At 73.1% G+C, this 55,443-nt stretch carries 55 protein-coding genes; 40 read left to right on the top strand and 15 right to left on the bottom strand.

Annotated elements, in window-relative coordinates; all coding sequences use genetic code 11:
* Window positions 1-89 precede the first annotated feature (89 nt).
* The 3 genes from BM430_RS26215 to BM430_RS26205 all read right to left on the bottom strand — a co-directional run bounded on the left by BM430_RS26215 (window position 90) and on the right by BM430_RS26205 (window position 4,619).
* The gene (locus BM430_RS26215; RefSeq protein WP_177303182.1) at window positions 90-1,196 is read right to left on the bottom strand and encodes an ATP-dependent DNA helicase; all 1,107 of its coding nucleotides are present in this window, start codon (window positions 1,194-1,196) and stop codon (window positions 90-92) included.
* Window positions 1,197-1,206: 10 nt separating this feature from the next.
* A complete protein-coding gene (locus BM430_RS26210) occupies window positions 1,207-2,997 on the bottom strand; it encodes a cation:proton antiporter domain-containing protein (RefSeq protein ID WP_093570177.1) in 1,791 nt (596 codons plus the stop codon).
* A 317-nt stretch (window positions 2,998-3,314) separates the two neighbouring features.
* Complete coding sequence (locus tag BM430_RS26205) at window positions 3,315-4,619, bottom strand: cystathionine gamma-synthase family protein (protein ID WP_093570176.1); 1,305 nt, start codon at window positions 4,617-4,619, stop codon at window positions 3,315-3,317.
* Window positions 4,620-4,865: 246 nt separating this feature from the next.
* Here BM430_RS26205 and BM430_RS26200 point away from each other — a divergent pair, with 246 nt between their 5' ends.
* From BM430_RS26200 to BM430_RS26165, 8 genes are all read left to right on the top strand, one after another.
* On the top strand, window positions 4,866-6,095 hold the full coding sequence (locus tag BM430_RS26200) for an ATPase (protein ID WP_093570175.1): 1,230 nt from the start codon (window positions 4,866-4,868) through the stop codon (window positions 6,093-6,095).
* On the top strand, window positions 6,092-6,763 hold the full coding sequence (locus tag BM430_RS26195; RefSeq protein WP_093570174.1) for a hypothetical protein: 672 nt from the start codon (window positions 6,092-6,094) through the stop codon (window positions 6,761-6,763). The genes BM430_RS26200 and BM430_RS26195 overlap by 4 nt, the downstream gene beginning before the upstream one ends.
* Window positions 6,764-6,842: 79 nt before the next feature.
* The gene (locus tag BM430_RS26190; protein WP_093570173.1) at window positions 6,843-7,688 is read left to right on the top strand and encodes an AAA family ATPase; all 846 of its coding nucleotides are present in this window, start codon (window positions 6,843-6,845) and stop codon (window positions 7,686-7,688) included.
* Between the two features lie 4 nt (window positions 7,689-7,692).
* The gene (locus BM430_RS26185) at window positions 7,693-8,211 is read left to right on the top strand and encodes a SixA phosphatase family protein (protein ID WP_093570172.1); all 519 of its coding nucleotides are present in this window, start codon (window positions 7,693-7,695) and stop codon (window positions 8,209-8,211) included.
* A gap of 390 nt (window positions 8,212-8,601) precedes the next feature.
* A complete protein-coding gene (locus tag BM430_RS26180) occupies window positions 8,602-9,792 on the top strand; it encodes a hypothetical protein (protein ID WP_093570171.1) in 1,191 nt (396 codons plus the stop codon).
* 152 nt (window positions 9,793-9,944) lie between these two features.
* Window positions 9,945-11,411, top strand: a complete 1,467-nt coding sequence (locus BM430_RS26175; RefSeq protein WP_093570170.1) for a YcjX family GTP-binding protein — start codon at window positions 9,945-9,947, stop codon at window positions 11,409-11,411.
* Between the two features lie 10 nt (window positions 11,412-11,421).
* A complete protein-coding gene (locus BM430_RS26170) occupies window positions 11,422-12,465 on the top strand; it encodes a YcjF family protein (protein WP_093570169.1) in 1,044 nt (347 codons plus the stop codon).
* Window positions 12,466-12,659: 194 nt separating this feature from the next.
* Window positions 12,660-14,672, top strand: a complete 2,013-nt coding sequence (locus tag BM430_RS26165; protein ID WP_143132135.1) for a methyl-accepting chemotaxis protein — start codon at window positions 12,660-12,662, stop codon at window positions 14,670-14,672.
* A 182-nt stretch (window positions 14,673-14,854) separates the two neighbouring features.
* On the opposite strand, the gene BM430_RS26160 is transcribed toward BM430_RS26165, so the two are convergent.
* On the bottom strand, window positions 14,855-15,778 hold the full coding sequence (locus BM430_RS26160; protein ID WP_093570167.1) for a LysR family transcriptional regulator: 924 nt from the start codon (window positions 15,776-15,778) through the stop codon (window positions 14,855-14,857).
* A 92-nt stretch (window positions 15,779-15,870) separates the two neighbouring features.
* Here BM430_RS26160 and BM430_RS26155 point away from each other — a divergent pair, with 92 nt between their 5' ends.
* Entirely contained in the window at window positions 15,871-16,314 is a 444-nt protein-coding gene (locus tag BM430_RS26155) for a PACE efflux transporter (protein WP_093570166.1), read from the top strand.
* Between the two features lie 240 nt (window positions 16,315-16,554).
* On the opposite strand, the gene pobA is transcribed toward BM430_RS26155, so the two are convergent.
* On the bottom strand, window positions 16,555-17,754 hold the full coding sequence (gene pobA / locus BM430_RS26150; protein WP_093570165.1) for a 4-hydroxybenzoate 3-monooxygenase: 1,200 nt from the start codon (window positions 17,752-17,754) through the stop codon (window positions 16,555-16,557).
* A gap of 161 nt (window positions 17,755-17,915) precedes the next feature.
* Here pobA and BM430_RS26145 point away from each other — a divergent pair, with 161 nt between their 5' ends.
* The 3 genes from BM430_RS26145 to BM430_RS26135 all read left to right on the top strand — a co-directional run bounded on the left by BM430_RS26145 (window position 17,916) and on the right by BM430_RS26135 (window position 20,468).
* Entirely contained in the window at window positions 17,916-18,815 is a 900-nt protein-coding gene (locus tag BM430_RS26145; protein WP_093570164.1) for a helix-turn-helix domain-containing protein, read from the top strand.
* Entirely contained in the window at window positions 18,812-19,762 is a 951-nt protein-coding gene (locus BM430_RS26140; protein WP_093570163.1) for an aldo/keto reductase, read from the top strand. Before BM430_RS26145 ends, BM430_RS26140 begins: the two co-directional genes overlap by 4 nt.
* A 313-nt stretch (window positions 19,763-20,075) precedes the next feature.
* Window positions 20,076-20,468 carry a hypothetical protein gene (locus BM430_RS26135; RefSeq protein WP_093570162.1) on the top strand — a complete coding sequence of 131 codons (393 nt, stop codon included), beginning with the start codon at window positions 20,076-20,078 and terminating at the stop codon, window positions 20,466-20,468.
* A 44-nt stretch (window positions 20,469-20,512) separates the two neighbouring features.
* Here the strand turns inward: BM430_RS26135 and BM430_RS26130 are convergent, their stop codons facing one another.
* The gene (locus tag BM430_RS26130; protein WP_244539669.1) at window positions 20,513-21,274 is read right to left on the bottom strand and encodes a LexA family transcriptional regulator; all 762 of its coding nucleotides are present in this window, start codon (window positions 21,272-21,274) and stop codon (window positions 20,513-20,515) included.
* Window positions 21,275-21,676: 402 nt separating this feature from the next.
* Between BM430_RS26130 and BM430_RS34870 the strand changes: the two genes are divergently transcribed.
* The 24 genes from BM430_RS34870 to BM430_RS26015 all read left to right on the top strand — a co-directional run bounded on the left by BM430_RS34870 (window position 21,677) and on the right by BM430_RS26015 (window position 42,530).
* Window positions 21,677-21,841 carry a hypothetical protein gene (locus tag BM430_RS34870; RefSeq protein ID WP_177303175.1) on the top strand — a complete coding sequence of 55 codons (165 nt, stop codon included), beginning with the start codon at window positions 21,677-21,679 and terminating at the stop codon, window positions 21,839-21,841.
* Between the two features lie 28 nt (window positions 21,842-21,869).
* Window positions 21,870-22,529, top strand: a complete 660-nt coding sequence (locus BM430_RS26125; RefSeq protein WP_093570161.1) for a transcription termination/antitermination protein NusG — start codon at window positions 21,870-21,872, stop codon at window positions 22,527-22,529.
* Between the two features lie 360 nt (window positions 22,530-22,889).
* On the top strand, window positions 22,890-23,615 hold the full coding sequence (locus tag BM430_RS26120; protein WP_177303180.1) for a hypothetical protein: 726 nt from the start codon (window positions 22,890-22,892) through the stop codon (window positions 23,613-23,615).
* A complete protein-coding gene (terL, locus tag BM430_RS26115) occupies window positions 23,554-25,005 on the top strand; it encodes a phage terminase large subunit (RefSeq protein WP_244539668.1) in 1,452 nt (483 codons plus the stop codon). Before BM430_RS26120 ends, terL begins: the two co-directional genes overlap by 62 nt.
* The gene (locus BM430_RS26110) at window positions 25,005-26,270 is read left to right on the top strand and encodes a DUF1073 domain-containing protein (RefSeq protein ID WP_093570160.1); all 1,266 of its coding nucleotides are present in this window, start codon (window positions 25,005-25,007) and stop codon (window positions 26,268-26,270) included. Before terL ends, BM430_RS26110 begins: the two co-directional genes overlap by 1 nt.
* A 329-nt stretch (window positions 26,271-26,599) precedes the next feature.
* Window positions 26,600-27,604 carry a DUF2213 domain-containing protein gene (locus BM430_RS26105; protein ID WP_093570159.1) on the top strand — a complete coding sequence of 335 codons (1,005 nt, stop codon included), beginning with the start codon at window positions 26,600-26,602 and terminating at the stop codon, window positions 27,602-27,604.
* On the top strand, window positions 27,604-28,047 hold the full coding sequence (locus BM430_RS26100; RefSeq protein WP_093570158.1) for a structural cement protein Gp24: 444 nt from the start codon (window positions 27,604-27,606) through the stop codon (window positions 28,045-28,047). The genes BM430_RS26105 and BM430_RS26100 overlap by 1 nt, the downstream gene beginning before the upstream one ends.
* A 10-nt stretch (window positions 28,048-28,057) precedes the next feature.
* On the top strand, window positions 28,058-29,005 hold the full coding sequence (locus tag BM430_RS26095; protein ID WP_093570157.1) for a DUF2184 domain-containing protein: 948 nt from the start codon (window positions 28,058-28,060) through the stop codon (window positions 29,003-29,005).
* A 14-nt stretch (window positions 29,006-29,019) separates the two neighbouring features.
* Window positions 29,020-29,262: a hypothetical protein gene (locus BM430_RS26090; RefSeq protein WP_177303178.1), complete on the top strand. Its 243-nt coding sequence runs from the start codon at window positions 29,020-29,022 to the stop codon at window positions 29,260-29,262.
* A 1-nt stretch (window position 29,263) separates the two neighbouring features.
* A complete protein-coding gene (locus tag BM430_RS26085; protein ID WP_093570156.1) occupies window positions 29,264-29,638 on the top strand; it encodes a DUF4054 domain-containing protein in 375 nt (124 codons plus the stop codon).
* Window positions 29,638-29,940, top strand: coding sequence for a hypothetical protein (locus tag BM430_RS26080; protein WP_093570155.1), 303 nt, complete (start codon window positions 29,638-29,640; stop codon window positions 29,938-29,940). Before BM430_RS26085 ends, BM430_RS26080 begins: the two co-directional genes overlap by 1 nt.
* Window positions 29,937-30,221, top strand: a complete 285-nt coding sequence (locus tag BM430_RS26075; protein ID WP_093570154.1) for a hypothetical protein — start codon at window positions 29,937-29,939, stop codon at window positions 30,219-30,221. The genes BM430_RS26080 and BM430_RS26075 overlap by 4 nt, the downstream gene beginning before the upstream one ends.
* On the top strand, window positions 30,221-30,640 hold the full coding sequence (locus BM430_RS26070) for a DUF3168 domain-containing protein (RefSeq protein WP_093570153.1): 420 nt from the start codon (window positions 30,221-30,223) through the stop codon (window positions 30,638-30,640). The genes BM430_RS26075 and BM430_RS26070 overlap by 1 nt, the downstream gene beginning before the upstream one ends.
* Before the next feature lie 26 nt (window positions 30,641-30,666).
* Window positions 30,667-31,113: a phage tail tube protein gene (locus BM430_RS26065; protein ID WP_093570152.1), complete on the top strand. Its 447-nt coding sequence runs from the start codon at window positions 30,667-30,669 to the stop codon at window positions 31,111-31,113.
* Window positions 31,114-31,120: 7 nt separating this feature from the next.
* Complete coding sequence (locus BM430_RS26060) at window positions 31,121-31,702, top strand: gene transfer agent family protein (RefSeq protein ID WP_093570151.1); 582 nt, start codon at window positions 31,121-31,123, stop codon at window positions 31,700-31,702.
* On the top strand, window positions 31,699-33,063 hold the full coding sequence (locus BM430_RS26055) for a hypothetical protein (RefSeq protein WP_244539667.1): 1,365 nt from the start codon (window positions 31,699-31,701) through the stop codon (window positions 33,061-33,063). Before BM430_RS26060 ends, BM430_RS26055 begins: the two co-directional genes overlap by 4 nt.
* 23 nt (window positions 33,064-33,086) lie before the next feature.
* Window positions 33,087-33,722: a DUF2460 domain-containing protein gene (locus BM430_RS26050; protein WP_093570150.1), complete on the top strand. Its 636-nt coding sequence runs from the start codon at window positions 33,087-33,089 to the stop codon at window positions 33,720-33,722.
* The gene (locus BM430_RS26045) at window positions 33,719-34,606 is read left to right on the top strand and encodes a DUF2163 domain-containing protein (protein ID WP_093570149.1); all 888 of its coding nucleotides are present in this window, start codon (window positions 33,719-33,721) and stop codon (window positions 34,604-34,606) included. The genes BM430_RS26050 and BM430_RS26045 overlap by 4 nt, the downstream gene beginning before the upstream one ends.
* The gene (locus tag BM430_RS26040; RefSeq protein WP_093570148.1) at window positions 34,587-35,048 is read left to right on the top strand and encodes a DUF6950 family protein; all 462 of its coding nucleotides are present in this window, start codon (window positions 34,587-34,589) and stop codon (window positions 35,046-35,048) included. The genes BM430_RS26045 and BM430_RS26040 overlap by 20 nt, the downstream gene beginning before the upstream one ends.
* Window positions 35,045-38,959 (top strand): baseplate multidomain protein megatron, encoded by a 3,915-nt coding sequence (locus tag BM430_RS26035; protein ID WP_093570147.1) that lies wholly within the window; start codon window positions 35,045-35,047, stop codon window positions 38,957-38,959. Before BM430_RS26040 ends, BM430_RS26035 begins: the two co-directional genes overlap by 4 nt.
* The gene (locus tag BM430_RS35360; protein ID WP_244539666.1) at window positions 38,952-40,964 is read left to right on the top strand and encodes a DUF2793 domain-containing protein; all 2,013 of its coding nucleotides are present in this window, start codon (window positions 38,952-38,954) and stop codon (window positions 40,962-40,964) included. Before BM430_RS26035 ends, BM430_RS35360 begins: the two co-directional genes overlap by 8 nt.
* A 7-nt stretch (window positions 40,965-40,971) precedes the next feature.
* Window positions 40,972-41,583, top strand: coding sequence for a hypothetical protein (locus BM430_RS26025; protein ID WP_093570146.1), 612 nt, complete (start codon window positions 40,972-40,974; stop codon window positions 41,581-41,583).
* A gap of 71 nt (window positions 41,584-41,654) precedes the next feature.
* The gene (locus BM430_RS26020; protein ID WP_093570145.1) at window positions 41,655-42,230 is read left to right on the top strand and encodes a glycoside hydrolase family 108 protein; all 576 of its coding nucleotides are present in this window, start codon (window positions 41,655-41,657) and stop codon (window positions 42,228-42,230) included.
* 30 nt (window positions 42,231-42,260) lie between these two features.
* Window positions 42,261-42,530 (top strand): Pam3-gp28 family putative phage holin, encoded by a 270-nt coding sequence (locus tag BM430_RS26015; RefSeq protein ID WP_093570144.1) that lies wholly within the window; start codon window positions 42,261-42,263, stop codon window positions 42,528-42,530.
* A 39-nt stretch (window positions 42,531-42,569) separates the two neighbouring features.
* Here the strand turns inward: BM430_RS26015 and BM430_RS26010 are convergent, their stop codons facing one another.
* Entirely contained in the window at window positions 42,570-43,439 is an 870-nt protein-coding gene (locus tag BM430_RS26010; protein ID WP_177303177.1) for a protein-L-isoaspartate O-methyltransferase family protein, read from the bottom strand.
* 160 nt (window positions 43,440-43,599) lie between these two features.
* On the opposite strand from BM430_RS26010, the gene BM430_RS26005 reads away from it, so the two are divergent.
* The gene (locus tag BM430_RS26005; protein ID WP_244539665.1) at window positions 43,600-44,127 is read left to right on the top strand and encodes a sigma-70 family RNA polymerase sigma factor; all 528 of its coding nucleotides are present in this window, start codon (window positions 43,600-43,602) and stop codon (window positions 44,125-44,127) included.
* Entirely contained in the window at window positions 44,124-44,348 is a 225-nt protein-coding gene (locus BM430_RS26000) for a hypothetical protein (RefSeq protein WP_093570142.1), read from the top strand. The genes BM430_RS26005 and BM430_RS26000 overlap by 4 nt, the downstream gene beginning before the upstream one ends.
* Before the next feature lie 116 nt (window positions 44,349-44,464).
* On the opposite strand, the gene BM430_RS25995 is transcribed toward BM430_RS26000, so the two are convergent.
* Window positions 44,465-45,370: a L,D-transpeptidase gene (locus tag BM430_RS25995; RefSeq protein WP_093570141.1), complete on the bottom strand. Its 906-nt coding sequence runs from the start codon at window positions 45,368-45,370 to the stop codon at window positions 44,465-44,467.
* Between the two features lie 330 nt (window positions 45,371-45,700).
* On the opposite strand from BM430_RS25995, the gene BM430_RS25990 reads away from it, so the two are divergent.
* Together BM430_RS25990 and BM430_RS25985 are read left to right on the top strand one after the other, a co-directional pair.
* Window positions 45,701-46,201 (top strand): Ros/MucR family transcriptional regulator, encoded by a 501-nt coding sequence (locus tag BM430_RS25990; protein ID WP_093570140.1) that lies wholly within the window; start codon window positions 45,701-45,703, stop codon window positions 46,199-46,201.
* 125 nt (window positions 46,202-46,326) lie between these two features.
* Window positions 46,327-46,635, top strand: a complete 309-nt coding sequence (locus tag BM430_RS25985) for a GCG_CRPN prefix-to-repeats domain-containing protein (protein ID WP_093570139.1) — start codon at window positions 46,327-46,329, stop codon at window positions 46,633-46,635.
* A 73-nt stretch (window positions 46,636-46,708) separates the two neighbouring features.
* On the opposite strand, the gene BM430_RS25980 is transcribed toward BM430_RS25985, so the two are convergent.
* The 7 genes from BM430_RS25980 to dxs form a co-directional block, all read right to left on the bottom strand.
* Window positions 46,709-47,740: a TIGR03885 family FMN-dependent LLM class oxidoreductase gene (locus BM430_RS25980; protein ID WP_093570138.1), complete on the bottom strand. Its 1,032-nt coding sequence runs from the start codon at window positions 47,738-47,740 to the stop codon at window positions 46,709-46,711.
* A gap of 74 nt (window positions 47,741-47,814) precedes the next feature.
* Complete coding sequence (shc, locus tag BM430_RS25975; RefSeq protein ID WP_177303176.1) at window positions 47,815-49,854, bottom strand: squalene--hopene cyclase; 2,040 nt, start codon at window positions 49,852-49,854, stop codon at window positions 47,815-47,817.
* Window positions 49,855-49,931: 77 nt separating this feature from the next.
* Window positions 49,932-51,227 (bottom strand): hydroxysqualene dehydroxylase HpnE, encoded by a 1,296-nt coding sequence (hpnE, locus tag BM430_RS25970; protein ID WP_093570137.1) that lies wholly within the window; start codon window positions 51,225-51,227, stop codon window positions 49,932-49,934.
* A complete protein-coding gene (hpnD, locus tag BM430_RS25965) occupies window positions 51,224-52,084 on the bottom strand; it encodes a presqualene diphosphate synthase HpnD (RefSeq protein WP_093570136.1) in 861 nt (286 codons plus the stop codon). Before hpnD ends, hpnE begins: the two co-directional genes overlap by 4 nt.
* Window positions 52,081-52,965: a squalene synthase HpnC gene (hpnC, locus tag BM430_RS25960; protein ID WP_093570135.1), complete on the bottom strand. Its 885-nt coding sequence runs from the start codon at window positions 52,963-52,965 to the stop codon at window positions 52,081-52,083. The genes hpnD and hpnC overlap by 4 nt, the downstream gene beginning before the upstream one ends.
* Window positions 52,962-53,999 carry a hopanoid-associated sugar epimerase gene (hpnA, locus tag BM430_RS25955; RefSeq protein WP_093570134.1) on the bottom strand — a complete coding sequence of 346 codons (1,038 nt, stop codon included), beginning with the start codon at window positions 53,997-53,999 and terminating at the stop codon, window positions 52,962-52,964. Before hpnA ends, hpnC begins: the two co-directional genes overlap by 4 nt.
* Window positions 54,000-54,180: 181 nt before the next feature.
* Window positions 54,181-55,443, bottom strand: a 1,263-nt coding sequence (dxs, locus tag BM430_RS25950; protein WP_093570133.1) for a 1-deoxy-D-xylulose-5-phosphate synthase, incomplete at its 5' end; no start/stop codon positions are given.

Below are 55,443 nucleotides of genomic sequence, written 5' to 3'. Positions count from 1 at the left end.
TTCCCAAACGGAATCCGTACGAAACGTCCCACAACGTCCATCATACGCCCACCTCCCGACTTCAGCGAGATGCCGGAACGACGCTACCTCTACACCACCACCGTGATCACCTCCGCCGCCCGGGTCAGCGCAGTGTAGAGCCAGCGCGCCCGGTGCTCGCGGAACGCGTAGGATTCGTCGAACAGCACCACACGGTCCCATTGCGACCCCTGCGCCTTGTGGACGGTGAGCGCGTAGCCGTAGGTGAACTCTTCCGTCTCGCGCCGTAGGATCGCCGGCACCTCTTCCTCGCTGCCGGCGATGATCGAGCGCAGCACCTTGATGTCCTGGGGCTTGCGCCGCACGGCCGGATCGTCCTCCGGCACCACGTCGAGGCGCACGAGGTCGGGGCGGGGGGCGGCGCGCAGGGCCTGGACGGTCCAGGTCGAGCCGTTGAGCAGGCCCTTGGTGCGGTCGTTGCGCAGGCAGACCAGCTTCTCGCCCACCGCCGGCATCGGGTCGGCGTGGCCGATCAGCTCGCGGATGCGGCCGTTATAGAGCCGCCGCGTGCGGTTCATCCCGACCAGCACTTGGTCGGCGGCCAGCACGGTGGCGGGGTCGATCGCGCGGCGCGGGATCACCCGGCTCTCGCCGTAATCGCCGATATCCAGCCGCCCGCCCTCGCGGACCGTCATGGCGAGGCGCACGATCGGGTTGTCGGCGGCCTGGCGGTGGACCTCCGTCAGCATCACGTCGGGCTCGGCCTCGGTGAAGAAGCCGCCGCCCTTCACCGGCGGCAGCTGGGCCGGATCGCCCAGCACCAGCACCGGCGTACCGAAGGACAGGAGGTCGTTGCCGAGGTCGCCGTCGACCATCGAGCACTCGTCGATGACGACGAGGGCCGCCTTGCTCACCGGACCGGTGCGGTTGAGCGTGAAGGCGGGCCCGCCCTCGGTATCCTCGCGGGTGCGGTAGATCAGGCTGTGGATGGTCGACGCGTCCGGGCAGCCGCGGGCGCGCATGACGGAGGCCGCCTTGCCCGTATAGGCGCAGAACAGCACCCCGCCCTCGACGTCCTCGGCGAGGCGCCGGGCGAGGGTCGTCTTGCCGGTGCCGGCGAAGCCGAACAGGCGGAAGACCTGCGGGCTGCCGCGCTTCAGCCAGTCCGACACCGCCTTGAGCGCCGCCTCCTGCTGGGGGCCAAGCCCGCTCATCATCGTTGTCCGCTCACGGTGCCTTCCCCACGGTGCGGCGGGCCTGGAACGGCGCGGCCGGTGGGGCCTCCTTGCGGCGCAGGAGCGCCCGGAACTCGTCGCGGCGCTCGTGGATCGAGGCGATGACCAGCCCCATCGGCACGCCGACATCGACCAGCACCGCCTCCGAGAGCTGGAGCGAGGCCTCGATCGTCTCCGGCACGGCATCGTCCACGCCCATCTCGTAGAGGGCGGTGGCGTGGCGGGCGTCGCGTGCGCGCGCCACGATGGTGAGGTCCGGCCGCTCGGCGCGGGCGGCCGCCACCACCGCCTCGACGGCGCGGGGCTGGTCGAGGGTGACGACGAGAGCGCGGGCGGTGTCGATGCCGCAGCGGCGCAGCAAATCCGGGTTCGCCGAATCGCCGAAATAGACCGGGTTGCCGAGGCGGCGCTGGTCGGCGACGCGGGCGGCGTCCATGTCGAGGGCGATGTAGGGCACCTTGTGGCGGGCCAGCATCTCGGCGACGAGGCGGCCGACCCGGCCGTAGCCCGCGACGATCACCCGGCCGGGCTGGCGCTCCGCCGGCGGCGGCTCGGCCCGGGCACGGCCCAGCGCGGTCCGGTCGATCCGCCGGCCGAGGCGGCGGGCGAGCGCCGCGAGGCCGGGGATCATCACCATCGTGGCGGTGGTGACGACGAGCGCCGCCTGGCCGAGATCGTCGGGGACGAGGCCGGCGGCCAGCGCACTGCCGACGAGCACGAAGGCGAACTCGCCGCCGGGCCCGAGCAGCAGGGCCGATTCGAGCGCCACCGCACGCGGCAGCCGCAGCATCGTCCCGATGCCTAAGATCACCCCGCCCTTGAGGACGAGGAGGCCGAGGGCGAGGCCGAGGATGGTGAGCGGCGTCTTCATCAGCACCGCCGGGTCGATCCCCATGCCGACCGAGACGAAGAACACGCCGAGCAGCAGGCCCTTGAACGGGTCGATCGTCGCCTCGATCGCCCGGCGGTACTCGGTCTCGGCCAAGAGCAGCCCGGCGACGAAGGCGCCGAGCGTCATCGACAGGCCGCTCGCGGCCGCGACGAGGGACGTCGCCGCGATGACGAGGAGGCAGGCCGCCATGAAGAGTTCGGGGCTGCGGGTGCGGGCGACGAGTTGGAACAAAGGCCGCAGGCCCAGGCGCCCGGCGCCCACCAGCAGCGCCAGCGCCACGGCGGCCTGACCGAGCGCGAGGGCGAGGCCGGTCACCGCGTCGCTGTCCTTGCGGCCGAGCACCGCGATGGCGAACAGGACGGGAGCGACGGCGAGGTCCTGGAACAGCAGCACCGCGAAGCTCGCCCGCCCGGCCGGCGTGTTGAGCCGCTTCTGCTCGGCCAGGACCGGCAGCACGATGGCGGTGGAGGAGAGAGCGAGCGCCAGCCCGACCAGGATCGCCGCGAGGGGCGCCACCTCGAGCGCCATCAGTACCGCGCCGACGAGCAGGCTCGACACCACCACCTGGAGCGAACCGAGGCCGAAGACGAGGCGGCGCAGGATGCGCAGGCGCTCCCAGGACAGCTCGACCCCGATCATGAACATCAGGAACACCACGCCGAGCTCGGCGAGATGCGCGATCTCGGTGCGGTTCGAGATCGTCACCGCGCCGAGCCACGGCACGGTCTCGGTGAGCCGCCCCAGTCCCGACGGCCCGAGGAGGGCGCCGGCGCCGATGAAGCCGAGGACCGGGCTGACGCGCAGGCGATGGAACAACGGCACCACGATCCCGGCGGTGACCAGGAACAGGATGACTTCCTTGTAGGAGCCGGACGCGGCGTGCTCGGTCATCGGGAGCGGCGGAGCCTCTCGGGCTGTCGGACGGGCGAAGGTCCCGGCCCGCGCGGGAGGCGGCCGGGGAATCGCGGCCATCTTGCGGAGGGGGGCCGGCGGGGCAAGCCAAAAGGGCGGCCGGGCCGGCGTTTTCACGTCGGTCCGTTGCGGTCACGCCGCCCACGGGGTGGGTCATCGGCTGAGCTCCGTGCCCGGGGAACATCCGTCGTGACTCTCCGCCCGTTCCGGGCCCGGAAAGGGTGGGGAGTCACGACGGATCGACGGCCCGTCGAAACGTCCCGACCGAGACCGCCGGCCTGGAAAGCGGCCTCGCGTTATCCCAGCGTCGCCAGCGCCGCCTCCATGTCCGCCGCCAGATCCTCCGGATGCTCGATGCCGATCGAGACCCGGATCGTCGCGTCGGTGATGCCGAGCCGGTCGCGCACCGCCTTGGGCACCCCCGAATGGGTGGTCGAGGCCGGATGGCTGGCGAGCGATTCGGTCCCGCCTAAGCTCACCGCGAGCTTGAACAGCTGGAGCGCGTTGAGCACCCGGAACGCCTCCGGCTCCCCGCCCGCGACGTCGAACGAGAAGGTCGAGCCCGGGGCGGCGCACTGCGCGGCGTAGACCCGGGCCGCACCGGAGCCGGGTTCGAGATGGCCGAGATGGTGCAACCGCGTCACCTTCGGGTGGGAGCGCAGCAGGTCGGCGATGAGCTCGCCGTTGCGGTTGGCCTTCTCCATCCGGAGCGTCAGGGTCTCGAGCGAGCGCCCGAGCATCCAGCACGAATGCGGATCGAGCTGGGTGCCGATCGCCGAGCGCAAGAGCCGCACCGGCTTCATCCGCGCCGCCGCGCCGAGGGCCGCCCCGGCGATGAGGTCGGAATGGCCGCCGACATACTTCGTCAGCGAATAGACGGAAATGTCGGCACCGAAGCGCAACGGGTGCTGGAAGAGGGGGCCGAGCAGGGTGTTGTCGCAGACCAAAACCGGCGCCTGCCCGCCCTGGCGGGCGCCGATCCGGTCGGCCGCCCGGCGCACCAGCGCCAGGTCGACGAGGGTGTTCAGCGGGTTCGACGGCGTCTCGACCATCACGACGCTGACGCGCCCGCCGGACGTCTCCGCCAGGGCGAGCGCGGCATCCGCCGCCGCCGTCACGCTGTCCTCGTCGGTCCCGTCCTGGAAGCCGACCGCCCCGATGGTGAAGCCCGCCAGGGTCTTGGCGATCAGCGTCTCGGTGCCGCCGTAGAGCGGCTGGGAATGCAGCACCACGTCGCCGGGCCGGGCATGGGCCAGGATCACGGTGGCGATCGCCGACATGCCCGACGAGAACAGGAGGGCGGCCTCCGCCTCCTCGAACACCGCGAGCCGGTCCTCGACGATCTCGCTGTTGGGATGGTTGAAGCGGGAATAGACCAGCCCCGCCGCCTCGCCGGCCGGCGGCTCGCGCCGTCCCGAGACGTAGTCGAAGAACGCCTTGCCGTGCTCGGCGGAGGTGAACACGAAGGTCGAGGTCAGGAAGACCGGCGGCTTCACCGCCCCCTCCGAGAGGGCGGGATCGTAGCCGTAGCCGAGCATCAGGGTCTCAGGGCTCAGGCGGCGGTTGCCGAGCCGGTCCTTGTGGTAGCGGTCGTCCGACATGCGGGGCCTCGCTCCGGTCTGGCAGCGCCGCGCGAGCGGCGTCGGGTCTCGGCGCGACGAAGCGCGCCGCAAGCCGGTTCTAACGCCGTTCACAGCGTTTTGCGGTGCGTAAAGCGCGCCCCGGACGCTGCGCCGCGGCAAGCCCCGCTCGCAGAGGGCGCATTTTCGGCGCAAAACCCGCATAGCGTGAAGGATTGAAATACCGTGTACGCGGCCGCCCCCGGGGGGCCGCCTCGAGGAGCCGCGATGGGCAGACAGCCTCCCGATCGGGTGGTGGTGCGCGAGAAGCGCGCCTGGACCGACGAGACCGATGCCTGGAAGCAGGACCGGGCGATCCGCAAGGGTTACCGCATCCGCTGGGGCTACGTCGCCATCGCCTACCTGGTCGAGGCGCTGGTGATCTGCACCTCGCTGGCCGGGGCCTGGTTCTTCGCCGAGACCTACGCCGACAAGCACGACCAGAGCTTCTGGTTCATGCTGCTGGCGCCGGTCGTCTACGCGGCGATCGAGCTGTGCCGGGTGCCGCTCGGCATCCTGATCCGGGTGCAGCGCGACTGGCTGATCAAGTCTCTCGCGATCGTCGGCATCGTGATGGCGGCGGGCGTGACCACCAAGTCGGTGTCGCAGCTCGGCGAGATGATGTTCCATCCCCGCCTCGCCGAGGCCTCGAAGGCCCGCACCGTCCTGAAGGAGGCCGAGGCCGACCGCGGCACGATCGATAACCGCATCGCCCAGGCCGATGCCCGGGTGGCGCAGTACACGGCGGAGGCCGCGGCGCTCGAGAAGCGCACGACCGAGGCCTCGTCGCAGCTCGCCGGCCTGCCGGGCCAGCGCTGCGAGCGCCTGTCCGGCACCAACAGCCGCGGCAAGCGCTACAATTACCTGCGCTGCGTCACCGATCCGCGCACCGCCACCATCGCGGGCAGCCTGAAATCCGCCGGCGACGAGCGGGCGGTGGTGGCGAAGAACCTGACGGAAGCCCGCGCCGCCCGGGCGCAGCTCGACCGCGCCGCCGCCGACCGCCGGGTGACGGAAGCCGAAGGCGCCTACCGCGACGCTGTGCGGCGCTCGCAGCTGCACTCCTTCACCGCGATGGTCTACGGCGCCGATCCCGTCGACGTGACGGACCAGCAGGTCCACGCCTTCCTGCGGATCTTCGTCTTCGCGCCGGCGCTCTGCGCCGCCTTCGCCTCGACGCTCTTGGCGCTCTGCGCCGTGCAGGTGCGCAAGACCTATCGCGACGAGGACGACCTCGACGCGATGATGCACGCGGAGGGCGTGCCGCTCCTCCTCAACCAGATGGCCGAGAGCGCGACCCAGATCCAGGACGCGCAGCGGGCGATGCGCGAGGCCGCGGTGGCCTCCGGCGCGGCGATCCCCCTCGACCAGCGCCGCTCGCCGACCGTGCCGCAGGCCGGCACGCCCCCGGCGCCGCCGGCGCGCGACGACGACCGCATCGAGAGGCCGAGACCGTGAGCTACCTCGCACCGGGCACGCCGGAGAACGTCGCCCTCGCCCAGCACGTCAACGGGCGTCTGCGGGCCGAGGCCCGGATCTCCAATGCCCGCGCCTTCCTCTTCCGGGCGATCGGCCTCGGCGTCTTCGTCGGCCTCGCCGGGGCCGGGCTGGGGGCCGCCTTCTACGGCTACGCGACGATGAACGAGGTCGGCAACGCCTCCGACAAGCTCGCGAAGGCCCTCACCCAGGCGCTCGAGACCACGACGCTCAAGACGAGCGGCGAGGTGAAGCTCACCGACACCACCCTCAAGATCGAGGGCGGGGTGCCGGCACCGGCGCCGGTGGCGAAGGGGCGCCCGGACGTGTCCTCGCTCACCGGCAACCAGGGCAAGACCGAGGCGCCGGCTTCCGCCGCCGCCGCGGTGCGCACGAGCTTCACGGTGTTTAAGACCGTGCCCTATCTCGACGGCTCGATCGTCACCGGCTGGAACTTCAAGGGCGACGAGCAGAAGCCCGAGAAGCAGTACTGCTACGTGACCCGTCCCCAGAGCTTCGGCGACGGCGCCACCTCGAACCAGACCACCGTGGCGATCGACGGCGAGCTGCTGCCGCAGCCGGCCCGCTCGGAGATCAACTTCACGGTGATCGCCCGCAGCTGCGTGTGGTTCGATCCGTCGAAGCTGTGAGGCCGGCGGGGCTCGCCAGCGCGGCCTTCGCCGCATAGGTTCGAGGAAATTCCCGAAGGACAGGACTGACGCGAGCCCGATGCGCTTTTCCGGAACCGAGAGCTACGTCGCCACCGGCGACCTCACCGTCGCGGTCAACGCCGCCATCACCCTGGAGCGGCCGCTCCTCGTCAAGGGCGAGCCGGGCACCGGCAAGACCGTGCTCGCCGAGGAGATCGCCCGCGGGCTCGGGGCGCCGCTGCTGACCTGGCACATCAAGTCGACCACCAAGGCGCAGCAGGGCCTCTACGAGTACGACGCGGTCTCGCGCCTGCGCGATTCGCAGCTCGGCGATCCGCGGGTCTCCGACATCGCCAACTACATCCGCCGCGGCAAGCTGTGGGACGCCTTCACCGCCCCCGAGCGGCCGGTGCTCCTGATCGACGAGATCGACAAGGCCGACATCGAGTTCCCGAACGACCTGCTGCTCGAACTCGACCGGATGGAGTTCCACGTCTACGAGACCGGCGAGACCGTGCGGGCGGCGCGCCGCCCCATCGTCATCATCACCTCGAACAACGAGAAGGAGCTGCCGGACGCCTTCCTGCGCCGCTGCTTCTTCCACTACATCAAGTTCCCGGACGCCGACACGCTGAAGGCGATCGTCGACGTGCACTATCCGGGCATCCAGCATCGCCTGGTCGAGGAGGCCCTGCGGGTCTTCTTCGAGGTGCGCGAGGCGCCGGGGCTGAAGAAGAAGCCCTCGACCTCGGAACTGCTCGACTGGCTGAAGCTCCTGATGGCCGAGGAGATCGGGCCGGAGACCCTGCGCGAGCGCGATCCCCGCAAGCTGATCCCGCCGCTGCACGGGGCGCTGCTGAAGAACGAGCAGGATGTCGGGCTGTTCGAAAAGCTCGCCTTCCTGAGCCGCCGCGAGGGACGCTAGAGCGATGCGCCGCCTGATCCTGCTCCGCCACGCCAAGTCCGACTGGCCGGACGGCGCATCCGACGTCGACCGGCCCCTCGCCCCCCGCGGGCAGGAGGCGGCGCCGAAGATGGCCGCCTACCTGGCCGAGCAGGGGCTGGTCCCCGACCGGGTGCTGGTCTCGCCGGCCCGGCGCACGCAGGAGACCTGGGCCCTCGTCAAACCGGCGCTCGGTGCAGTGCCGGACGAGACCGTGCCGCAGATCTACGAGGCGCCGGTCTCGCGCCTGCTCGACGTGCTGCGCAGCATTCCGGACGAGGTCGCGACCGCCCTGATGATCGGCCACAATCCGGGCTTCCAGGACCTCGCCCGGCTCCTCGGCAAACCGAGCGAGGCGCGGCGGGCCCTGACCAAGAAGTACCCGACGGCGGCGGTCGCGGTGATCGACCTGTCCGTGGATTCGTGGGGCAAGGTCGAGGCCGGGGAGGGCACGGTCGAGCGGTTCGTGACCCCGAAGACCCTGGGGCACGGCGAGGACGAGTAGGGCTTCGCTCGCCGATCCGAGCCGGGAAGCAATGTCCGAACAGGTCGTGCGTATCTCTCCCCCCAGCAGCGCGGAGGGGTACTGGAAGAATAAGGCGCAGGTTTCTCCTCTCCCCGCGGGCGGGGAGAGGGCCGAGCCCTCGTTCAGAGGGCGCGGCAAGCTGCGAACCGCAAGGTTCGCCGCGAGGGTGAGGGGGTGTCTCCGGACGAGCCTCTTCCGGCCCCCCTCACCTCCGGTCCGGCTACGCCTCCGCTTGCTACGGACCCGACAAGGGTCCGTAGCCCTCTCCCCGCCCGCGGGGAGAGGGGGGCCCCGTGCTTCCCTCGGTGGAACGGAGCGCTTGGGAAATCGCTTGAGACAGCTAAGCCTCAGCTACACGTAACGAGTGCCGTGATCCTCACCGCCTTCCTCTCCTTGAGCCTCGCGGCCGGCCCCGCCACCGACGCGGCCGCCGCCCTGGTGCGGGATGGCGCCGCGCGCCTCGGGGACGGGCTCGCCGCCGCCTCCGCCCTCGCGGCGCCCGAGCGCGCGATGCCGGTCTACCGGCCCGAGGCGCGGGCGGTGTCGAACTGGCGCAGCGAGACCAAGGACGGCCTCCTGCCGCTCTCCCTCGCCTGGACCGCCTGGGCGGCGCCCGGCGATCCGGCCTTCGTGGCGCGCTGCGTTAAGCTCAACAATTACTGGTGCATCAAGCGGGCGCGCTGGGACGGCGAGATCGGCGGCGACCAGGAGGGCCATACCGGCTTCGCCACGGCCGGGCAGGGGGCCGATGCCGCGGTCTCGCTGCTGCGGCGCTATTACGGCGAGTACGGGCGCCGCTCGGCCCTGGCGATCGTCCGCCGCTGGGCGCCCGCCGAATGCGCCGGCCCGGTCGCGGCGCGCGCCGTCGCCCCGGTGAGGGGAGCCGCACCCGCGCGGGCCGCCTCGCCGGCGCTGACGGCCCTGGCGCCGCAGGGCATCGGTCGCACCTTGCGGGCCCGGTTCCTCGCCGGCCACGGCCGCGGCGGCGCCCCGCGCCGGGTCGCCCGTGCCCCGGCCCACCCGACCGCCGCGGCCCGGCCGGTCGCCGGCAACGCCCTGCGGGTCCAGCCCTGGTCGGCGCTCGCCCGGATGCAGGGCAAGCCGCGCCAACCCGTGCGCGTCGTCAGGGCGCCGCCGCTGCCCACCATCGCCACCGGCATCGGCGAGACGGCGCGCCCCGCCGCGATCGAGCCGATGCGGGCCCTCGACGGGGCGCGGCTCGCCGCGGAGGCTTCGGCCCTGCCGACGCTGGCCGTCGCCCCGGCCTCGGCGCTGCCGCCGGCCTTGCGCCCGCCGGCGCCCCTGTGCGGCTCCGACGAGATCCGGATCCAGAACTACGCCGCCCGCATCGCCGGCAGCGTCGGCGTCAAGCCCGGCGACGATCTCGGCCTGTTCACCCCCGACGGCCACGCCACCGCGCGCCTCGCCCCGGTGCTGCTGGCGATGTCCGCGGTCGAGCTCGGAGCGTTGCGGGCGAGCCCGGCCCTCGTCGCCGCGGCGATCGCCCGCGCCGAGGCCGAGCGCGGGGCGGCGCGCCAGCAGGCGGAGGCCGCGCCCTGAGCAGAGCCGCAGGGCGACTCTGCTTAGCCTCTTGTATTTGCATCAGTTTTGCCGCCGAACCGGCGACCGCTTCGGCGAATGATGCTGAGGCCCTTGCGGAAGGCCGGTCCCCGCGCCACCTCGGGGAGCGACATGAAGCCAGAGCGTACCGCGTGCCGCCCCTGACCGACCTCGCCGCACGTGCCGGCTCCCTCGCCAAGTCCGTCACCGAGGCCACCCGCTCCCTGGCGGAGGCCTCCAACGACCTCCTGGTCCAGCCGACGGTGCGGCTCGGCGTCACCGGCCTCGCCCGCTCGGGGAAAACGGTGTTCACCACCGCTCTGGTGCACCAGCTCACCGGCCTCCACCCGCTGCCGGCGCTCCGCGCCTCGCAGGAGGGCCGCCTGCGCCGGGCCCGCCTGGTGCCGCAGCCCGACGACGCGGTGACGCGCTTCCCCTACGAGGACCACCTCGCGGCGCTGACCGAGGCGCGGCGCTGGCCGCGCTCGACCGACCGGATCAGCCAGCTGCGCCTGGAGGTCGATTACGAGCGCAAGAGCGGCTGGCGCACCGGGCCGGCGAGCCTGATGGTCGACATCGTCGACTATCCGGGCGAGTGGCTGCTCGATCTCGCCCTCATCGAGCAGACCTACGAGGGCTGGTCGCGCGAGACGATCGCTGCGGCCCAGCGCCCCGGCCGCGCCGCGATGGCGGCGCCCTGGCTCGCCTCCCTGCGGTCGCTCGATCCGAACCAGCCCCTCGACGAGATCGTGGCCGAGCGGGCGAGCGAGGCGTTCAAGATCTATCTCGCCGCCGTGCGCTCCGGCCCCGAGGCGGTGGCGACGACGCCGCCGGGCCGGTTCCTGATGCCGGGCGACCTCGCGGGCTCGCCGGCCCTGACCTTCGCGCCGCTGATCCTGGACGGGCCGGTCAATCCCGACAGCCTGGGGGGGCTGATGCAGCGCCGCTTCGAGGCCTACAAGCATCGGGTGGTGACGCCGTTCTTCCGCGACCATTTCCAGCGCATCGACCGCCAGATCGTCCTCGTCGACGTGCTGGCGGCGGTCGATGCCGGGGCGGCGGCCCTGGCCGAACTGGAGGAGGCCCTCGACCGGGTGCTGATGAGCCTCAGGGTCGGGCGCAACACCATCCTGTCGCGCTTCTTCGCGCCGCGGGCCGACCGGATCCTGTTCGCCGCCACCAAGGCCGACCACCTGCATCATTCCAGCCACGACCGGCTCGACGCGCTGCTGCGCCTCCTCGTCTCCCGCTCGCTGCGGCGCACGGAGGCCGCGGGCGCCCATGTCAGCACCCAGGCGCTCGCCTCGGTGCGCTCGACCCGCGAGACGGTGGTGCATGACGGGCCGAGCGCCTTCCGGGCGGTGGCCGGCACGCCGGAGGCGGGCGAGAGCATCGACGGCGAGACCTTCGACGGCGAGACCGAAGCGGCGATCTTCCCGGGCGAGCTGCCCGAGCGCCCCGAAGCCGTGCTGGAGGGTGCGGTGCCCCCGGGCTCGTTGCGCTTCCCGCGCTTCCGCCCGCCCCAGGTCTCCCGCGACGCGCTGGGCCGCCCGGGCCGCCTGCCGCAGATCCGTCTCGACCGCGCCCTGAACTTCCTGATCGGCGACCGCCTGGCCTGAGGGCTTCTCGATGACGAACACACCCACCCCGAAGCCCCGCGCCTTCCGCCTGCCCCCCGCCGGACCTGAGACCGCCATCGCCGCCCCGCCGCCGCCCGGCACCGAGACGGCGCTGCCCGACGGCGTGCGGGTGGTGGAGGAGCCGTTCGAGATCGTCGAGGCCGCCGACGGCGTGCCCGTCCCGGTGGCGCCGCGCTCCCGCGCGCCCTGGGCGACGTTGCTGCTCTCGGCCCTCGGGGGCCTGGCCTCCCTCGGCATCGGCCTTGCCATCGAGCGCCTGATCGCCGACCTCTTCACCGTCGCGCCCTGGCTCGGCATCGTCGCCCTGGTGCTGCTCGCGGTCGCGGTGGTGGCGCTCGCGGCCATCGTCTGGCGCGAGGTGGCGGGGGTGCTGCGCGAGCGCCGCATCGAGGCCTTGCGCGAGGAAGCCCTCGACGCGCTCCGCTCCCGCGACCACAGCGCCGCCAAGGCCGTGGTGCGCCAGCTCTCCAGCCTCTATGCCGGGCGCCCGGCCTTGAGCGCCGCGCGGGCGCGGCTCGCCGCCCTCGACGACCAGATCCTCGACGTCGAGGACCGGATCGGCATCGCCGAGGCCGAGCTGCTGGCCTCCCTCGACCGCGCCGCCAAGGCGGCGGTGGCGGAGGCGGCCAAGCAGGTCTCGGCGGTGACGGCCCTGAGCCCGCGGGCGATCGTCGATGTCGGCTTCGTGATCTTCGCGGCGGTGCGCCTCCTGCGCCGCATCGCCACCATCTACGGTGGACGGCCCGGCCTGTTCGGCTTCCTGCGCCTCGCCCGGGCGGCGCTCGCCCATCTCGCCGTCACCGGCAGCGTCGCGGTCGGCGACAGCCTGGTGCAATCGGTGCTGGGTCTCGGGGTCGCGGCGCGGATCTCGGCGAAGCTCGGGGAGGGCGTGCTGAACGGGCTGATGACGGCGCGGTTCGGGCTGGCGGCGCTCGCCGTGTGCCGGCCGCTGCCGTTCACCCGCGAGCCGGCGCCGCGGCTCGGCGACGTGGCCGGCGAGCTGATCCGCCGGGAGGAGGGCGGCGCCGCCTGAACTGCTCGCGAACGCCCCCGACTCGCCCCGATCCGAAGGGCTCCGCAGCGTCAACGGAATATTCAACAAAAGATTACTATCCTGTCCGCCGTATCGGGGAATGCGGCGACATGCGCTATCTTACTGTCCGGAATGTGCTCGGAACGGTCATATTGCTCTTCGGGGCGATCATCATCGTATCTTCCGCCTATAATTTGAGCACTGCGTTCGAATCGAAGCAGAAGGCGCATCTCACCTATCGCTACATCAAGCTCAGCCGGGCCATGCTGGAAAGTCTGGCGTGGTTTCGCAGCGAGCGCGGCTGGAGCATGACCGGCCTCGGCTTCGCGCCGGAGGCGAATCAGGTCTCGCGGCGCGTGACACTGGAATCCCGCGGCCCGGCCGATCAGGCGCTGAGCGAGGCGGCGGCGGCCGTGCGGGCCGTCGACGATCCGGCCCTCGTCGCAGCCATGGAGGAGCTGGCGCAGGCCGCCGACTCGTGGCGGACGCTGCGCGGCCGGATCGACGCCGACCTCGACCGGCCCCTGGCCGGCCGGGACAAGGCCCTGTTCACCCAGCTGAACGAGGCCGGCGGGCGCGTGCTCACCCTGATCGACGGGCTGTCGACCCGGACCGACACCGCCCTGAGGCGGCTCGACCCGGCGCTGGAATCGACCATCGCCACGAAGGCGATCATCGGTTCCCTCCGGAGCCTGACCGGCCAGCAGCTGCTGACGATGAACATCCTCCTCTCCGGCGACCGGCTGCCCCTCCCGACGGACGGACCAGTCCTGCGCGCCCGGGAGACCCAGGTGCGGACGACCTGGGATCTCATCGGGACGCTGCTCTCGACCAGCCGCTCCGACCTGGTCCAGTCGGCCTATCGGACCGCCACCGCCGCGTATTTCGAGGGCTCTCTCGGCACGCAGCGGGCCGAGGCGGTGGCCGCCGTCGAGGCCGGGCGCAAGCCGAGCGTCGCCCCGATGGATGCGTGGCTCGAGAACGCCGCCAGAAGCCAGTCGGCGATCGCCGCGACCGCGCTCGCCCTGATGGACGCCGCGGCGGCGACCGCCGACGCGGAGGTGGAGCGGGCCCGGCAGGCCTTCGCGGTGCATTGCACGCTCGCGGTCGCCGGTCTGCTCCTGACGCTCGTCGGGGCGGCGATCGCGCAGGTCTGGATCGCTGGCCGGATCCATGCCCTCGCGACGGCGACCCGGCGCATCGCGGACGGCGATCTCGCCGTCGCGGTGCCGGGCACCCGTCACCGCGACGAGATCGGCGCCATGGCGGCCGCGCTCGAGGTTTTTCGCGATACCATGCAGCGCAGCCGCGCCCTGGAGCGCGAGACCGAGCAGGCCCGCCTCGCGGCCGAGGAGCAGCGGCGGATCGGGATGCGCGCCGTCGCCGACGCCTTCGAGGAGGCGGTGGGCGCCGTCGTCGCCAAGGTCTCGGCCTCGGCCGCCGCCCTCGAGGGCACCGCGCGGAGCATGACCGCCACCGCGACCGAGACCGCCGGTCAGTCGACCTCCGCGGCGTCCGCGGCGGAGCAGGCGGCCACCAACGTCGACACCGTGGCGGCGGCGGTCGAGGAACTGGGCTCCTCGGTCCAGGAGATCGGCCGCCAGATCGTGGCCTCCTCCGACCTCGCCGGACGGGCCGTGGCCGAGGCGGACCAGACCATGCGCCTGGTCCAGGAGATGACGCGCAACTCGACCCGGATCGGCGACATGGTCGGGATGATCGCGACCATCGCCTCGCAGACCAACCTCCTGGCCCTCAACGCAACGATCGAGGCGGCGAGGGCCGGAGAGGCGGGGCGCGGCTTCGCGGTGGTCGCCGCCGAGGTCAAGGCGCTCGCCACCCAGACCGCCAAGGCCACCGACGAGATCGGCCAGCAGATCGGCCAGATCCAGGTCGTCACCGATCAGGCGGTCGGGGCGATCACCGCGATCACGACCCGCATCGGCGAGATCAGCACGGTGACGGCGACGATCTCGGCGGCGGTCGAGGAACAGGGAGCGACGACGCAGGAGATCGTCCGCAACGTGGCGCAGGCCTCGGCCGGCACCCAGGAGGTCACCGGCAACGTGGCGGGCGTGGCAATGGCGTCGGAGCGGACCGGCGCGGCCGCCCGGCAGGTGCTGGATTCCGCCTCCGACCTGTCGCGCGAATCCGAGCATCTCGGCACCGAGGTCCAGCGCTTCCTCGCGCGGGTGCGGGCGGCCTGAGGCGCGTCGATCGGAGACGCCAAGCGATGCGGATCCCGCCCTCGGCCCATCGTCGAGGGCGGGATCCGCGCAGCGGCCGCCCGGCGTCGACCGTCCGCGATCACCGCCTGCGATCCGCCGCCTGCATCCGCGGGTCGGCCTCGTCCTACCGGACACCACGAGGCTCCGGCCCGGGCCCGTCCTCAGACCGCCCGCTCACCCCCCGAGAGACCACCGATCCGCTCCGCCGCGAACCGCTCGCGCAGCCAGGCCGCCGCCGGCCCGCAGGGCCGCTGCTTGTGCCAGACCAGCTCCAGGGCGATCGGCCAGTCGCCCTCATCGAACTGGAGATCCGGCGTGACGAGATACGGCGCGGTCGGGGAGGCGGCGATGACGTGGTCGGTAACGAAGGCCCAGCCGATCCCGTGCTTCACCATCTCGAGGATCACCCAGTGGCTCTCGACCCACCACACCTCGGCGGCAACCCGCAGGCGGCGCTTCTCCGGCCCGTCGCTGCGGGCGGCGACGAGGATCTGGCGGTGGCGCTTCAGCTCCTCCCATTCCACCCGCGGCTTGGCAGACGACGTTTGGGCGAGCGGGTGGTCGCGCCCGCAGACGAGCTTGAGCGGCACCCAGCCGATGGTCTGGAAGCCGAGTTCCGTCGGCAGCACCTCCTGGCGCCACATCACCCCGAGATCGGCGGCGCCCGACTGCACCATGCGGCTGACATCCTCCATCAGTGGGAACAGAAGCTCCAGCTCGACGAAGGGAAACGCCCGGGCGAACTCGGCGAAGAGGGCGCCGAGCGCGTGCTCGGGATAGAGTTCGTCGATGGCGACGACGAGCCGGTTCTCGACCCGCCGCTCCAGGCTGCTCGCCACGCCGATCAGGTGCTCGCGCCGGTCGAGCACGACCCGCGCCTCCTGGAGCAGCCGCTCGCCGGCCGGTGTCAGGACCGGGTTCCGGCCCGCCCGGCTGAACAGTTCGAGCCCCAGATCCGTCTCGAGATTCGCCACCTGCGTGCTGACGGCGGATTGCGCCTTCCGCAGGACGCGGGCCGCGCCGGAGAACGAGCCGGCCTCGGCCGCCGCCACGAAGGCCTGGAGCTGGTCGAGCGAGACGGCCATCTATCTGATTTCCCGATACGTCCCAACTTGATGCCCGGGGTATCGCCGATAGAAGGCGGCGAACCAACGCGATTTTGTCGAAGAGTTCGTTCATGCGCAGCACACGCGACCGCATCCGCCACGCCCTCCTGTTCGAGGTCGTCGGCCTCGCGCTCATCATCCCTCTCGGAACGATCCTGTTCGGGCTGCACGCCTCCGCGATGGGCGTGATCGGAGTGGGCAGCGCCGTCGCCGCGACGGCGTGGAACTACATCTACAACCTGGGCTTCGACCGGGCGATGCAGCGGCTCGTCGGGCACACCCGCAAGAGCCTGGGTCTCCGGCTGGCGCACGCCGTGCTGTTCGAGGCGGGTTTGCTCGTGATCCTGCTGCCGCCGATCGCCTGGTATCTCGGGATCGGCCTGATGCAGGCCTTCGTCATGGATATTGCGATCGCACTTTTCTACGTGGCCTACGCCTTCGTCTTCAACCTCGCCTACGATCGGGCCTTCCCGCTGAAGAGCTGGGGCGAGGTCGCGGCGGAGCCCGCGCGCTGAGGGTCCGTTACGACGTTTCTCGACGATCTTGGCACCCACAGGGTCATTCCGGGGCCGCGAAAGCGGAGCCCGGAATCCAGAACCGCCGGTGGTACAGGAAAGAGCAGATAGCGTTCCGCTACATTCTCGACGACCTGAGTGTCTGGATTCCGGGCTCCGCTGCGCGGCCCCGGAATGACGCGGTGTGTGCTGAAAGCGATGGAGGCCAATCGAGAACGGATCTGTGACCACCTGCGATGGTCACGCTCCCACCGCCTCGCGCCCGAACCCCATCGGCAGCCCGACGTAATTCTCCGCGATCGCCGTCTGCGCCGCCCGCGAGCCGCGGATATAGGCGAGCTCCGCCACCTGCATCCGGCGGGCGAATTCGTCCATGTCGGGGAAGCGGTGGGTGAGGCCGGTGAACCACCAGCTGAAGCGCTCGGCCTTCCACACCCGGGCGAGCGCCCGGGCCGAGTAGCCGTCGAGGCCGGACGCGTCGTGGTCGGCGTAATGCAGGGCGAGCGCCTCGGCGAGCATCGCGACGTCGGAGACCGCGAGGTTCATGCCCTTGGCCCCCGTCGGCGGGACGATGTGGGCGGCGTCGCCGGCGAGGAAGAGGCGGCCGTAGCGCATCGGCTCGGCGACGAAGCTGCGCAGGGGGGCGATGCTCTTCTCGAAGGAGGGGCCGCGCACCAGCCCGGCCGAGGCCGTGGGCCCGAGGCGGGTCTCGACCTCGTCCCAGAAGCGCTCGTCAGACCAGTCCTCGATCCGCTCGTCGAGGCCGACCTGGACGTAGTAGCGGCTGCGGGTGGGGGAGCGCATGCTGGCGAGCGCGAAGCCGCGGGCGTGGTTGGCGTAGATCAGCTCGTGGTTGACCGGCGGCACCTCGGCCAGGATGCCGAGCCAGCCGAAGGGATAGACCCGCTCGTAGACCTTCAGCACGTCGTCAGGGATCGACGCCCGCCCGACCCCGTGGAAGCCGTCGCAGGCCGCGACGAAGTCGCAAGCGAGGGTGTGGGCGGCCCCGTCCTTGCGGTAGGTCACGCTCGGGCTATTTCCGGTGAGGCCGTCGAGCCGCAGGTCCTCGGCCTCGAACACGATCCGGACGCCGCGGGGCTCGGCGGCGTCGAACAGGTCGCGCATCACCTCCTGCTGGCCGTAGACCGTGACGGCGGAGCCGCCGGTGAGCGCCGCCATGTCGATCCGGAAGATCTCGCCGTCATAGGCGAGGTTGGTGCCGGTATGGGGCAGGCCCTCGACCTTGAGCCGCGCGTCGAGGCCGAGCTCTTCCATCAGCGCGACGGTGCCCTGTTCCAGCACGCCCGCCCGCACCCGGCCCTCGACATAGTCGCGGGTGCGCCGCTCCAGCACCACCGCGTCGATCCCGGCGCGGGCCATGAGGTGGGCGAGGAAGAGGCCGGCCGGGCCGGCGCCGATGATGGCGACCTTCGTGCGCATGTGCGTGTCCTCGAACGTTTCCCGATTCGTGGCGCCAGCGTCTCGGCGGTGGCTGCCTTGTGACGGGAAGGTGAACCGCGGCGGACCGGTTGACGATGGACGGGGCGAGGGAAAAGTTGGATTTTTCGTCAGCTCAGTCGTCCCGCCAGGGCCCGCCCGCGATGCGCCTCGATCCCGCCCAAACCCCTGCGGTGCCGCACTTCTTCCTCTACGGCGAGGCGCCCCGGGATGCCGACGACCGCTTCCTGCACCTGGAAGCCTTGGACGATCGCAGCCGCCCGAACCGCTGGACCATCCGCCCGCACGTCCATTCGAGCCTGCATCAGGTGCTGCTGATCGCCGAGGGCGGCGGGGAGATGCGGGCCGAGGCCGAACTCTTCGCCTTCGCGGCGCCGTGCCTGCTGGCGGTCCCGGCCGGCACCGCCCACGGCTTCCGCTTCACCGACGGCACCGCGGGGGCGGTGCTCACCCTCTCGGCGCGCTACCTGCACGACCTGTGCGGGCGCGAGCCGGAATTGTCGGCTTTGTTTGCCGGCCCCGCCGCCCTCGCCCTGCCGGAGCCGGGCCCGGTCGAGGAGGCCGTGGCCGAGCTCGCGCGAGAGCTGGCCTGGGCAGCGCCGGGCCGGCGCGGCGCCGTCGAGGCGCACCTGATGCTGCTCCTCGTCGCCGGCCTGCGCCGCCTCGCCGCCACCCGCGCGCCGCCGGCCCCGCCCGGCCCGCAGGCGCTCCTGACCGCGCGCTTCCGCGACCTCGTCGAGGCGCATCACCGCCGCGAGCGGCCGCTGATCGCCTACGCCGACGATCTCGGGGTGACCGAGGCGCGGCTGCGCGCCGCCTGCCGGGCGGTGACGGGCGCGAGCCCCGGCCGGATCGTCCGCGAGCGCCGCCTGCTCGAGGCCAAGCGGAGCCTGCTCTATTCCGACCTCGGCATCGCCGAGATCGCCTACAGCCTCGGCTTCACCGACCCAGCCTATTTCTCGCGCTTCTTCGCCAAGGGCACCGGCGAGTGCCCCAGAGCGTTTCGCGACAGGCGCGGCGCCGACAGGGGAGAGACGCGATGACGCGAGACGACGGACTGACCCGCCAGGGCTTCCTCGGCGCGGCGCTGGCCGCCGCGGTCGGCGGCGGTGCGGCCGCGCAAGGGGCCGGCCAAGGGACAAGCCAAGCGACAAGCCAAGCGACGCCGTTGCACCGGCGGCCGATCCCGGCGAGCGGCGAGACCCTGCCGGTGATCGGGCTCGGCACCTGGCGCGGCTTCGACGTGGGCGCCAAGCCCGCCGAGCGGACGCCCCTGCGCGAGGTGGTGGCGACGTTGATCGGCCAGGGCGGCCGGGTGATCGATTCCTCGCCGATGTACGGCCGCGCCGAGGGCGTCACCGGCGACCTCGTGGCGGACCTGAAGGCCCGGGAGAAGATTTTTCTCGCCACCAAGGTCTGGACCAGCGGGCACGAGGCCGGGATCGCCCAGATGACGCGCTCGTTCCAGCTCCTGCGCACCGAGCGCCTCGACCTGATGCAGATCCACAACCTGCTCGACTGGCGCACCCATCTGCCGACCCTGCGGGCCTGGAAGGAAGAGGGCCGGATCCGCCACATCGGCATCTCGCACTACACCGAGAGCGCCTACGACGCCGTCGAGGCGGTGTTGCGGGCCGAGCGGCTGGACGTCCTCCAGATCAACTACGCCCTCGACGACCGGGCGGCCGAGAATCACCTGCTGCCGCTCGCGGCCGAGCGCGGCGTGGCGGTGCTGGTCAACCGGCCCTTCGGCGGCGGCGGGCTCCTGCGCCGCCTGGCCCACACGCCGCTGCCGGACTACGCGGCGGAGATCGGCTGCACCTCCTGGGCGGAGATCCTGCTGAAATTCGTGATCTCCCACCCGGCGGTGACCTGCGCCATCCCCGGCACCGCCGATCCCGGCCACATGGCGGCGAACCTGCGCGCCGGCACCGGCCCGCTGCCGGACGAGGCCCTGCGCCGCCGCATGGCGGCAACGATGCCGGGCTGACCGCGAGCCGGGCGCGGGAAACGGCCAAGTCTTCGTCCGGCCGATCGCCGCGCAGCAAGTCACCGTGCAGCAAGTCGGCAAGCAAGCGCGGCCACGGCCCAGTCGATCGGCCGGCAGGCGTGCTGTGCCGCGCCATATTGCTGCCGTTCTGCCTGTGTTAATGATCCCTCATCCACATCGCTTCTCGTCCAGCGCGCGACCGCGAAGGCTCGCGCAGCGGGCGGTTGCGGTCACGCCGCACCGATCCGCCACGCGTCAGGAAGCGAGCCGGCCTCGTCCATCCGGCCGGGCTCGACCAATCATCGGGGGTCCCATGCTCAAGTCGTCCGTCGCCGCTCTCGTCCTGTGCGCCGCCCTGCCGGCCAGCCTGCTGCCGGCGGCCGCGGAAGGGCGGGGATTCAACGGCACCTGGTCGGTGCAGCTCGTCACCGAATCGGGGATGTGCGACAGCCGCTACACTGTCTCCCTCGCGATCGCCGACGGCGACGTGCGGGTGGCTTCGACGGGCGAGGGCGGTGCGACGGTGAGCGGGCGCATCGGGTCGGACGGCCAGGTCGGCCTCACCGTCCGCCACGGCTCGACCAGCGGCGCCGCCTCGGGCCGGCTCCAGGCCAATACCGGCTCCGGCACCTGGAACGTCTCCGCCCTCTGTTCCGGCCGCTGGACCGCGCAGCGCCGCACGGCCCGGGTCGCGCAGGCGGATTGACCGGATCGCTGCACGACGCAGCGATCCTCGTCCCCGCCGGGCTTCTATCCGTCCGGCTTGCTCCCGACAAACTTGCTACCGATAAACTTGGCGCCGGCGGATTTGGATCCGGCGCAGAACCGGCTCCAGGCTTGCGCGTGCACGGTGCTGATGATGCCCGAGGCCCAGACCAGGCGGCGATCGGGCATCAGCGGGGCGTTGTGGCTCTCCAGGTGATAGGAGCCCCGCTGCGAGCCGCGCAGGATCTTCTTCAGGAAGCGGTGCCCCTCCACCGTCGCCACCGCGGCGTAGAGGTCGAGCAGCCGCTCCGGGCTCTCGCCCGCCTCGGCGCAGAGCACCACGTCGTCCGGCTCGTATTTCGGATACATCGACAGGCCGGCGACCCGGAACGCGATGGTGCCGGGCGGCACCGGGAACGGCACCGTGATCCGGAACAGGTCGCCGTCCGGCCCGGGCTGCTCGTCCCCGGTGTCGATCAAGCCGCCGGCGCTGATCAATCCCTTCACCCCCACCACCTGGCCGACGACCTGATCGACCTCGGAGTGCGGCTCCGGCGCATCGTCGTCACCGAACAGGAGCCCCTTGGCGGTGACCTGGACGCCGTCGCGGCGGAAGCGCGCGGCGTAGCGCTCGGCATCGTCCTGGCCGACGGTCCGGGTGCCGGCCTCGTGCGCCCGGTAGGTGCTCTCCGGCCAGGCATTCTGCAGGGCGGCGTCCCGCGCCGAGCGGTAGCCGGCGGCGATGCGCGCCTGGCGCAGCCGCTCCCCCTGCGCGGCCCGGACCCGGTTCTCTCCCGACTGGATCACCTCAGAGAACTTTCCTAACACTTGAGGTATTGAGCAAAATCATTACATCATGTAGCGACTTCGGTCGCAAGGACGTCGCATGGACGTGGGCCATGATCGGGCCAGCATCGCCGTTCGCCTGCGCCCCCTCATGCATCCTACCCCAACGGCAGCCTTGCGCCGTACCCCCTCGTTACGGGAGTTCCCCGATGGTCCACCGTTTCCTCGCAGCCCGGGGCGGACCGCCCGACGCGGCGGCCGCCTCGTGGCGCAACGTCGGGAGGGAGATGGTCGATCCGGCCCGATGCCTCCCCGGACGTCCCGGCGGCGAATCGCCGCAACGGGCGTGCGCCGGCCGGAAGAGACGTCGCGCCTGGGACGAAGGCGCTCGCGCGGCGGGCCGTGCCGGTGCAGGAGGGGCGCATGAAGGTTGCCCTGATCGTGCTCTGGACCCTCGCCGCGGGGGTCGGCCTGTTCCTGCTGGTGCGTGCCCGGATCGTGCGCGCGACCGAGGCGCTGACGCGGGAGGCCGCCCGCGAGCGGCTTCCGCCGCCCGACGCGCCGCCGGATCGCCCCGGCGGGGCCTGACCGGAGCCCGGCAGCCGGGGAGGGCGGCGTGAGCGGGAAGAAGCGCCGCATCGCCCGCCGCCGCCGCGAGTCCCTGGCGCATGACCGCCCGCCGGCCGACCGCGCCGCCGAGATCCGGCGCCGGCGGCGCCGGCGGGTCCGGCCCGCCCGGATCGTGCTGGCGGCCGACCGGGTCTGGCTCGTCGCCGAGACCAGGCCGCGCTGGGCCGCCCGCGCCGCCAGCGACTGCGAGGCCGCCGGCATCCCCACCTTCGAGCCGCGCGAGGAGGTCGAGCTGACCTCGCCCACGGGCCGCCGCCGCACCGCCCGGGTGCCGCTCCTGCACCGCACGCTCTTCGTCGGGTTGCGCGACGACGACGACCTCGCGCGGGTCGAGGGCCATCCGGGCATCGCCCGCGTGCTCTTTCGCGACGGGCGCGCCGTCGTCATCGCGCCGTCCGTGCTCCAGGCCTTCGCCGACGCGATCACCGGGCATGGCGGCGATGCGGAGGGCCGCGACGAGGAGGCGGTGTCGGCTTTGCTCTTCGCCCTCGGCGACGACGTGCGGGTCACGGCCGGACCGCTCGCGGCTTTACGCGGCAGGGTCGAGGAGGCCGATCCGGCCCGCCGGCGCTACCGGGTCGCCCTGTCGCTGTTCGGGCGCGAGACCCCGGTGCTGCTCGACGAGGACCAGATCGCCCGGGACTGAGACTCCGAAAAAAGTTGCGCCCCGCCGAAGAGAACATTTGACGAACATCGGCGGGGCGGGTACAAGGGTTTCAGGTTATCCGGGTCTGCGGCCTGCCCTGCGAGGGAGGTGGCTGCTCGACTGCCCCGCCATGCGGGGATGTGTCCCCGGACCCGGCCCACGGCATCACCGAGGCGAAGGGCGGCGCGTGCCCGACGGCCTCCGGCCGCCGGCGGCCACGGGCCCGCCTTGGAGCATTTTCCGACGAAGTGGATACCGGTTCGTCGCATAAAATGCTGCAAAATCAAAGAGCTAGAGCACTTCGCGATTGCAACGCAATCGCGAAGTGCTCTAGCGCCTCCCATCTCCCGACGAGGCGACATGGCCAGCAAGCTGCCGACCCGGACGCACGCGACGAGAGGGGTTTCGACACGGCGGGTCGTCGACTGGGCGGACATCGCGGCGGCCTACCGGGCCGAGCCGGGAGCCGGACCGGCGATCGCGCGCCGCTTCGGCATCAGCCCGGCGACGCTCCGGCGCCGGGCGCGGGCGGAGGAATGGGCACGCGACGCCCCGACCGGTCCGCCGGTCGCCGCGGTCCCGGATGACGGCCCCACTCACGATGTCCCTTCGAGCAAGCCCCTTCCTGGCCTGACGCGTCCGGTCGACGTGCTCGGCGGCCACCGCATCGTGGTGGCGCAGGGCGCCGCCCTCACCCTGCAGCTCCTCGACGACCTCCAATCCGCCATCGCGGAGGAGTCCGGGCTCGACGACGGCGCGGAGGAGAGCGGGCTGTCCCGCGCGGCGGCGCTGCAGAAGCGCGTCGCGGCATTGCGCGACCTCGCCGCGGCGGCGCGGCTGTGGATCGCCCTGGAGCGGCAGGCCTGGGACCTCGACGGCAAGGGAGATGCGAAAAACCGTGACGACACCGCGATCCCCGACACGGACGCCGCCATCCGCCTCCTCGACGAGGGGCAGCGGGCCCAGCTCCGGGCCATCGCCGAGCGCCTGTCCCACGCCCGGCCCCTCGATGCCGCAAGCCTCGATGCCGCAAATTTGGCTGGACGACCCGCCGGCCCTGATCCGCGCGCTCGACCGGCTCGATAGCGAGGAGAGCCTGGCGGGCTTCGTGCGCCGGGCCTGGCCGGTGATCGAGCCGGGCAGCGCCTACGTGCATGGCTGGCATATCGACGCGGTCTGCGCCCATCTCGAAGCGGTGAGCGCCGGCACGATCACCCGGCTCCTGATCAACGTGCCCCCCGGCACGATGAAGAGCCTGCTCGCCGGGGTGTTCTGGCCGGCCTGGGAATGGGGGCCGAAGAACCGCCCCGCCTTGCGCACCGTCGCGGTCTCGCACACCGAGCGGCTGGCGCTCCGCGACAACCTGCGCACCCGGCGCCTGATCACCTCGCCCTGGTACCGGGCGCTCTGGGGCGACCGGGTGCGGCTCACCCGCGACCAGAACCGCAAGGGCCGGTTCGAAACCACAGCGACGGGCTTACGCGAGGCAGTCTCGGCCGGCTCGATCACCGGCTCGCGCGGTGACCGGGTGATCCTCGACGATCCGATCTCGGTCGACGGCGCCAATTCCGAGCGGGTGCGCGAGGGGGTCGCGCAATGGTTCCTGGAGGCGGTGCCGACCCGCCTCAACGACCCGGTCCGCTCGGCGATCGTCGTCATCATGCAAAGGCTGCACGAGCGCGACCTGTCGGGCGTGATCCTGGCGAAGAGCCTCGGCTACGACCACCTGATGCTGCCGATGGAGTTCGAGCCGGAGCGCGCCTGCGCCACCCGGATCGGCTTTACGGATCCCCGTCGGGAGGCGGGCGAGCTCCTGTTTCCGTCCCGCTTTCCCCGGGAGGCCGTGGAGCGCGACAAGGCCGCGATGGGCGAGTACGCGGCGGCCGGCCAGTACCAGCAGCGCCCGGCGCCCCGGGACGGCGGCCTGTTCAAGCGCGGCTGGTTCACCCTCGTGCGGGCCGTTCCCGCCGGCTGCGCCACCGTCCGGGCCTGGGACCTCGCGGCGAGCGTGCCCAGAGGCGGACGGCAGCCGGACTACACCGCCGGCGTCAAGCTCGCCCGCGCGCCCGACGGGCATCTCTACGTCGTCGACGTGCGCCGCGACCGGCTCTCGGCCGGGGGCGTCGAGCGGCTGATCCGCGCCACCGCGGCGGAGGACGGGCCCTCCTGCCGGATCTCGCTGCCGCAGGATCCCGGCCAGGCCGGCAAGGCGCAGGCGCAGTACCTCGTCGGGCGGCTCGCCGGCTACGACGCGCGGGCCTCCCCTGAGAGCGGCGACAAGGCGACCCGCGCCGCCCCGGTCTCGGCCCAGGCCGAGGCCGGCAACCTGCACCTCGTCGCCGGGCCCTGGAACGAGGCCTTCCTCGACGAGCTCTGCACCTTCCCCAACGGCGCCTTCCTCGACCAGGTCGACGCCCTCTCGCGCGCCTTCGCGGCGCTGGCCCGGCCGGGATACGGCCTGCTCGGAGTCCTGTGATGTGGATCGCCGACCGCCTCGCCAACCTCGTCTCCGGCCTCGGCGGCCCGCGGGACAAGAGCACCGGCAACCTGCACGTCCACGTGCCCCGCGCCCGCGCGGAACTCGACGCCGCCTACCGGGACAACTGGCTCGCCCGCAAGGTCGTCGACATCGTGCCGTTCGACATGCTGCGCGAGTGGCGCGCCTGGCAGGCGCCGCCGGAAGTCGCGGCGGCTTTGGCGGCGAGCGAGGAGCGCCTGGGGCTTCGCGACCGCCTGCTGCGGGCCTTGCGCCTCGCGCGCCTGCACGGCGGCGCCGCGATCCTGATCGGCGACGGGGCGCCGGACCCGGACCTGCCGCTCGATCCGGAAGCGATCGGGCAGGGGGGCCTGCGCTACCTCCACGTCCTGCCCCGCGGCCAGATCCAGGCCGGCGGCATCGAGCGCGACCCGCTCTCGCCGTGGTTCGGCGAGCCCCGAAGCTACACCGTCGCCGGCGGGCAGGCGGTCCATCCCTCGCGGGTGGTGCGCCTCCTCGGCGGCGCCCTGCCGGACGACGCGGTCGGCGACGGCTGGGGCGACAGCGTGCTCCAGGCGTTGCTCGAGGCGATCGACCAGGCGACGGCGGCGGCCGCCCACATCGCCGCGATGCTCCCCGAGGCCAAGCAGGACATCATCTCGGTGCCGGGCCTGTCGCAAGCCCTCTCGACCGAGGACGGCACCCGCCTCGTCACCGAGCGCTTCGCCTACGCGGCCCGGATGAAGGGCCTGTTCGGGATGCTGCTGCTCGAAGGCGACGGCCGCTCGCCGGAGGGCGAGCGCTACCAGCAGAAGCAGCTCGACTTCGCGGGCCTGCCGGAGGTGGCGCGCCTCTTCCTCCAGGTCGCGGCGGGAGCGGCCGACATCCCGGTGACGCGGCTGCTGGGCCAGTCGCCCGCCGGCCTCAACGCCACCGGCGAATCCGACATCCGCAACTACCACGACCACGTCGCGGCCCGTCAGACCGTCGAGCTCACCCCGGCCATCGCCCGCCTCGACCGGATCCTGATCCGCGACGCCCTCGGCCGCGACGAGCCCGCCCTGCGCTACGCCTGGCGGCCGCTCGCCCAGGCGAGCGAGCGCGAGAAGGCGGAAATCGGCCGCCTCAAGGCCGAGACCGCCGCGATGCTCGCCCGCGAGGGCGTGGTGCCCGCAGACGTCCTCTCCCGCGGCGTCGAGGGCTGGCTCTCCTCCGCCGACCTCTTCCCCGGCATCGCCGCGGCCTTCGGCCGGCCGGCGGGCTGAGCCGAGTTCCACCTCACTCCCGAGCGGGCCGACACGGTCACGTCGCCGGACAAGACGCAGGTTTCTCCTCTCCCCGCGGGCGGGGAGAGGGCTGTGTCCCCGTTCAGGGGACGCAGCGAGGCGCAGCCGAGGGTGAGGGGGTGGTGCCGGAGGAGGCTCATCCGGGAATACCCCCTCACCCTCGGCTGCCGCCTCGCTCCGTCGACCGCAAGGTCGCCGAAGCCCTCTCCCCGCCCGCGGGGAGAGGAGAGATGCGCGCGACCCAGCATGTGAACCGACAAGCCCGAGCGGGAGAGGCACTTCCCCACCTCCCACGCGAGACTATCCCCATGCACCTCTTCGACAGGTTCAGCCTCGGCCCCGCGGCCGAGATCGCGGGCGCACGCCCGCTCGGCAACGGCGCCCTGGTAGTGCAGGCGCGCGCCGCCCGCGCCGGCAACGTCCAGGTCTATCGCGGCGACGAGGTCGCGCGGCCCGACCTGCCCCAGGTCAGGATCTACCGCGACCCGGACGAGATCTTCCGCGAGGAATCGCTCCGGAGCTTCGGCCATAAGCCCGTCACCCTCGACCATCCGCCCGAGGCGGTGACGCCCCGGACCTGGCGCGGGGTGGCGCGGGGCCATGTCGGCGACGAGGTGGTGCGCGACGGCGCATACGTCCGCATCCCGATGCTGCTCGCCGATTCCGCGGCGATCGCGGCGGTGCAGGCCGGGCGGCGCGAGATCTCGGTCGGGTATACCTGCGACCTCGACTGGACCCCCGGCACCGCCCCGGACGGCGCGCCCTACGACGCCCGCCAGACCCGGATCGTCGTCGACCACGTCGCCATCGTGGCGCAGGGGCGCGCGGGACCGGAATGCCGCATCGGCGATACGGACCTGACCCGGCGCCTCGCCGAGGCCGAGGCAAGGGCGCAGGCCGCCGAGACGGCCCTGGCCGAGCGCGACGGCGAGGTCGCGGCGCTCCGCGCCCGGGTGCCGGACACGGCCGCCCTCGACGCGCTGGCGGCCGCGCGCGGCGCCCTGGTGACCGAGGCCCGCCGCATCCTCGGCGACGCCTTCGATCCCGCCGGCCTCGATCCCGAGGCGATCCGGCGCGCGGCGGTCGCCCGCGCCCTCGGCGAGGCGGAGGCCGCCGCCATGAGCGCCGCCGCGATCGAGGGGGCCTTCCGGGTCGCCGTCGCCGATCCGCGCCGCACCGCACCGCCCCCCGCCCCGGACCCGCTGCGCGACGCCCTTCGCCACCGGACCGCCGACGCCCGCACGCCCGAGGCGGCCCACGCCGCCATGGTCGAGACCCTCCGCAACGCCTGGAAACCCGCAGGAGCCCGCTGATGCCCTCCGTCCAGACCAGCTACCCCGCCCAGCCCGCCGCCGCCTACGAGGGCATGGCCGCCGACCAGGATCCCGCCACGGTGATCAGCCGCACGGTCGAGACCCAGGACGGCATCGCCTTCGGCCGAGCCGCCTTCCAGGGCACCCGCGACGACGGCATCGCCGCCTCGGGGGCGGTCTTCCGCGGCATCGTGCTCGCCGACCGCAACGCGCGGCCGAACCCGTCCGGCGCCGACCTCTTCGCCAGGGGCGAGACCGTGCCGGTGATGGTGCGCGGCACCGTCTGGGTCGTCACCGCGACGGCCGCGAGCGCAGGCAGCCCGGCCTACGTCACCGCCGCCGGCGCCGTCACGGCCGCCGCCTCCGGCAACACCGCGATCACGAGCGCCCTGTTCGACAGCTCCGCCGCCGCCGGCGGCCTCGTCCGCCTGCGCCTGAACTGAGAGGCCACCCATGACCCGCACCTTCCTCGCCGACGCCCCCCGCGCGCTCGCCTTCCTGGTCAGCCAGCAGGCCTTCATCGAGCCCGCGGTCTACCGCAACCAGTACCCGGCGATCCGCTATCCGCGCCTCGTGCCGGTCGACACCGCGGCGCCCGAATGGGTGCCGACCGTGACCTACTTCTCGGTCGACCGGGTCGGCCAGGCGACCTGGGTCCACGGCGCGGCCACCGACGTGCCGAAGGTCGAGCTGCTGCGGCGCCAGTACGAGACCGCCGTCGCCATGGCCGGCATCGGCTACGGCTACGATCTCGAGGAGCTCGGCAAGGCCCAGCTCCTCGGCATGACCCTCGACGCCGACAAGGCCGACGCGGCCCGGCAGGCCTCCGAGGAGTTCATCGACCGGATCGCCCTGCAGGGCGACGCGGGGAAGGGCTTCTCCGGTCTCCTCAACCATCCGAGCGTGACCGTGGGCAGCGCCGCCGCCACCGGCACCGGCGGCAGCACCCTCTGGGCCCAGAAGACGGCCGAGCAGGTGCTCGCCGACATCAACGGCCAGCTCATCGGCATCTTCACCGGCTCGAACACGGTCGAGATGGCCGACACCCTGCTCCTGCCCTACGACCAGATGCTGAGCCTCGGCCTGCGCCGCCTCGACCCGACGAGCCCGATCACGCTCCTTGACTGGATCCGGCGCCACAACGTCTACACCCTGGAGACGGGCCAAGACCTGACGGTCTTCGGCGTGCGCACCCTCGAGACCGCCGGCACCGGCGGCACCGCCCGCATGGTCGCGTATCGCCGCGACCCCTCCGTGCTGAAGCTGTGGCTGCCGATGCCGTTCCGGTTCTTCCCGGCCTGGCAGACCGGCCCGTGGCGCTTCGAGGTCCCGGGCGCCTTCCGGCTCGGCGGCCTCGACATCCGCCGCCCCGCCGCCTGCCGCTACCTCGACGGCATCTAGGGGAGGCCGGAGCCATGATGCGGGTGACGAACCACGCGGCCGGCCCCCGGCTGGTCTGGCCCAGGGGCGCGCGGGCGCCCCGGCTGCTCCTGCCCGGCGAGAGCGCGGTGCTGATGCTGCCCGAGCGGCCGGACCCCTGCCTGTCCGCCTGGGAGGCGGCGGGCGAGGTACGGGTCGAGGCGGAGCCCGATCCGGCGCCGCCGGACCCGCGCCCCGAGCGCCGCCGCGGGCGCCCGTCCTCCGGCGGGGAGCCGTGAGATGGCCGACGCGATCACACCGGAGGCGTTCCGGGCCCGCTTCCCGGCCTTCGCCGGCCTCCCCGACGCGGCGGTCGCCGGAGCGCTGGCGGAAGCCGGCCCGCGGGTCGGGGCGGGCTGGCCGGCGGCGGACGCGACCCTCGGGCGGATGCTGCATGCCGCCCACACCCTCACCCTCGACGGGCAGGGTGGCCCCGAGGCCGAGCTCGCCCGGGCGGGCGCCCTCGACCTCAAGACCCTGCGCAGCGGCACGCTCCACATCGAGCGCCGCGACCCGCCCGCCGAGGCCCTGCCGGGCACCCTCGGTCTCACCTCCTACGGGCGGCGCTTCCACGAGGTGATGCGCCGCAACAGCCCCGGCGTGGCGGTGGTGTGATGGGCCTCCTCGATCGCCTCGGCCGCCATCTCGGGGGGGCCTTCGCCCCCCTCTTCGATGCCGCGATCCTGCACCGGAGCGGCATTGCGGACGAGCCCGTCCGCGCCCGGCTCGACGGCATCCGGGAAGGCTCCGAGGAGCCAGGACTGCCGGGGCGCCTGGTGCGCCTGATCGTGCTGACGCCGGGCTCCCCCCCGAACCCCGACGACGAGATCACCCTGGCGGGGACCCGCCACCGCATCGTGGCGGTGGAGACCGACCCCGCCGGCAGCCACGCCATCATCCAGGGACGACCCTTGTGACGCCACCAGCCGAGACCGGCCCGCTCCAGGCGCGGCTCGCGCGCCTCGCCCGCGCTGGCAGCGACGCCGCGCGGACCCGCGCGCGGGAGGCCGCGCGCATGCTCGCGGCCGACATCCAGCAGGCCCTGCCCGACGGGCGGGCCGAGGCGACGGAGACCCAGGCGGGCGCCGCCGTCGCGGTCGAGGCGCCGGGCCTGATCGCCCGGGAATTCGGCACAGCGATGCGGGCGGCCCGGCCGGTGATCGGACCGGCGGTCGCGCGCCTGACGGGGAGGGGGTGATGGCCGGCCTCGACCTCTCGCCCCAGCTCCTGCGGGCGGTGCGCGCCCGCCTCCTCGCCGATCCGGCCCTGCACCCGCTCGTCGGCGACCGGGTGCGCGAGGCGGCGAGCGCCCGCGAGGAATGGCCGTTCCTGCGCGTCGATCCGCCGGAGGTCAGCCCCTACGAGGCGCAAGGCTGGCGCGGCTGCGCCTGCCGGCTGACCGTCCACGCCTTCCTGCGCGGTGCCCGGACCTTGGGACCGGTGCAAGATCTGCTCGCCGCCGTCGCGGCCGCCCTCGACGAGGCCGACCTGGCGCTCACCCGCGGCGAGCTCCTGTGGCTGTCGCACGAGCGCAGCCTGGTCCTGCCGGAACCCCTCGGGCCCGGCTCCTGGCACGGCGTCGCCCGCTTCGGCGCCGTCGCGGCCGAGACCGTCTGATTTCCATCCCCGGGAGCGAACCCACCATGGCCCAGCCCACCACCCTGCCGTTCTCCGCGATCGCCGTGAAGCTCGAGAGCCCGACCAAGGCCGGCACCTTCGAGGCGCCCTGCGGCCTCACCGAGCGGGCGGCGCAATTCACCAAGGAGACCAACAGCGCGGTCGTGCCCGATTGCGCCAACGAGGACGCCGCGCCCTTCGTCGACCGGTTCGCGGTGTCGAAGTCGGTCGCGGTCTCCGGCAAGGGCGTGATGGCGCGCCAGAGCATCGCCCGCTGGCGCGCCGCCTTCGACGCCGACGCGCCGACGAAGGCCCGGGTCGAGGTGAGCGGCACCGGCGCGGAGGGTGGGGGCGCCTGGGAGGGGTCGTTCCACCTCACCAGCTTCGAGGTCGGCGCCGTGCGGGGCGAGCGCTGCAGCGTGTCGGTGGCGCTGCAATCGACCGGGGCGGTGTCCTTCACCGCCGCCGCGTGAGGCGCCCATGAGCCGCGACGGCCATGTCGACCTCGCCCTCGAGGACGCCACCCACCGCTTCCGCCTCGCCATCGGCGACCTGGAGGCACTGCAGGAGGCGACGGGGATGGGCCCCGCCGCCCTGCTGCACCGGTTCCATGCCGGCCGGCAATACCGGTTCCGGGACGTGCGCGACGTGCTGCGGCTCGGCCTGATCGGCGGCGGCACTCCGGTGCCGCAGGCCCACGCGCTCGCCCGCCGCCTCGACGGGCTGGCCTGCATCCCGCTGATCGCCAAGGCCGCCCTGGTGCTGGCGGCGGCGCTGGAGGGCGCCGAGGACGAGCGGGTCGGCCGTCCCGCCGGCGCGGCGGGTCCGGAGGGGCGGATCGCCTTCGCGGCGTTCTATGCCGCCGCCGCCGCCATGGGCCTGCCCGCCGCCGACATGCGGGCGATGAGCCTGTGGCAGCTCGCCGCCTACATCGACGGCTTCAACAGCGCCCGCGACCCGCAAGCCGCCGACGCCCCGACGCCGGCGGAAGAGGACGCGCTCTGGGCCTGGCTCCGCGGCGCGCCCGATGACGGCCTGTCCGACGACGGAGCGCCCGCATGACGACCGAGATCGAGCGCCTGGTGGTCTCCCTCGAGGCCACTGTCGAATCCTACGAGCGCGAGCTCGCCCGGGCCGGGCCGCTGGCCGAGCGGGCGATGGGGCAGGCCGAGCGCGCCGTCGAGGCCGGCGCTGGGCGCATCGCCGCCGCGATGGCGCGGGCCGGCGCCGAGGTGCGCGACGAGCTCGCCCGCATGGCCGCGCCGGAGGCCCTGGGCCGGCTCCAGCGGGCGATGGAGCAGGCGACCACGGTGCCGGCCGGTGACGGCGCCGCCCTGCGCCGGGTCGACGACGCGGTCGGGGGCCTGACCGCCCGCCTCGCCGAGGCCGGTTCCGCGTCCCGCGAGGCGGTGGCGGGGTTCGAGGCGGTGGCGGGCGCGGTCGGGGGGATCGCGGAAAAAATCCCGGCCGCCGCCGACCTCGTGGCGGATCTCGGCCGGCGGGTGCGGGCGGCCGCCGCGGAAGGGGCGGCGATCCGCGCCCGCATCGCCGACGCCTTCGCGATCAGCGACGCCGCGCCACGCGGCAGCCTCGGCCAGATCACCCCGGCCCCCGAGCCCGCTCAGTCGTCCACCAAGTCGTCCGCCCGCGCGGCGGCGCGGCCCGCTCAGGCGGCGGAGAAGACCGCCGAGCCGGAGGACGACGCCTTCCGCGACGAGGTCGCGCGCCTGACCCGGCGCACCGGCCTCCTGAAGATCGAGGCCGACGCGGTCGGCCGGGAGGAGGGCGCCGCCGCCAGGGCCGAGGCGGCGTTCCGCCTGCTGGAGGCGGCCAAGAAGGCCGATCTCGCGGTGACGCCGGCGCTCCGCGAAGAGGTCGACCGGGTGGCGCAGGCCTACGGCGCCGCGACGGTGCAGGTGGAACGGGCGGAAGCCGCGCAGCGCGCCGCCCAGTCCGCCTCGCGCGAGCTCGGCTCGGCGCTCGCCGACAGCTTCAAGGGCGCGATCCTGCACGGCGAACGCCTGACGACAGTGATCTCCCGGCTCGCCACCACGCTCGCGAGCCGGGGCATCGACCGGGCCTTCGACGGCCTGTTCGGCCGCGGCAGCCCCGGCTCCGACCTCGTCAGCGACGCCCTCGGGTCGCTCGGACTGACCCAGAACCCGACCGGCCGCGCCGCCGGCGGCCCCGTCACCCCGGGCGTCGCCTACACGGTGGGCGAGAGCGGCCGCGAGACCTTCGTGCCGCTCCAGCCCGGCCGCATCCTGCCGGCGACGCACGGCGTCGCGGCCCCGGCCCCCGTCCCGAACGTCCAGGTCTCGGTCTCGATCGCCACCGCGGACGCCCCGAGCTTCCATCGCTCGGAGGCGCAGGTGAGCGCCGCCCTGGCCCGGGCGGTGCAGCGCGGCCTCAGGGGCCTGTAAGCACGTGAGGAGCCCCAAACGCCATGCCGAGCCCCTTCCACGAGGTGCGTTTCCCCCTCGCCCTGTCATACGGCTCCCGCGGCGGGCCGGAGCGGCGCACCGAGATCGTCACCCTCGGCTCCGGCGACGAGGAGCGCAACGCCCTCTGGCGCCATTCCCGCCGCAGTTACAATGCGGGACCGGCCCTGCGCTCCGCCGAGGACGTGGCCCTGCTGGTCGCCTTCTTCGAGGAAAGGCGCGGGCCCCTCTACGGCTTCCGCTGGCGCGACACCTTCGACCACAGCTCCGCGCCGCTCGGACAGGCTCCCGCGCCCACCGACCAGCGCCTCGGGACCGGCGACGGCGCCACCCGGGGCTTCCCGTTGGCGAAGATCTACGGGGCCGCCTTCGCGCCCTATGCCCGTCCGATCACCAAGCCGGTCGCCGGCTCGGTGCTGGTCGCGGTCGGCGGCGTCGCGCTCGCCGCCTCCGCCTTCACGCTCGATGCCACGACCGGCCTCGTCACCCTCAAGGCCGCACCGGCTCCGGGCACCCTGGTTACCGCCGGCTTCACCTTCGACGTGCCGGTGCGCTTCGCCACCGACCGCATCGAGATCGACCACCAGGCCCTGCGCGCAGGCGTGGTCGCCGACATCCCGATCCTCGAGATCCGCAGATGAAGACCCTGCCACCCGCCCTCGCCGCGAGCCTCGCGAGCGGGGTCACCACCCTGTGCCATTGCTGGATCGTCACCCGCACCGACGGGATGCGCCTCGGCTTCACCGACCATGACGAGGACCTGACCGTCGACGGCGTCCCGTGCTCGGCCGAGAGCGGCGCCACCGGCACGGCACTCGAACAGGGAACCGGCCTCTCCGCCGACTCCCTCGACATCGTCGGTGCCCTCACGAGCAGGCGTCTCGCGGAAGCCGAGCTGGCGCGCGGCCTGTTCGACGGCGCCGCCGTCGCGGTCTGGCGCGTCGATTGGTCGAGCCCGGCCGACCGGGTCCTCGTCCTCTCCGGCACCGTCGGCGAGGTCTCGCGCGGGCCCACCGCCTTCACGGCGGAGGTGCGCGGCCTCGCCGATCGCCTCAACCAGCCCCGCGGCCGGGTCTACCAGCGCTCCTGCGACGCGCTCCTCGGGGACGGCCGCTGCCGGATCGACGCCACCGCGCCGGCAATCCGCGGCGCCGGCACGGTCGCGACGGTGGGAAGCGCGCGCAGCGTCACCGCCTCCGGCCTCGCCGGGTACGCCTCCCGCTGGTTCGACGCCGGCCGGCTGGTCTGGACCACGGGTGCGAATGCCGGCGCGGCGGTCGAGGTCCGGGCCCATGCCCGCACCGGCGCGCTCGCGGTCCTCGACCTGTGGGAGCCGATGCCGGCCCCGATCGCGCCCGGCGACACGTTCCAGGTCGTCGCCGGCTGCGACAAGTCCCTGGCGAGCTGCCGGGACAAGTTCGCCAACGTCCTCAACTTCCGCGGCTTCCCGGATCTTCCGGGCAACGACTACGCCGTGGCCTACGCGGTCCAAGGAGCCGACAACGATGGAGGCCGCCTCGGCTGACACTCGCGCGCGCGTCGTCGCGCTGGCGCGCACCTGGCTCGGCACGCCCTACCACCACCAGGCCAGCGTGCGGGGCGCGGGCTGCGACTGCCTCGGCCTGCTGCGAGGCGTCTACGCCGCGCTCTACGGCGCCGAGCCGGAGGTGCCGCCGCCCTACACGCCGAGCTGGGCCGAGGACCGGGGCGCCGAGACGCTGCGGGATGCCGCCGCCCGCCACCTGGTGCCGCTCGCCCCGGCCGCGGCCGGGCCCGGCGACGTGCTGCTGTTCCGCTGGCGCGACGGCCTGCCGGCCAAGCATTGCGGGATCGTGGTCGCCCCGTCCGTGATGATCCACGCCTATGACGGCCACGCGGTGGTGGAAACCTGGATCCCGCCGGCCTGGTCCCGGCGCATCGCCTACGCCTTCCGTTTCCCCGAACCTTCGCCGGAGATCCCGACGTGAGCACGCTCGTCCTGTCCTATGCCGGCCAGGCGGTCGGCAGTGCGCTCGGCGGCCCGATCGGCGGCGCCATCGGCCAGATGCTCGGCGCCGCCGGCGGCAGCGCCCTCGACCGCGCCCTGTTCGGCGGGCGGACAAAGCCGCAGATCAATATCGGCCCGCGCCTGTCCGACCTCCACGTCACCGCCTCGACCGAAGGCGCCGCCATCGTGCGCGTCTTCGGCCGGGTCCGCGTCGGCGGGCAGATCATCTGGGCCACCAAGATCAAGGAAGTCCAGAAGGTCGAGAAGGTGAAGTCCGCCGGCGGCAAGGGCGGGGCGACGCAGAAGCAATTCAACGTGACCTATGCCTACAGCGTCAGCGTGGCGATCGCCCTGTGCGAAGGCCCGATCGTCGCCGTGGGCCAGGTCTACGCCGACGGCAAGCGGATCGACCTCGCGGCCTATGGCGCTCGGGTCTATCTCGGCGACGAGGCGCAGGGGCCGGACCCGAAGGTTGCAGCGATCGAAGGTGCCGCCAACGCCCCGGCCTATCGCGGGCTGGCCTACATCGTGTTCGAGGACCTGCCGCTTGCGGCTTTCGGCAACCGCGTCCCGGTCATCACCGCGGAGGTGATCCGGCGCGCGCCCGCCGCGTCGGGCCGGCCGGCCCTCGAGGAGCTGGTGACCGCCGTCACGATGATCCCGAGCATGGGCGAATTCACCTATGCCACCGCGCCGGTCACCGCCTCGACCTTCGGCGGGATCTCCGGCCAGAACACGGTGTCGGGCGGGGTCGACGCGCTGAAGGCGCTCGATCAGCTCGCGGTCGAGGCGCCGCGCTGCCGGCACGTCTCGCTCGTGGTCGCCTGGCACGGCACCGACCTGCGGCTGTCAGCTTGCCGCATCGTCCCGAAGGTCGAGACGCGGGTGAAGACCACCACCCCGGAATGGCTCGCCGGCGGGGTCGACCGGGCGAGCGCTGCGATCGTCAGCTTCGACGCGGGCGGCGCTCCGCTGCTGGGCGGCGCGCCGTCCGACCTGTCGGTGGTGCAGCTCATCCAGGCGCTCAAGGGGCGGGGCTACGCCGTCACGCTCTACCCGTTCGTGATGATGGACATTCCCGCCGGCAACGGGCTGCCGGACCCCTATGGCGGGGCGGAGCAGGCGGCGTTCCCCTGGCGCGGGCGGGTGACCTGCCATCCGGCGCCCGGCCGGCTCGGCACCGTCGACAAGACCGCGGCGGCGGCCGGCCAGGTCGCGGCGTTCTTCGGCAGCGTGGCGCCGGCGGAGCTGGCGTGGAACGGCCGCACGGTGACCTGTGCGAAGGCGGAGTTCTCGTTCCGGCGCTTCATCCTGCATTGCGCACGCCTGGCCGAGGCGGCGGGCGGGGTGGATACCTTCCTGATCGGCTCGGAAATGATCGGGCTGACCACCGTGCGCTCTAGCGCCTCGACCTTCCCGGCGGTGGCACAGCTCGTGAGCCTCGCGGCCGACGCGCGGTCGATCCTCGGCAGCGCCACCAGGATCGCCTATTCGGCCGACTGGACGGAATACGCCAACCATCGCCCGGCCGACGGCTCGGGCGACGTGTACTTCCACCTGGATCCCTTGTGGTCGAGCCCCAACATCGACTTCGTCGGGATCGACAACTACATGCCGCTCGCCGATTGGCGCGACGGGTTCGACCATCTCGACGCGCGAGCGGGCGCGCCCTCGCCCTACGATCCCGGGTATCTGGCCGGCAACGTGGCCGCCGGCGAGCTGTTCGACTGGTACTATCCGACGCCGGCCGACCGCGACGCGCAACGGCGGGCGCCGATCGCCGACACGGCGTATGGCGAGCACTGGGTCTTCCGCCTCAAGGATCTGCGCGCCTGGTGGTCGAACCTGCATCGCGACCGGCCGGGCGGGGTGCGCCAGGCCACCGCCACCGGGTGGGTGCCGCAGGGCAAGCCGGTCCGGTTCATCGAACTCGGCTGCCCGGCCGTCGACAAGGGCATGAACCAACCCAACGTCTTCGTGGACCCAAAGTCGTCGGAAAGCTTCCTGCCCTTTTACTCGAACGGGCGCCGCGACCTGGCGGCGCAACGCGCGTATCTCGAAGCCACGCTCGCCTACTGGCAGGGCACGGCCGGCAACCCGGTGTCGTCGGTCTATGGCGGCCGGATGGTCGATCCCGAGCGGCTGTTCGTCTGGACGTGGGACGCAAGGCCCTACCCGGACTTCCCGCGCCAGGCGAGCGTGTGGAGCGACGGGCCCAACTACCGGCTCGGCCACTGGATCAACGGGCGGCTCGGCCTCACCCCGATCGCCGACGTGGTGGCCGAGCTGTGCGGCGGCTTGAGCGTGCCGATCGATGTCGGGCAGCTCTACGGCCTGGTGGAAGGCTACGCGATCACCGAAGTGCAGACGCCGCGGGCCTCGCTCGACCCGTTGCGGACGTGCTTCTTCTTCGACGGGGCGGAGTCGGCCGGGCGGCTGGTCTTCGCGCCTCTGGCGCGGGCGCCGGCGGCGGCCCTCACCGCCGACGACCTGGTGGCGCGGGGCGGCAGCGCCGGCGATTACCGGCGCACCCGGGGGGAGGAGACGGCGCTGCCGGGGGTGGTGGCGCTGACCTACATCGATCCGCAGCCCGGCTACCAATCGGCCTCGGTCGAGGCGCGGCGGGTGGGCGGCCGGGCCAACGCGGTGCAGCGGGTGAGCGTGCCGCTCTGCCTCGACGAGGGGGCGGCGCGGGGCATCGCGCAGGCCTTGCTCTATCAGGGCGTGGTCGAGCGGGAGGAGGTCGGGGCGACCCTGCCGCCGTCCTGCCTCGCCTTGGACGCTGGCGACGTCGTCACCCTCTCCCTCGCCGGGAGCGCTACCGATTACCGGCTGACCCGCCTCGGCCTGGAAGCGGGCCGGCCGGCGAGCGGCATCCGCACGGATCTCGCGGTGTTTGCCTATCGGGACGGCACCGCGACGCCGCGACCGGCCGAGCCGCCGGCGACGGTCGGGGTGGCGCTGTTCCACTTCCTCGACCTGCCGCTCCTGCGGCCGGACGCGGTGCCCCATGCGCCCTACCTCGCCGCCTACACGGCGCCGTGGTCGCCGGTGGCGGTCCTGCGCTCGACCGCCGGCGGGGCGTTCGTGGACGACGCGACGGTGGGCGCCCGGTCGATCATCGGGCGGCTGACGGCCGAGCTCTATCCGGGACCGTGCGGGCGGTGGGACCGGGTGAACAGCGTCTATGTCGAGGTGCCGCGCGGGGTCGAGCTGGCGTCGGCGCCCGAGGTCGACGTGCTCAACGGGGCCAACGTCGCGGCCCTGCTCACCCCCTCGGGCGAATGGGAGGTGCTGCAATGGGCGCAAGCCGCCTTGCTCGCGCCCGGCCGCTACCGCCTCGCGACGCTGCTGCGCGGCCAGCTCGGGACGGAGTTCGCCCTGGGCAGCCCGACGCCGGCGGGCGCCCCGTTCGTGGTCCTCACCGACGCGCTGGTGCAATCGGGGATGCCGCTATCGGCGCGCACCCTGCCGCTCGCCTGGCGCTGGGGGCCGCTCGGCCGACCGCAGGACGATCCGAGCTTCGCCGGCGCCACCCTGGCGTTCCGGGGCGTGGGCCTGCGGCCCTACGCGCCGGCGCAAGCCCGGATGGTGCGGGCGGAGTCGGGCGACCTGGTGCTGTCGTGGATCCGGCGCACCCGGATCGACGGCGACCCGTGGGAACAGGTCGAGGTGCCCTTGGCCGAGGAAGCCGAGGCCTACGCCCTCGACGTGCTTTCCGGCTCCACCGTCGTCCGCACGTTCGATCTGTCGGCGCCGGCCGTCACCTACACCACCGCCCACCAGGCGGCGGATTTCGGCGGGCCGGTCACGAGCCTGTCCGTCGCGATCCACCAACTCTCGGCAACCTACGGCCGCGGCGCGGCCCTGAGGGCGACCCTGTATGCCTGATGCCACCACCGCCAACCTCGCCCTGCCGCTGATGGCGGCGGCGCAGGCGCAGAAGCACGTGACCCACAACGAGGCCCTGGTCAGCCTCGACACGCTGGTCCAGCTCGCGGTCCTCGACAAGGACCTGACCGCGCCGCCGGCGAGCCCGGCGGAGGGCGACCGCTACCTGATCGCCGGGGCCTCGCCGACGGACGCGTGGGCGGGCTGGGCGGGCCGGGTGGTGCGCTACCAGGACGGGGCGTGGCGGAGCTTCGTGCCGCGCCCCGGATGGGTCGCCTTCGTGGCGGACGAGGCAGACCTCTACACCTGTACAGGTGTGGCGTGGGTGTCCTACCGCGCCGGTCTCACCGCGCTCCAGAACCTCGCCCGGCTCGGGATCGGCACCACGGCGGATGCGAGCAATCCCTTCGCGGCCAAGCTCAACAAGGCGCTCTGGACCGCGCTCACCGCGGGCGAGGGCGGGACCGGGGACCTGCGCTACACCCTCAACAAGGAGGCGTCCGGCAACACCCTGTCGCTGCTGTTCCAGTCCGGCTTCTCCGGCCGGGCGGAACTCGGGCTCGCCGGCGACGACGACTTCCGGCTGAAGGTCTCGGCCGACGGCAGCACCTGGCGCGAGGCCCTGCGGGTCGACCGCGCGACCGGCGGCCTCGACCTCGCGGCGGCGGAGATCTCCGCTCCGGTCGCCGCCACGGTCGACCTCGGGGCCCTGCCGGCGCTCAAGGTGGCGCTCACCGGCTCGGGCACCATCACCGGCTTCGGCACCGGCCCGAACCGGGTGCGCCTGCTGCGCTTCACGGGCGCCGCGACGCTGACCCACAATGCCGCGAGCCTGGCGCTGCCGGGCGGCGCCAGCATCGTGACCGCTTCCGGCGACACGGCGCTGGCGACCTCGGACGCGGCGGGCAACTGGACGGTGCGGGACTACGTGCGCGCCTCCGGCAAGCCGCTCGCCGGCCCGGCGGCGGCCGAGATCCAGGATGCCAGCGCGTCCGGCCGCAGCGTCCTCACCGGCACGCCGGCCCAGGGCGCGACGGCGCTCGGGCTCGGGACCGGCGCCACGCCCCGCTTTGCCTCCCTCCGCCTGGCCAACACAGACTTCGTGCCGGGCTCGGCCGGATCATTCATCGATGTCGGGTCGAACGCGGGCTCGGGGGACACCGCCTACAAGGTCCAGGCCTTCACCGCGGGCGGGGCGGGGTCGGGAGACCTCGCCCTCAATCCGGCCGGCGGCGGGGTCGGCATCGGCACGGCGTCGCCGGCCTACGGCCTGCACGTGGCCGGCACGTTCGGGGCGACCGGGGCGGCGACGTTCGGGGCCGCCGTCACCGTCGGCGGCACCCTGACGCTGAACAACGGGTCGTCCAACCTCCTCACCTTCGGCAATGTCGGCATCGCCCCACCGTCGGTCTCGACCCGATCGGCCGGCACCAAGATCCTGCTGTACAGCAACCTGACGAGCACCAATGCCGATTTCGCGATCGGGATCGATGCCTCGACCCTGTGGAACAGCCTCCCGCGAACCACCGACAGCTTCAAATGGTATGGCGGCACCACGCTGGTGGCGAGCCTGACCGGCGGCGGCGTCCTCAGCACGACCGGCAATCTCGTGGCGGGCGGCTCCGTCGCCGTGCGCAGCATCGTCACCCTGGATCAGGCCGGCGGCTACACCCGGATCAAGGACAACACCGGCAGCGTCAACGGCATATCGATCGGGGGCTCCGACCCGACGACGTTCTACGCCAACACCACTCATTCGTTCGTCAGTCGCGACAGCGCGACGACCCTGGCGCAGATCTCGGCGGCGGGGATCGTCTCGTCGACCAAGCTGCGTCCCGGCTCCTACACCGTCGCGACCGTGCCGACCGGTGCCGCCGGGGACCTGATCTACGTCTCGAATGCCCGCAAGGTCGGCGAGGCGTCCGGCGCCGGCACCGGCGTCCTCGCCTACTACTCCAACGGCAACTGGCGGCGGCTGTCGGATGACGGCGCGGTCGCGGCGTGAGGCTCCGATGAGCGAACCCTACCTGTATGAATTCCTCTATCGCGGCCGTCCGGCGGGCTCGGCGGCGGTGCCGGCCTGGCACGTGGTGCTCGGGCAGTCGGTGACGCCGCCCGGCGCCGCCGAGCCGCACTTCGTGACGAGCGGGGCGCTGACGCCGGCGCAAGCCGAGGCGGCGGGGTTCCCGCTCTCCGCGGTGCTGGCGGGGATCGACGCGGCGGCGCTGGCGGGGCGCGACGCGGCCGTGGCCGAGGCGGAGGCCCTGCGGCGCGAGCGGGACGCGGCCGTGGCGGAGCGCGACGCGCTGGCCGCGCGGCTCGCCGCGGGCGAGGCGGCGCCGGCGGGGCCGGTGAGCGACCGGCAGTTCTTCCAGGCGCTCGCCGAGGCGGGCGCCATCACCCGGGACGAGGCGCTGGCGGCGGTGACGACCGGCACGCTGCCGGTGCGGATCGAAGCGGCGGTGGCGAGCCTGCCGGCGGCGGAGCTTTTCGCCGCCCGGATGATGCTGTCGGGCGCCACCACGTTCGAGCGCGGGCACCCGATGGTGGCGCATCTCGGCGCGGCGCTCGGCTACGACGCGGCAGAGCTGGACGCGCTGTGGCGCCAGGCTGCCACCCTCTGATCGCGGCCTGATCCGCGCCCGGGCCGCCCGGCCGGCGCGCCGCGACTCCCTTGCACATCGTGGAGAGACCTATGACCGCGACGACGTTCGAGCGGGCGCTTTCGCTCGTCTTGACACACGAAGGCGGGTGGTCGGACGACCCGGCCGACCCGGGAGGAGCGACGAACCTCGGGGTGACGATCGGCACGTTGAGCCTGTGGCTCGGCCGGCCGGCGACGCGGGCCGAGGTGCGGGCGCTGACGCCGGCGAGCGTGGCACCGCTCTACCGTCGCCGGTTCTGGGATGCGATCCAAGGCGACGCGCTGCCGGCGGGTCTGGATTACGCGCTGTTCGACTTCGCGGTGAACAGCGGCCCGAAGCGGGCGGTGATCGGGCTGCAACGGGCGCTCGACCTCGCCGACGACGGGCGGCTCGGACCGGTGACGCTGGCGGTGCTTGCCGGGCGGGACGTGCCCGGGCTGGTGAATGCCCTGTGCGACGGGCGGCTGGCGTTCCTGCAGGCGCTGTCGACCTGGCCGCGCTTCGGCCGCGGCTGGGGCCGGCGGGTCGAGGAGGTGCGGGCCGCAGCCCTCGCGCTCCACGCCGCTCCTGACCGGCTCGCCGCACCGGCTTCCTGCCCCGCCTGCGGACGGACCTTCGCGGCCTGACGCACCCCCGACTGTCGGCAGGAGACCGCCATGAACCAGGACCAGCTCACCACACTGCTGCGCACCCTGCTGCAATTCGGCGGCGGCATTGCCGTCGGGCGCGGCTGGATCGATGCCGAAACCTCCACCGCCCTGACCGGCGCGCTGGTGACGCTCCTCGTCACCGTCTGGGGCCTCTACGTGCGGCGCAATGCCGGCCTCGTCGCCTCGGCGGCGGCGCTGCCGAGCGTCAAGGTCATCCTGGCCGATCCGGCAACGGCGGATGCGGTCCCAAGTCCCAAGGTCCGGCCGCCGACGTAGCGCATGGCCGGCTGCCCCCGCCCGCTCGCGGCCCTGTCCTCAGGTGTAGGCGAGGCACCAGCCCGGACCGCGCAGCCAGCATCGGTCGTCCGGGAGGGCATCCGTGCGGTGGAGCATCCGGACGTCGTCCTGGCCGCCGGCCGCCAGCGCGCGCGCCAGGGCCTGCTCGGCCTCCGGGTCGCGGGTGCCGGCGCACGGATAGATCAGGGTCGGGGAGAGGCAGCGCGCCGCGTAGGCCCGCTCGTCGCGACGCTCGATCAGGAAGACAGCCCCCCGGGTGATCGGCGCCCCGGGCCGTCGTCCGGCGGTGAGGGGCAGGATCAATCGCCCGCCGATCGTCAGCGCGTCGAGCCAGGATTCGGCCGGTCGGGCCGCGCCGGCATTGACGAGGACGAGGTCGGCCGGGGGCAACGTCGTGGCGGCGCCGTCGCCCGCGACGATGCGGACCTGCGGCAGCCCGGCCAGCACATCGGCCGCGAAGGCTGCAAGGTCGGGATCGTGCTCGATGCCGAGCACCCGGCCCTGCTCGCCGGCGAGGCGGGCCAGCAGGGCGGTGTAGTACCCGGTCCCCGTGCCGACATGCACCGCCTGCATGCCGCGCTCCGGTCGCCCCCGGGCGATCAGGCCGACGAGGAACGAGGGCTGCCCGTTGTTGAGGTGCCGGTCCGGCCGGATCGCCACCGGCACGTCCTGGTAGAGATAGACCGGATCGTCGTCGGGCGTCGGCACGTAGCCGCCGGACAACCGGGCCAGCTGCCAGGGTCCCGGCGGCAGGAAGCGCTCGCGGGGAATCGTCTCCAGGGCCGCCTCCAGGGCGCTCCGCAGCCCGGCCTCGTCCGGCGCCGCCGCGTGGGCGATGTGCCGGGCATAGATGTGCCGTGCGAGGGCAATCCGCGCGTCCCGTCTCATGGTGCCTGCTCCCGATCTGCGCTCTCGGGCCGCCGATGCGCGGCCAGGGGAGGAGGCACACGAGCGCCCGGGACGCGGACCGGCCGGAATTTTTTGTTTTCGGTTGTCCGCTTCCGGCGAGGCCGTGCGCATGACGCGGGAGACGTAAGGCAGGGCGACGATGGAGACGGACGAGGCGGAGCAGCGCGACGTGGCGGGAGCGATCCGCGGCCTGTCGACGGCCGATCTCGCGCGCCTGCGGGCGCTCGCCCGGCTGCGGGCGCGCCGGCTTCCCGGCATCGACTGGTCGGACATCCTGCACGAGGCGATCGTGCGGGCGCTCGACGGCACGCGGCTCTGGCCGCCGGGGGTCCCGGTCCTGGTCTTCCTCGCCGGCTGCATGCGCTCGATCGAGCACGACATCCGGCGCCGCCGGGCGCGGGAGCAGGCCTGGCGGGAGACGGACGCGACGGAGGACGAGGGCCCCGATCCCGAGCGGGCGATCGCCGCCGCTCAGGCGCTGGCTGCGATCGTGGCGCTGTTCTCCGGCGACGAGACGGTGCTGCGGATCATCGAGGGGCTCGGCCAGGGCCGCACGGCCGCCGAGATCCGCGCCCGGCACGGACTGTCCCAGACCGACTACGACAGCGCCCGCAAGCGCCTGCGCCGCGCACTGCTGCGGCTCGATTCCGAGGGAGGTTCGCGATGACCCAGTGGCGACCCGACCGCGCGCTCGACCGCCTCATCGAGGCGCTCGAGGCCGAGATCCTGTCGGCGCCCGAGCCGGAGGTGCGGGCCCTCGTCGGGGAGGCCGCCCGCGACGCCGAGGCCCTGCGGCGGCTGGTGCTGCGGGCGGTCGACCGCGCGGAGGAGGGGGCCGGCCTGCCGCCGGGAGCGGCCGGGAGAGCCCCGGCGCTGCGGCGGCCCTGATCCGGCCGGGGCCGTCAGAGCAGCGTCCGATCACGTTGTGATCGGACGCTGCTCTGGATCTTTAATTTTGCCGCATTTTCTGCGACGAACCGGCATCCACTTCGTCGGAAAATGCTCTAGCCGAGCACCACCACCTGCGCGCCGACCGGCACGCGGGCGTAGAGGTCGATCGCGTCCTGGTTGATCATCCGGATGCAGCCCGATGAGACGCTGCGGCCGATGCTCTCCGGCTCGGTGGTGCCGTGGATGCGGAACAGCGTGTCCTTGTTGTTCTGCCACAGGTAGAGGGCGCGGGCGCCGAGCGGGTTGCGCGGGCCGCCCGGCACGCCGAGCCCGCTCTGCAGCTTGGACACGCTGCGGGCGAGCGCCGGCTGGCGGGCGATCATCTCCTTGGGCGGGTACCAGTCCGGCCAGGCCTGCTTGGAGTTGATGGTGGCGGCCCCGTTCCAGGCGAAGCCCTGGCGGCCGACGCCGACGCCGTAGCGGCGGGCCCGGCCGCCCTCCTGGATCAGGTAGAGGTGGTGCGCCCGCGGATCGACCACGATCGTGCCGGGTGCGTAGCGGCCGCCATAGGCGACCTCCTGGCGCAGGAAGGACGGGTTGGCCCGGCGCCAGCGGAAGGCCTGGACCGGGAACGGCTCGGTGTCGAGCGCCGCGTAGGCGCGGGCGTAGTCGATCGGCCCGTCATCGACGACGACGGTCGGGCTCGGATCCGCCGTGCCCGGCAGCGGCTGCGGCTCCGCGGCGCGGCGACCGCCCCAGAACGAATCCTCCTCCGGCGCCTGGGCGGGAGCGGGCTCGCCCCGGTAGTACGGGTCCGCGGCCTGACCGCGCGGATCCTGTCCCCGCGTGTCGTAGAACGTGCCGTCCTCCGCCGGGACGGGAGCGCGGGAGCGCCGGCGCCGGACGGGGGCGATATCCTGGTCCGTCCAGGCGAAGGCGGGGCGCGCGCCCGCCAGCAGCGTCGAAGCGAGGCCGGCGGCGGTGCCGGCGACCAGGAAGCGGCGGTTCTTGTCGGTCATGGGAGGTCTTGAGGATCGTGCTGACAGGAACGGGACGCCGGATGGCGCAATGCAGCAACAGCTAGGGCATTTCCCCGACGAGGGGAAACCACGGTCCAAGAAAAAACCGCCAGGACCAACGGGCTAGCACGATATCCGGGCGGGTGTGGCACCGCTGCCGCCCGGGCCGGACGGCCTCCGGCGCATGACGGATCCAGCCAACCGATCGCGTGCGATACTTTTTCTATTTCGTATCCGAACTGACGAAATCTGTTGTTACGCATATCACCTGTGGTTGACGCCCCCGACAACACGTGCCCTCTTGGGCCGGTCACTTCGATCTGGTGCGCCATGACCAACGACGACTCCACCCGGTCGCTCGATCTGATCGAGCTCGCTGCCGACGTCGTGTCGGCTTATGTGGCGAACAACTCCGTTCCGGCGGCGGACGTGCCGGGGTTGATCGCGGCGGTCCACACGTCGCTGAGCCAGCTCGGCGCCGCGCCGGCGCCGGAGCCCGAGCGGGCGACGCCGCCGGTCCCGATCCGCCGGACGGTCACCCCCGACCACATCATCAGCCTGGAGGACGGCAAGCCCTACAAGACGCTGAAGCGTCACCTGGCCGGCCGCGGGCTCACCCCCGAGCAGTACCGCCAGAAATGGGGCCTGCCGCCGGACTACCCGATGGTCGCCGCCAACTACGCCGCCCAGCGCTCCGAGCTCGCCAAGAATTCGGGCCTCGGCCAGAGCCGGCGCGGTCGCGGGCGCGGCGCGGCCATGCGGGCCGCTTCCGACCCGGTGGTCTCCGGGCCGGCGCCGGAGAAGCCCCGGCCCACCGGCAAGCGGCGCTGAGCCGCATCCGCGGCGAGCGGGAGCCGACCCGGCGCGCTCATCGTGCATTCAGGTCGTTAGTTCTTTCCTGGAGGGGCAGGGCGGTCCGCACGGCCGCCCCTCACATCCCAAGGAGAGATCCTACGATGATGCACGTCAAGGTGCTCGGGATGGCCGCCCTCGTCGCGGGCGGCCTGATCGGTAGCCTGGGTCTCGCGTCGACCGCGCAGGCCGCCCCGATCGGCCTCGGCGCGGCGGGCGCGCTCGCGCCGGAGACCGGCGTGACGAAGGTGGCCGGGGGCTGCGGTCCGGGCTTCTTCCCGAACCGCTTCGGCATCTGCCGCCCGTTCTACGGGCCGCGGCCGTTCTACGGCCCGCGCCCCTATTATTACGGCCCACGGCCGTATTGGCGGCGCCCGTATTACGGCCCGCGCCGGTTCTATTACGGCTACTGATCCGGGATCATGCCGACGAAAGGCGCCCGACCGGCCGGTCGGGCGCCTTTTCGCGTTCAGGGCCCGGAAGAGTCTATCCGGCTCGCGCCGCCGGCTTGCGCCCGAACGGGTCGAATTCGATCACCGGGGCCTTGCGGCCGTGGAGCACCGGCAGCACCCGCTCGCCGAAGGCGTCGATGAAGGCCGCCTGGTTGCCGCCGACCTGGTGCAGGTCGATCGAGTCGAAGCCGAGTGCCGCGCAGGCGGCGATGCGCTCGGTCAGGGCCGGCAGGTCGTGGGAGATCAGCACCGCCTCGTGCATGTCCTCAGGCCGCAGGTAGCGGGCGGCGGCCTCGAAATCGGCCGGGCGGGGCAGCTCCCAGGCGACCGAGGCCGGCAGGGCGTTGAAGCGCCACTCGGCATGAGCCTGGCGCAGGGCCTCGGCCGGGTCGGGGGCGTAGCTCAGGTCCATCTTCAGGAAGACTGGCTTGTCGGCGCCGCCGCTCTCGCGGAAGGCGTCGACGATCGGCCCCAGCACCTCCGGGCTCGTCCCGACGGTGAGGAGCCCGTCGGCCCAGGTGCCGAGCCAGGCGGCGGTCTCGACGCTGGTGGCAGCCCCCACGAGGCGGGTCGGGGTCTCGGGCAGCGACCACACCTTGGCGTCGACCGCCGTCAGGCGGCCGCGCTGCGTCACGGTCTCGCCGGCGAGCAGCGCCCGCATGATCTCGGCGCCCTCGCGCAGGCGGGCGTTGCGCTCGGCCTTGTCGGGCCAGGGCCCGCCGGTGGCGCGCTCGTTCATCGCCTGGCCGCTGCCGAGCGCCACCCACGGCACCCGGCCGGGGAACATCTGCCCGAGGGTCGCCACGGCCTGGGCGAGCACCACCGGATGGTAGCGCCAGCCTCCCGGCACCGAGATGATCCCGAAGGTCAGGCGCTCCGTCGCCTGCAGGGCGGCGCCGAGCCAGGACCAGGCGAAGCCGGATTCGCCCTGGCTCGGCGACCAGGGCTGGAGGTGGTCGGAGGAGAAGGCCCCGTCGAAGCCGGCCTGCTCGGCCCGCTGGGCGAGCGCGAGCAGCGCCCGGGGCGGGCACTGCTCGTGGGAGATGTGGTAGCTGTACAGGGTCATCGCGCGGCTCCCGGCCCGGGGAATGCCCGAGCCCGGGCGGTCGTTCCGGGCGGGCGCGGTTGCGCCGCGCCCCGCTACATCCCCACCGCGACCTTGCGGCTGTTGCCCCGCTGGAGGTTGCGGTAGCGCGCCAGCGCCCAGAGCGGGAAGAACTTCGCGTAGCCGTGATAGCGCAGGTAGAACACCCGCGGGAAGCCGGTACCGGTGTAGAACTCCTCGCCCCACAGCCCGTCCGTGCCTTGCGTGCGGGCGAGGTAGTTGATGCCGCGGGCCACCGCCGGGTGGTCGGCCTCGCCCGCCGCCATCAGGGCGATCAGCGCCCAGGCGGTCTGCGAGGCGGTGCTGCCGGCGCGCTCGTAGCCGCGATACTCGAGCTTGTAGCTCGCCGCGTCCTCGCCCCAGCCGCCGTCGGGATTCTGGATCGCGACCAGCCACTCCACCGCCTTGCGCATCGGCGCCGAGGCCGGGTCCTGGCCGGCGGCGTTGAGCGCGCAGAGGGCCGACCACGTCCCGTAGATGTAGTTCATGCCCCAGCGGCCGTACCAGCTGCCGTCCTCCTCCTGGTCGGCGAGCAGGTAGTCGACGGCCCGCGCCAGCACCGGGCTCGTCTGCTTGGTCTCGCCGAGCTGGGCGAGCATCGAGATGCAGCGGGCGGTGACGTCGGCGGTCGGCGGGTCGAGGAGCGCCCCGTGGTCGGAGAACGGGATGTAGTTCAGGTAGTGGTAGGTGTTGTCGGCGTCGAACGCCGCGAAGCCGCCGTCGCGGCTCTGCAGGCCCTCGATCCACTCGCGGGCGCGGGCGATCGAGTGGGTGTAGTCCGAGCCGCCCTCGCCGGGGCCGAGGCGGGTCTGGGCCCGGTCCATCGCCATCGCCACCACGGCGGTGTCGTCGAGGTCGGGATAGTGCGGGTTGTTGTACTGGAACGCCCAGCCGCCCGGGCGCACGTCCGGCTTGCGGGCCGCCCAGTCGCCCTTGATGTCGAGCACCTGGAGGGGCTTCAGCCATTCGAGGGCGGCGCGGGCCTGGCGCTCGTTCTCCGGCCCGCCGGCCTCCATCAGGGCGTGGGCGGCGAGCGCCGTGTCCCAGACCGGCGACAGGCAGGGCTGGACGTAGGCCTCGTGCTCCTTGACGGTGACGAGCTTCTCGACCGCCGAGCGCGCCGTGACCACCAGGGGATGATCCTCCGGATAGCCCAGCGCCTCGTACATCAGCACCGAGTTGGCGATGGCCGGGAAGATGGCGCCCAGGCCGTCCTCACCGTTCAGCCGCTCGCTGACGAAGGCCACCGCCTTGTCGACCGCCTTGGCGCGGGGCCCGGCCGGGAACAGGGGCTCGACCACCCGCAGGATGTCGTCGATGACCGCGAAGACCGGGCGCCAGGGCGAGGATTCCTGGGCGCCGGAGGGCCAGCGCCGGATCCGCTCCGGATCCTGGGTGAACAGCTCGCGCACGCCGATCCCGCGCGGGTTCTTCGCCCGCGGCTTCTTCATCTGCAGGATGAAGAGCGGCACCATCACGGTGCGGGCCCAGTACGACACCTTGTCGAGGTGGAACGGGAACCACCGCGGCAGCAGCATCACCTCGACCGGCATCACCGGCACGGCGCTCCACGGCACCTCGCCGTAGAGGGCGAGCAGGGTGCGGGTGAAGACGTTGGCATGCGCCGCGCCGCCGCGCTGCAGGATCGCGTCCCGGGCCCGGCGCATGTGCGGCGCGTCGGGGGAATCGCCGATCATCTTGAGCGCGAAATACGCCTTGACGGTGGCGCTGATGTCGAGGGGGCCCTCGTGCACCAGGGCCCAGCCGTGATGCAGCGCGCTCTGCGTCCGGCGCAGGTAGACGGCGATCTTCTCCTCCAGCTCCCGCGGCGGAATCGACGCGCGGAAGTGATGGTAGAGGATGTACTCGGACGGGATGGTGGCGTCGGCCTCGAGTTCGAAGCACCAGTGGCCGTCGGCATGCGCCAGTTGCGTCAGCGCCCGGGACGCGGCCGACACCCGCCGCTCGACCTCGTCGAGGGTGATGTCCTGCGTGCTCTTGCGTTGCAGCGTCTCGACCTTGCCCACGGTGTCTCTGCCTTCCTCGTGCGAGGGCGGCTCCGCCCCGCCGCCCATGATGCCATCCCGATAGGTTTCCGCAGCGCACAAAACGCCGCGCACGCCCACGCTGTTCCTCGAAGCCGGCCCCGGCGTCAAGCGGCTCCGCGCAACGCAGCGTTGCCGCCGGCACCGACACCGGCGCCTGAGAGCACCTGCGCCGCCGTCGCTCCGGAGCGGATCGCCCCCTCGATGGTCGAGGGGAGCCCGGTCGCGGTCCAGTCTCCCGCGAGGGCCAGGTTGGCGATGTGCGTGCGCGCACCGGGCCGGCGCGCAGCTTCCGCCGGCGTCGCCGCGAAGGTGGCGCGCTTCTCCTTGACGATCTGCCAGCGCGGCAGGGGCTCGCCGGAGAACCCTGAGAGCCGCGAGACCTCGTCCCAGATCGTACGGGCGAGGTCCTCGCGCGGCACGTCGAGCAGGCGGTCGGCGCCGCTGATCGTCACCGAGAGCCGGTCGGGATAGGAGAAGAGCCACTCGGTGACGCCGCCGACGACGCCCAGCAGCAGCGGCGCTCCCGGCTTCGGGGCGAGCGCGAAATGGGCGTTGACGATCGAGCGGTGGCTTTGCGGGGTATCCAAACCCGGCATCAGGTCGGCGGCGACCCAGGGCGGCAGCGCCAGCACAGCCGCGTCGTCGGGGCCGATCTCCTCCGCGCCGTCCGTGAAGTCGAGCCGGGTCAGGCGCCCGCCCTCGATGCCGAGCCCGCGCAGGCGGCGGCCGAAGCGCATCTCCGCGCCGGCCTCGGCGAGGGCCTTGAGGGCCGGATCGACGAAGGCCGCCGAGAGGCCCTCGACCGCGACGAGGGGGCGGCAGGCCTTGCCGCCGGCGCCGAGCGTCTCGCGCAGGATCGTGGCGGCGAGCCCCGCGTCGCTCTCCTGCGGCTCGGTGTTGAGGGCGGCGAGGAGCACCGGGCGCCAGAGCCGGTCCCACAGGAGCCCCTCGCAGGCCATGCTCTCGCCGATCGTCGCGGCCTTCGCCGCGCCGCGGAAGATGCCCAAGGGCGCGAGGTAGTCGCGGGCGCGGCTGCCCGGCACCCGGCGGCGGGCGTCGAGCACCCACCAGGGCAGGCGCCCGGCATTCGGCCTCAAGGTCCAGCGCTCGCCCGTGGCGAGGTCGGCGAAGGCGAAGGCGGCCTCATCCGGCCCGGCGAGCACGCCCTCGGGCGCGCCGGCCAGTTTCAGGAAATCGAGGGCGTCGCGGTTGCCCGACAGGAGCAGGTGGTTGCCGTTGTCGATCGTCAGGCCGAGGGCCGGATCGAAGTAGGAGCGGCAGCGCCCACCGGCCTGCTTGGCCGCCTCGTGCACCACGACGCGGCGTCCGGCCTTGGCGAGGCGCAAGGCCGCGGAGAGGCCGGCGAGGCCGGCGCCGAGGACATGAACCGTCCCCATCAGACGATCGCCTGACGCAGGAGGACACCGATCAGCGCGAGCTTGCCGGGCTTCACCCGCGCCCGGGGCGCCGCCCAGCCGCGCTTGCGCAGGCCGACGAGGATCAGGTGATAGGCTGCCCCCATGATCCGGGGCGCCTTGGTGGCCTTCCGGGATTCGCGGTTCATGATCGCCCAGGAGGCATCGTAATGCGCCTGCGCCTCGTCGAGGAGCCGGGCGCAGACTTCACCGAGGCGCGGATGGGCGAGCGCGCTCTCCGGGGTCGGGTGGGACAGGCCGATCGCCGCCAGCGGCTCGGCGGGCAGGTAGAGCCGGCCGCGCTCGGCATCCTCGTCGATGTCACGCAGGATGTTGGTGAGCTGCAGCGCCCGGCCGAGATGGTGGGCGAGCTTGATGCCGGGCTCCTCGGGCAGGCCGAAGATCCGCACCGAGAGGCGGCCGACGGCGCTGGCGACGCGGTCGCAATAGAGGTCGAGGGTCGCCGAATCGGGGGCGACGATGTCGGCCTCGGCGTCCATCGCCATACCGTCGATCACCGCCTGGAAATCCTCGCGCCGGAGGCCGAACTGGCGTACCGGCCCGACGAGGGGTTGGGTGCGCGGGACGGGCCGGCCGGCATAGAGCGCGTCGATGTCGGCGCGCCAGCGGTCGAGCTCGGCCGCCCGCACCTCGCGGGCGCCGCCATCGTCGGCGACGTCGTCGACGGCGCGGCAGAAGGCATAGACCGCGTACATCGCGTCGCGCTGCTCGGCCGGCAGCAGCCGCATGGCGGTGTAGAACGACGATCCGGCGGCCGGCAGGGCCGGGGCCTCGTCCGAGGCTTCGACCGGCGAGGCGGGCTGGGAGGCGAGGGCGGTCACGGGCGGGCTCCCCGCAGGGCCGGGTGGAGGCGGCGGCGGAACGGCCGCCGGGCGAGGGCAGAGGCGGCGGCACCGAGCGCGGTGAGCGCGAAGGCGGCCTTGCCGTGATGGACCTTCTCGCTCAGCGGATCGCGGATCAGCAGGCCGCGGGCGAGCAGCACCGCGAGGCGGTGGATCGCCGCGATCTCCATGGCGAGCCGCGTGTCGTCGATCAGGTCGGGCAGGGGCCTTCCCTCCTCGAGGAGGTCGAGGCAGCGTTGCGCCAGTTCCCGGATCACGGCGCGGAGCGCCGGGGTGGCGCGCTCGGCCCCCAGATCCTCGATGCGGGCGCCGTGCTTCTCCAGAATCTCCCGCGGCAGGTAAACCCGGTCGACATTCCGATAATCCTTGCCGCAATCCTGCAGGTGGTTGATCACTTGGAGCGCGGTACAGATCGCGTCGGAGGTGGGCCAGGTGCGGCCCGGATCCTCGCCGTGCACGTCGAGGACGAAGCGGCCGACCGGCACCGCCGAGTAGCGGCAATAATGCGCGAGTTCGTCCCAGTTCTCGTAGCGCGACTTGTGCGCGTCCATCCGGAACGCGTCGAGGAGTTCGAGCGCGTGGCGCGGCGGCAATCCGCGCTCGGCGAGCGAGCGGCGCAAGGGCGCGGCCTCCGGATCGTCGGGGCCCTCGGCCGTCAGCGCGTCGGCGAGGCCGTCGAGGAGCGCGATCTTCCGCTCCGGCGACAGGCCGGCATTGTCGGCGACGTCGTCGCCGGCCCGGACGAAGTAGTAGAAGTCGAGGATCGGGCCGCGGTGGCGCGGATGGATCAGGTGCGAGGCGACCGGAAAATTCTCGTCGCGGTGCCCCTTGCCGGAGCGCGCCTCGGTGGCGGTTGTCATCGGATGTATCCAGCCTGACGGAACCAGGCGACGGCGTCGGACAGGCCGTCGCGGTAGGGCCGGGCCGCGTAGCCGAGCTCGGCCCGCGCCTTGGCGTCGGAGAAGAACATGCGGTAGCGCGACATCCGGATGCCGTCGATGGTGGCGAGCGGCGCCTTGCCGGTGACGCGCGCGGCGAGCTCGGACACGAAGGCCACCGGATAGACCGCCGCCCGCGGCAGCCGCACGGTCGGGGGCTTTCGCCCGACGAGGCCGGCGATATCGGCGAGCATGCGCGACAGGAGCACGTCCTCGCCCCCTAAGATGTAGCGCTCGCCGATGCGGCCCCTGTGCAGGGCGAGCAGATGGCCCTTTGCCACGTCGTCGACGTGGACGAGGTTCAGGCCCGTATCGACGAAGGCCGGCATCTTGCCGTTGGCCGCCTCGACGATGATCCGTCCGGTCGGGGTCGGCTTGACGTCGCGCGGGCCGATCGGGGTCGAGGGATTGACGATCACCGCCGGCAGGCCCTCGCGGGCCACCATCTCCTCGACCACCCGCTCGGCCACCACCTTGCTGCGCTTGTAGGCGCCGATGGCGGTCTCGGGCGTCAGCGGCCGGGTCTCGTCGGCGGGCGTGCCGTCGTCGTGCGGCTTGATGGTCGCGACGCTCGACGTGTAGACCACCCGCTCGACTTTCGCGTCGAGGGCCGCCCGCATCAGGGCCCTTGTGCCGTCGCGGTTGGTGCGCACGATCTCTTCCGGATCCGGCGCCCAGAGCCGGTAATCCGCCGCGGCGTGGACGAGGTAGCGCATGCCGCGCATGCCGGCAGCGGCCGCCTCGGGGTCGCGCATGTCGCCCTCGACGATCTCGACGTCGGGCCAGGTCAGGTTGGTGCGCGGGCTCGTCGCGCGCACCAGCACCCGCACCGGGAAGCCGGCGGCCCGGAACACGTCGACCAGCGCCGGACCGAGGAAGCCGCTGGCGCCGGTGATCAGCACCGGGCCGGGCTCGAATCCGGGGTCGGGCAAAGTGCGATTCTCGGCCTCGGTCATGCGTTCCTTCTCGGCGGCTCGGGCGGTGGGCCCGGTCTCCGGCAGTGACAAGTCGGGAAGCCGGGCCGCTTCTGCCAGCCCGGCGCCATGCCCGCAAGGCATGGGCGGTCGATCGCGGGCGGGCGTGCCGCCCGCGCATCAGCATCCTGATGCCGGGATGATCCGGTCCCGGCGGCAGGCCTCAGGCGAGGCGCAGGCGCCCACCCCGCTCGGCCGCGGCCTCCCGCACCGGCAGGGTCGCCTCCACCACCTTGACGATCGAGGCCGCGTCGAGGCCTGCCTCCGCGTACATCCGGTCCGGCGTGTCGTGCTCCTGGTAGGCATCCGGCAGCGTCAGGGTGCGCACCCGCACACGCCCCTCGTCCAGCGCACCGCGACCCGACAACAGGTGCAGCACCATCGCCCCGAAGCCGCCCACCGACCCCTCTTCCAGGGTCACCAGGACCTCGTGGCTCGCCGCCAGATCCAGGATCAGCGCCTCGTCGAGCGGCTTCGCAAACCGCGCATCCGCCACCGTCACGGCGATGCCGGCCGCCTCAAGCCGCTCCGCCGCCTTCAGCGCCTCCGCCAGACGCGTACCGAGGCTCAGCAGAGCCACCCGCGCCCCCTCGGGACGCCGGATCACCCGGCCCTTGCCGATCGGCAGAACCTCGCCCGTCTCCGGCAGCTCGACGCCGACGCCCTCGCCGCGGGGATAGCGGAACGCGATCGGACCCGAATCGTGCGCGTGGGCGGTCGCCACCATGTGCACCAGCTCGGCCTCGTCCGCCGCCGCCATCACCGTCATGTTCGGCAGGCAGCACAGATAGGCAAGGTCGAATGCGCCCGCATGCGTCGCGCCGTCCGCCCCCACCAGACCGGCCCGGTCGAGGGCGAAGCGCACGGGCAGGTTCTGCAGCGCCACGTCGTGCACCAGCTGGTCGTAGCCGCGCTGCAGGAACGTCGAGTAGATCGCGCAGAACGGCTTGTAGCCCTCCGTCGCCAGACCGCCAGCGAAGGTCACCGCGTGCTGCTCGGCGATGCCGACGTCGAAGGTCCGCTCCGGGTGCACCTTGGCGAACAGGTCGACGCCGGTGCCCGACGGCATCGCGGCGGTGATCGCCACCACCTTGTCGTCGGCGTCCGCCGCCTTGATCAGGCTCTCGCCGAACACGCGGGTATAGGCCGGGGCGTTGGGCTTGGCCTTGGTCTGCTTGCCCGAGACGACGTCGAACTTCACCACAGCGTGGCCGCGGTCGGCCGCGGCCTCGGCGGGGGCGTAGCCCTTGCCCTTCTGGGTGACGACGTGGACCAGCACCGGGCCGTCGGGCGCGTCGCGCACGTTCTTGAGGACGGGCAGCAGGTGGTCGAGGTTGTGGCCGTCGATCGGCCCGACATAGTGGAAGCCGAGCTCCTCGAACATCGTGCCGCCGCCGGCCAGGATGCCGCGGGCATACTCTTCCGC

The organism is Methylobacterium sp. 174MFSha1.1 (assembly GCF_900116815.1).
Taxonomy (GTDB): domain Bacteria; phylum Pseudomonadota; class Alphaproteobacteria; order Rhizobiales; family Beijerinckiaceae; genus Methylobacterium.
Note: the sequence above shows the minus strand (reverse complement) of the source record. Positions and strands in the feature narration are given on the sequence as shown.

Bases quoted from the DNA above. Each gene is read 5' to 3' on its own strand.
- BM430_RS26215 (WP_177303182.1), bottom strand. From the start codon at position 1,196: ATGATGAGCGGGCTTGGCCCCCAGCAGGAGGCGGCGCTCAAGGCGGTG.
- BM430_RS26210 (WP_093570177.1), bottom strand. From the start codon at position 2,997: ATGACCGAGCACGCCGCGTCCGGCTCCTACAAGGAAGTCATCCTGTTC.
- BM430_RS26205 (WP_093570176.1), bottom strand. From the start codon at position 4,619: ATGTCGGACGACCGCTACCACAAGGACCGGCTCGGCAACCGCCGCCTG.
- BM430_RS26200 (WP_093570175.1), top strand. From the start codon at position 4,866: ATGGGCAGACAGCCTCCCGATCGGGTGGTGGTGCGCGAGAAGCGCGCC.
- BM430_RS26190 (WP_093570173.1), top strand. From the start codon at position 6,843: ATGCGCTTTTCCGGAACCGAGAGCTACGTCGCCACCGGCGACCTCACC.
- BM430_RS26185 (WP_093570172.1), top strand. From the start codon at position 7,693: ATGCGCCGCCTGATCCTGCTCCGCCACGCCAAGTCCGACTGGCCGGAC.
- BM430_RS26170 (WP_093570169.1), top strand. From the start codon at position 11,422: ATGACGAACACACCCACCCCGAAGCCCCGCGCCTTCCGCCTGCCCCCC.
- BM430_RS26160 (WP_093570167.1), bottom strand. From the start codon at position 15,778: ATGGCCGTCTCGCTCGACCAGCTCCAGGCCTTCGTGGCGGCGGCCGAG.
- BM430_RS26155 (WP_093570166.1), top strand. From the start codon at position 15,871: ATGCGCAGCACACGCGACCGCATCCGCCACGCCCTCCTGTTCGAGGTC.
- pobA (WP_093570165.1), bottom strand. From the start codon at position 17,754: ATGCGCACGAAGGTCGCCATCATCGGCGCCGGCCCGGCCGGCCTCTTC.
- BM430_RS26145 (WP_093570164.1), top strand. From the start codon at position 17,916: ATGCGCCTCGATCCCGCCCAAACCCCTGCGGTGCCGCACTTCTTCCTC.
- BM430_RS26140 (WP_093570163.1), top strand. From the start codon at position 18,812: ATGACGCGAGACGACGGACTGACCCGCCAGGGCTTCCTCGGCGCGGCG.
- BM430_RS26135 (WP_093570162.1), top strand. From the start codon at position 20,076: ATGCTCAAGTCGTCCGTCGCCGCTCTCGTCCTGTGCGCCGCCCTGCCG.
- BM430_RS34870 (WP_177303175.1), top strand. From the start codon at position 21,677: ATGAAGGTTGCCCTGATCGTGCTCTGGACCCTCGCCGCGGGGGTCGGC.
- BM430_RS26120 (WP_177303180.1), top strand. From the start codon at position 22,890: ATGGCCAGCAAGCTGCCGACCCGGACGCACGCGACGAGAGGGGTTTCG.
- terL (WP_244539668.1), top strand. From the start codon at position 23,554: ATGCCGCAAATTTGGCTGGACGACCCGCCGGCCCTGATCCGCGCGCTC.
- BM430_RS26110 (WP_093570160.1), top strand. From the start codon at position 25,005: ATGTGGATCGCCGACCGCCTCGCCAACCTCGTCTCCGGCCTCGGCGGC.
- BM430_RS26105 (WP_093570159.1), top strand. From the start codon at position 26,600: ATGCACCTCTTCGACAGGTTCAGCCTCGGCCCCGCGGCCGAGATCGCG.
- BM430_RS26100 (WP_093570158.1), top strand. From the start codon at position 27,604: ATGCCCTCCGTCCAGACCAGCTACCCCGCCCAGCCCGCCGCCGCCTAC.
- BM430_RS26095 (WP_093570157.1), top strand. From the start codon at position 28,058: ATGACCCGCACCTTCCTCGCCGACGCCCCCCGCGCGCTCGCCTTCCTG.
- BM430_RS26090 (WP_177303178.1), top strand. From the start codon at position 29,020: ATGATGCGGGTGACGAACCACGCGGCCGGCCCCCGGCTGGTCTGGCCC.
- BM430_RS26085 (WP_093570156.1), top strand. From the start codon at position 29,264: ATGGCCGACGCGATCACACCGGAGGCGTTCCGGGCCCGCTTCCCGGCC.
- BM430_RS26080 (WP_093570155.1), top strand. From the start codon at position 29,638: ATGGGCCTCCTCGATCGCCTCGGCCGCCATCTCGGGGGGGCCTTCGCC.
- BM430_RS26070 (WP_093570153.1), top strand. From the start codon at position 30,221: ATGGCCGGCCTCGACCTCTCGCCCCAGCTCCTGCGGGCGGTGCGCGCC.
- BM430_RS26065 (WP_093570152.1), top strand. From the start codon at position 30,667: ATGGCCCAGCCCACCACCCTGCCGTTCTCCGCGATCGCCGTGAAGCTC.
- BM430_RS26060 (WP_093570151.1), top strand. From the start codon at position 31,121: ATGAGCCGCGACGGCCATGTCGACCTCGCCCTCGAGGACGCCACCCAC.
- BM430_RS26055 (WP_244539667.1), top strand. From the start codon at position 31,699: ATGACGACCGAGATCGAGCGCCTGGTGGTCTCCCTCGAGGCCACTGTC.
- BM430_RS26050 (WP_093570150.1), top strand. From the start codon at position 33,087: ATGCCGAGCCCCTTCCACGAGGTGCGTTTCCCCCTCGCCCTGTCATAC.
- BM430_RS26045 (WP_093570149.1), top strand. From the start codon at position 33,719: ATGAAGACCCTGCCACCCGCCCTCGCCGCGAGCCTCGCGAGCGGGGTC.
- BM430_RS26040 (WP_093570148.1), top strand. From the start codon at position 34,587: ATGGAGGCCGCCTCGGCTGACACTCGCGCGCGCGTCGTCGCGCTGGCG.
- BM430_RS35360 (WP_244539666.1), top strand. From the start codon at position 38,952: ATGCCTGATGCCACCACCGCCAACCTCGCCCTGCCGCTGATGGCGGCG.
- BM430_RS26025 (WP_093570146.1), top strand. From the start codon at position 40,972: ATGAGCGAACCCTACCTGTATGAATTCCTCTATCGCGGCCGTCCGGCG.
- BM430_RS26020 (WP_093570145.1), top strand. From the start codon at position 41,655: ATGACCGCGACGACGTTCGAGCGGGCGCTTTCGCTCGTCTTGACACAC.
- BM430_RS26015 (WP_093570144.1), top strand. From the start codon at position 42,261: ATGAACCAGGACCAGCTCACCACACTGCTGCGCACCCTGCTGCAATTC.
- BM430_RS26010 (WP_177303177.1), bottom strand. From the start codon at position 43,439: ATGAGACGGGACGCGCGGATTGCCCTCGCACGGCACATCTATGCCCGG.
- BM430_RS26005 (WP_244539665.1), top strand. From the start codon at position 43,600: ATGGAGACGGACGAGGCGGAGCAGCGCGACGTGGCGGGAGCGATCCGC.
- BM430_RS26000 (WP_093570142.1), top strand. From the start codon at position 44,124: ATGACCCAGTGGCGACCCGACCGCGCGCTCGACCGCCTCATCGAGGCG.
- BM430_RS25995 (WP_093570141.1), bottom strand. From the start codon at position 45,370: ATGACCGACAAGAACCGCCGCTTCCTGGTCGCCGGCACCGCCGCCGGC.
- BM430_RS25990 (WP_093570140.1), top strand. From the start codon at position 45,701: ATGACCAACGACGACTCCACCCGGTCGCTCGATCTGATCGAGCTCGCT.
- BM430_RS25985 (WP_093570139.1), top strand. From the start codon at position 46,327: ATGATGCACGTCAAGGTGCTCGGGATGGCCGCCCTCGTCGCGGGCGGC.
- BM430_RS25980 (WP_093570138.1), bottom strand. From the start codon at position 47,740: ATGACCCTGTACAGCTACCACATCTCCCACGAGCAGTGCCCGCCCCGG.
- shc (WP_177303176.1), bottom strand. From the start codon at position 49,854: ATGGGCGGCGGGGCGGAGCCGCCCTCGCACGAGGAAGGCAGAGACACC.
- hpnC (WP_093570135.1), bottom strand. From the start codon at position 52,965: ATGACAACCGCCACCGAGGCGCGCTCCGGCAAGGGGCACCGCGACGAG.
- hpnA (WP_093570134.1), bottom strand. From the start codon at position 53,999: ATGACCGAGGCCGAGAATCGCACTTTGCCCGACCCCGGATTCGAGCCC.